The sequence below is a fragment of the Paraburkholderia sp. RL17-380-BIE-A genome (assembly GCF_046028085.1).
Classification (GTDB): domain Bacteria; phylum Pseudomonadota; class Gammaproteobacteria; order Burkholderiales; family Burkholderiaceae; genus Paraburkholderia.
In genome coordinates this window covers 1-57,671 of record NZ_JARESQ010000029.1, presented here as the reverse complement: position 1 = coordinate 57,671, position 57,671 = coordinate 1, and the positions used below count along the sequence as shown (strand labels likewise).

Sequence of the window (57,671 nt, the reverse complement as noted above, 5' to 3'; positions counted from 1 at the left end):
GTGGACGATGACGACGTGCTGCCGCCCATCTGGTCGGGCGGAGCGGACGAATTGGGCGCCTGGGCGATCAGCGAGCCGTCGGCCGCCACGCGCAGCGGGCTCGCGATCCAGTCGTCCTCGTTCTCGAGGAGTGGATTTTGCGAGATCGCCATTGCGACTTCCTGCTGCAATTCGAGCGTAGACAACTGAAGCAGCCGGATGGACTGCTGCAGTTGCGGCGTCAGCGCAAGATGCTGCGATAGGCGGAGTTGGAGGCTGGCTTTCATGGCAAGTTGAGATTCATTGTAGAGAGTTTGCCACGACCGCGATACCTTGCGACATTCGCAATTACGCGTGCGCCTCTCGCGTGCACTCTCGTGCGCTCTTTCGGGCGGTGTTGGGCGGTGCTGGGCGCGAATCGGCCCGGGTCGAAAATACGCGTGTGCGGTTGCCGCACGGGGAGCCGGCGGGTGCGCGCTCGCACCGCCGGGAATCCCTGATGCGCTTACATGCGGAAGTGCTCGCCCAGATAGACGCGCCGCACGCTTTCGTTTTCGATGATGTCGCTCGGGGCGCCGGCTGCCAGCACGCTACCGTCGCTGATGATGTAGGCGTGATCGCAGATGCCGAGCGTTTCGCGCACGTTGTGGTCGGTAATCAGCACGCCGATGTTGCGCTGCTTCAGAAATTTGACGATCTTCTGGATTTCCAGCACGGCGATCGGGTCGACGCCGGCGAACGGTTCGTCGAGCAGAATAAAGCTTGGATTGGTGGCCAGTGCACGGGCAATTTCGACCCGGCGGCGTTCGCCGCCCGAGAGCGACAGCGCCGGATTTTCGCGCAAGTGCGAAATCTGCAATTCGTCGAGCAGGGCTTCCGTGCGGCTCGTAATGGTGTCTTTGCTAAGCCGCTTGCCGTTGTCTTCGTGTTGCAATTCGAGCACGGCACGAATGTTTTGTTCGACGCTGAGCTTGCGGAACACCGAAGCTTCCTGCGGCAGGTACGACAGCCCAAGCGAAGCTCGCTTGTGGATCGGCAGCAGGCTGATCGACTTGCCGTCCAGATCGATTTCACCCGCGTCGAGCGGCACGAGGCCGACGATCATATAGAACGAGGTGGTCTTGCCCGCGCCGTTGGGGCCGAGCAGACCGACCACTTCGCCGCTTTTGACGTCGAGCGACACGTCTTTGACGACGGTGCGCGACCCATAACGCTTTTTCAGGTTGCGCACCGCCAGCGAACTACTGGTGCCGGCCGGCTTGCGATTGGGGAGGGACGCGGAGGTGCTCACTGGTTCGGCGCTCCCTGGATCGTCGTGGACGGCGCAAGCGTGGCCGACGCGCCGTTCAGCGGCGCGGCGCCGCCGTTGCGCGGCGCCAGCATGGCACGCACGCGGCCGGTCGGGTTACCCGGGCCGGCTACGTCCTTACCTGCCTTCGCGGTATAGAAGTCGCTCTGCCCGTCGTACGTAATGACGCTGCCGTGCACCTGGTCCATGACCGTGGAGAGGCCTTGCAGGCGTTTCACGGTCGCGTTGGTGGTGAGCGTGGTCAGATCCTGCTTGCCGTCGTAGTCGATACGAATGGCCGTGCCTTCGATGTATTCGTCGAGACCTTCGCGCTTCTGGCGGAAATACGACAGATTGCCGCCGCTCGAGGTGCCGGTGGCGTACTGATAGCCTTGCGGGTCTTGTGTCACTTCGACGCGGTCGGCCTTGATCACGATCGTGCCTTTGGTCGCGACCACATGGCCGGTAAAGATATTGACCTGTTTGAGGTCGTCGTAAGTCATGTTGTCCGCTTCGACGTTCAGCGGCTTGTCCTTGTCGGCACGGTCCGCGTGCGCGAGCGGCGCGAAGCCGGCGAGCGGCAACGCGACGATCAGCGCAGCGAGTCCGGCGCGGCACGCGGACAGGGAGCGCGAGCGGCCGGTATCAAAACGGGGGAACGATTCGTTCATGCAGTCACGCCTGGAATGGATTACCCGGGTTGCTTGGGCGAGCTGCCGCCTGCTTCGGACGGGGCGATCGAGCCTTTCACGTTGCCGAACAGCTGCATCACCCGGGTGACGTTGTTGTAGTTCATGCCGCTGGCAGTCATCACCGACATGCCGCGCTGAAGTTTAACCGGCTTTTCGGTCTCGATCACATCGTCGTTGACCAGCACCCTAAAATGCTGCGAATCCGCTTGCATCTGCGGATCTCCGTAGCCGGGCGCGCGCAGAATGCGCGCATTGTCGTATAGATCGACGATGGACGCGTCGCCGTTCACCTTACCGGTATCGCCGGTTGCGGTGACGATCGGCTTGCCCGGCTGGAACGCGCGCATGGCCGGTTTGACCATGTCGCTCAGCTCGTCGTCTTCGTAGTGGATCAGCGATTGCGCGGTCAGCCGGTATTGTGTCGAGCCCGACTGGTCGAGTTCGGAAATCGAGAAGTTGTCGGCGAAGTAGTCCGGCGTGTGTTCCTTGGGACGCACCACGCCTTCGTTCTGCCGAGGCAGGGTGGCCTGCAACAGCCACCACGTGATACCGGCGAGCGCAGCCATTGCGACCAGCGGAATCAGCGAAGTCAGGCGAAACTGGTTCATCCGACGAGGCCTCGCTGTTCGCCGCTACAGGCGGCCGCGAGCAACGCGTCGTATTTGTGCTGCGCGCGCAGCAACGTATCGCAGACTTCGCGCGCCGCGCCATGGCCGCCGCGCGCTTCGCTGACCCAATGGGCCCGCGCGATCACTTCAGGGTGCGAGTTGGCCGGCGCGGCCGCGAAGCCGACTTTCAGCATCACGCCGAGATCGACCCAGTCGTCGCCCATGTAGCCGCATTGTTCCGCCGTCATGCCGGTTTGCTGCAGCAGGTCCGCGAACGCCTGGGGTTTGTCCTGCACGCCCTGGTAGACGTGCGTGATGTTCATTTCCTTCGCACGCGCCGCCACGATGCCCGACTTGCGCCCGGTGATGATCGCCGTTTCGATGCCGGCCTGGCGCAGCAGCTTCATGCCGTGGCCGTCCATCGAATTGAAGCCCTTCATCGTGTCGCCTTCCGCCGTGAACAGCAGGCCGCCGTCGGTCAGCACGCCGTCGACGTCGAAAATCATCAGCTTCACGCGGCTTGCGCGTTCGGTTGCGGTGGCGGGAGCGAGGGCCATCAGATCACCTTCTTCGAGAACAGGTCGTGCATGTTGAGTGCGCCGATCAGCTTGCCTGCTTCGTCGACGACCAGCATCTGATTGATGCGGTGGCGCTCCATGAGTTCCACGGCTTCCACCGCGAGTTGATCCGGACCGATGGTGCGCGGGCCGGCGGTCATCACGGAGGCGATCGGCAAATTACGGAAATCGCCGTCGCGTTCGAGCACGCGGCGCAAGTCGCCGTCGGTGAAGATGCCGGCCACGTGGTCCGCGTGATCGACGATCGCGGTCATGCCCATGCGCTTGGCGGTCAACTGGAACAGCGCGTCGCGCACGGTAGCCTCGGGTGTGACCTTCGGCACTTCGTCGCCGGTGCGCATGACGTCGCGCACATAAGTGAGCAGGCGCCGGCCGAGCGCGCCGCCCGGATGCGAGCGGGCGAAGTCGTCGCGGCCGAAGCCACGCGCGTCGAGCACCGCGACCGCGAGCGCGTCGCCGAGCGCGAGCGCGGCGGTGGTGCTGGCGGTGGGCGCGAGGTTCATCGGACAGGCCTCTTTCGCTACCCCGGAATTCAGGTGCACGTCGGCCAGTTGTGCGAGACTCGATGACGGGCGGCCCGTCATCGCAATCAGCTTCGCGCCGAGTCGCTTGATGAGCGGCAGGATCGCGACGAGTTCTTCGGTTTCACCGGAATTGGACAGCGCCACGAACACGTCGTCGGCAGTGACCATGCCGAGGTCGCCATGACTGGCTTCCGCTGGGTGCACGAAGAACGCCGGCGTGCCGGTGCTGGCGAGCGTGGCCGCGAGCTTGCGGGCCACGTGGCCGGATTTGCCGATGCCGGAAACGACTACGCGCCCGCGGCAACCGAGGATGAAATCGACCGCCCCGACGAAACCATCGTCGAGTTGATCGCGAAGCGCGCGCACGGCGTCCGCTTCGATGTCGAGCACGTCGCGAGCGAGCGCGAGTGCCCGGTCGCCATTGATTTTCGCTATCATTCGCGAAGTATAGCAAAGGCGCCTGTTCGCCGCGCCGGGCCTGCTGTGCCGAGCCGCTGTCTCTATTGCTGCCTTTAACGGCCCCTCAACCTTGTCGCACGGCGTTTCTCGTGCGCGGTTCCGCTGACGAACGAGGACGCTTTACCGATGCGTTTCTGCCGATGATTTCCCCCCTCGAAATGACGCTGTTCCTGCTGCTTGCATCGGTGGCGGGCGTGGTGACCTTTCGCTTTCTGAATCTTCCGCCGATGCTCGGCTATCTGACGGTGGGCATCGTCGTCGGGCCGCATGCATTCGGTCTCATTCCGGACTCGGTCGGGGCGCAGAACCTCGCTGAATTCGGCGTTGTGTTCCTGATGTTCTCGATCGGGCTGGAGTTTTCGCTTGCCAAGCTGCGCTCCATGCGCCGTCTCGTGTTCGGCCTCGGCCTGTTGCAGGTGATCGGCACGATCGCGGTGGCGGTCACGCTCGGTTTCGTGCTGGAGCGCTGGGTGCACATCAGGTGGCAGGCAAGCGTGGCGCTGGGCGGCGCGCTCGCCATGTCGTCGACGGCGATCGTCAGCAAGATGCTGGCGGAGCGGCTGGAGATCGAGACGGAGCATGGGCGCAATATCTTCGGCGTGCTGCTGTTTCAGGATCTGGCGGTGGTGCCGCTGCTGATCGTCATCGCGGCGCTGGGCGGCAATTCCGAAGACCTGGTCAGCGCGCTCGGCGTGGCGGCGATCAAGATCGTGGTGGCATTGGCGCTCCTTTTGATCGTGGGTCAGCGGTTCATGACGCGCTGGTTCAACGTGGTGGCACGGCGCCGGTCGCAGGAACTGTTCATTCTCAATCTGTTGCTGGTGACGCTCGGCGCCGCGTTCATCACGGACAAGTTCGGGCTGTCGCTCGCGCTCGGTGCATTCATCGCCGGTATGTTGATCGCCGAGACGCCGTACCGGCATCAGGTGGAAGAGGACATCAAGCCGTTTCGCGACGTGCTGCTCGGTCTCTTCTTCGTCACCACCGGCATGCTGCTCAATCCGCGGGTGATCTGGGAGCATCCGCTGATCGTGCTCGGCTTCGTGCTCGGGCCGATTCTGCTGAAGGCGGTGATGATCACGGGGCTCGCGCGGCTGTTCGGCGCCTCGCCGGGCGTCGCGATGCGCACCGGTATCGGCCTCGCGCAAGCGGGCGAGTTCGGCTTCGTGCTGCTGAATCTGATTCTCGACAAGCATCTCGTCGACGCCACGTTGCTGCAGGCGATACTCGCCGCCATGCTGCTGTCGATGCTGGCCGCACCGTTCATGATTCAGAACGCGGACCGGATCGTGCTGCGCCTTTCGTCGACTGAATGGATGATGCAGTCGTTGCAGATGACGCGCATCGCCACGCAAAGCCTGAAGCAAAGCGGCCACGTGATCATTTGCGGTTATGGCCGGGCCGGGCAGAATCTGGCGCGTATGCTGGAGCATGAAGGGTTGTCGTACGTCGCGCTGGACCTGGATCCCGACCGGGTCGCGGCGGCGGCGGCGGCGGGTGAGTCGGTCGTGTTCGGCGACGCCGGGCGGCGCGAGTCGCTGCTCGCCGCCGGTATCCACCGCGCGGCCGCGATTGCGATCACCTACGCGAACACGCCGTCGGCACTGCGCGTGCTGCACAACATTCACGAACTCGAACCCACGCTGCCGGTGATCGTCCGTACTGTGGACGACGCCGATCTGGAAAAGCTGCTGGCTGCGGGCGCGACCGAAGTGATTCCGGAAATCGTCGAAGGCAGTCTGATGCTCGCCTCGCATACGCTCGTGGTGATGGGCGTGCCGATGCGGCGGGTGGTGCGCCGGGTCGAGGAAATGCGCGACGAGCGCTATGCGCTGCTGCGCGGCTATTTCCACGGCGCCGACGACGTGGACGACGACGACGGTCACGAACAGGTGCGGCTACAATCGGTGCCGGTCGACGAAAACTCGGACGCCGTGGGCCGCACGCTCGCGGAATTGGGCCTGTTCGACGTGGGCGTCGAAGTGACGGCGATTCGCCGGCACGGCATTCGCGGCGTCGAGCCGGACCCGTCCACCAAGCTGCGTTCGAGCGATATCGTGGTGCTGCGCGGTCTGCCCGAGCAGTTGGCGGAGGCCGAGGAACGGCTCTCGAAGCATCGGCGCGCGGGCGCTACCGCAGCATAGCGCCGCCTGTACCCAGGGCGAGGCGCGTGCCTGCGGGCGCGCCCTGGTTTAGCTTTTCATCGGACCTGTGCAGGTCCATCCGGAGACATCATGTCCAACGCGCTCTCGAGCGCGCCGCTCGATGCGGCCGATTACATCAAAAGCCACATTCGCACGGTGCCCGACTGGCCGGAGCCGGGCGTGCAGTTCCGCGATATCACGCCGCTTTTGCAGGAGCCGAAGTCGCTGCGCGTGCTGATCGATCTATTCGTGCAGCGCTATATCGACGCAAAGCTCGATTACATTGCCGGGTTGGATGCGCGAGGTTTTATCATCGGGCCGATTCTCGCGTATGAGCTGAACCTCGGCTTCATTCCGATTCGCAAGGCGGGCAAGCTGCCCTACAAGCGGGTCGCGCAATCCTATGACCTCGAATACGGCTCCGCCACCGTCGAGATTCACGAAGACGCCTGCAAGCCGGGTGATCGCGTTGTGATCATCGACGACCTGATCGCCACGGGCGGCACGATGATGGCCGGCAAGATCCTGCTCGAGCGGCTCGGCGCGGTCGTGGTGGAAGGCGCGGCGATTATCGATCTGCCTGAGCTCGGCGGCTCGAAGCTGCTGCGCGAAAGCGGTCTCGCGCTGTATACGGTGACTGGATTCGACGGTCATTGATCATTGGCGGCAAACGCGCCGCGAGAAGCTTCTTCCTGCTCACCGAGAAGGACACAACAATGCCTAACTTCCTGCTGTTTCTCGCCACCTCGATCGCGATCACCGTGGCGCCCGGCCCGGACAATCTGCAAGTGCTCGCGCGCGGGATCTCGCAGGGCCGCGCGGCCGGTTTCGTCGCGGCGCTCGGCTTCGCGGCGGGCATCACGTTTCACACCACGCTGGCCGCGCTCGGCGTGGCCGCGTTGCTGCGCTCGTCGCCGATGGCCTTTACAGCGATCAAGCTGGCCGGCGCGGCTTATCTGATCTGGATCGGCATCAAGGCCCTGCGTAGCCAGGGTCTCGCCACCGCGCACGAGCGCGCGCCGCAGCCGCTGATGGCGGTGTTTCGCCAAAGCGTGCTTGGCAATCTGCTGAATCCGAAAGTGACGCTGTTTTTCATCGTGTTTCTGCCGCAGTTCGTGCAGCCGAACGGCTTGCAAAGCGTCACGCTGCAGATGTTCGAGCTCGGCGCGCTGTTCATGTTGCAGACGGTAGTGGTGTTTTCGCTGTTCGGCGTGTGCGCGGGGATCGTGGGCGGTTATCTGAAGCGTCGCCCACGGGTGGGCGTGTGGCTCGATCGCCTGGCAGGTGCGACGTTCATTGCCATCGGCATTCGGGTCGCGTTGCGCGATTGAGGTGAGCGGCGCGGTGCCCAGCGCTCACCGTTGAGCGCTCACCGTCAAACACCGGAAACAGTTTGGAGCTTTACATGACTTTGCCTTGCATCACCGCCGCGCGCCGCTTCGACGTGCATGCGCATGTGCCGTTCTGGATCGGCGCCGAACAGGTCGGCTGGATCCGCACGAGCGATGTGCCGTCGCTCGCGCGCTGGCCCGATGTGTTCGACCTCGTCACTAACCGTGTGACGCTCGCGCCCGCATTCAATACGGTGGATTTGCGCAGCGCCGCGCTCGGTTCCGTGATCGGCGCGCTCGCCGCCGAAGGCCGCATTCCAGGCTGGCGCAACGAGACCTACGCGATCCGCAACGCGTTCGATGCGCCGCCGCTCGCGTATATCGAACGCGCGGCGTCGCGCTTCTTCGGCACGATGACCTACGCGGTGCATCTGAACGGCGTCGTAGAATACGCAGACGGTGCGCCGCAATTGTGGATCGCGCGCCGCAGCGACACCAAGGCGACCGACCCGGGCATGCTCGACAATGTCGTGGCAGGCGGGATCGGCTGGGGCTTCGGCGTCGAGGAGACGATCATCAAGGAGTGCTGGGAAGAAGCCGGCATTCCCGAGGAAATCGCCGCCCGTGCCGCGGCGGGCCGCACCGCGCATGTGCTGCAATCTTTGCCGGAAGGCACGCAGGCCGAGCAGATTTTCATCTACGACCTTGCGTTGCCGGCTGATTTCGCGCCGCGCAACCAGGACGGCGAAGTGGGCGAGCACCGGCTCGCGCGCATCGACGAAGTGGCGCGCTGGATCGAGGAAGGCGCGATGACAGTCGATGCGAGTCTCGCCACGCTGGATTGTCTGTTGCGCCGCCGTTGGATCGATGAAGACGCGTGCGCCGGCATCGAGGCCATGTTCGTGCCGCCAGCGCTCGCCTGATTGCCGCAAAGGTGCGCGCGCACGAGCATGTCGAAACACGCCGCATCGAGCCGTACATACCGAACAAACCATGCATTGAAGAAGGGAGTCACCCAGGTCATGTCGACCGATCACAGCTTTATCCTCAAACTGTCGTGCGCCGACCGGCCCGGCATCGTTCACGCAGTGTCGGGCTTTCTGTTCGAGCGTGGCAGCAATATTCTCGACTCCGCGCAGTTCGGCGACAGCCGCACCGGCGAGTTCTTCATGCGCGTGCATTTCCAGCAGGTGGGCGGCGATCCGGGTCTGGAAGCGTTGCGCACGTCGTTCGCGACGCTGGCTGAACAGTTCGGCATGCGCTGGGAGTTGCACGACGCGTCGGTGAAGCCGCGCGTGGTGATCATGGTGTCGAAGATCGGCCATTGCCTGAACGATCTGCTGTTCCGCTACCGCACCGGCCAGCTGGGTATCGAGATTCCCGCGATCATCTCGAACCACAAGGAGTTCTATCAACTCGCCGCCAGCTACGACATTCCGTTCCATCACTTCCCGCTGTTGGGCGCGACGCCGGACGCGAAGGCGGCACAGGAAGCACGCGTGCTCGAAGTGATCGACGAGCATCAAGCCGACCTGGTGGTGCTCGCGCGCTACATGCAGATTCTGTCGCCGAAGCTGTGCGAAGCACTCGCCGGCCGCGCGATCAACATTCATCACTCGTTCCTGCCGAGCTTCAAGGGCGCGAAGCCGTATTACCAGGCGTTCGACCGCGGTGTGAAGCTGATCGGCGCGACCGCCCATTACGTGACGACGGATCTGGACGAAGGTCCGATCATCGAGCAGGAAGTGGAGCGCGTCGACCACAGCATGACGCCGGAGCAATTGACGGCGATTGGCCGCGACGTCGAATGCGTGACGCTCGCGCGCGCGGTGAAGTGGCACGTGGAGCATCGCGTCGTGTTGAACGGCAGCAAGACGGTGGTGTTTCGCTAAAGGCGGTTGATCGCTTTGCGGCAGAGATAAATGGCGGCAGCCGGACGACTCCGGCGCCGCCATTTTTTTGTCGACTACGGCCGCGCGGCTGACCGGCCTGCGTCACGCGCGGCATTCGCGTTTTGCGCCGAGCGGCGGCGCGCATTCAACTTCTTCAGCCAGATCAGCAGCCCTGTCGCGCTCAGCACGGCGACCGCGAGGCCGACTGCGCTAATCAGAATCCGTCCGCCTAGACCGAGGATGCGCCCCGAGTGCAGCGGGTATTGGACCTGCAAGAAGATGTCGCCGGCCGTGCCCTTGCCGGGAATCTGCGTGCTGAGTTGCTTGCCGGTGGCCGCGTCCCAATACATCCACGGATTGCCGAGGCCGATATCGCCGTGATCGTTGCCGGTTGCGTAAAAGCCGACGCCGTACGCATGCATGAATTCCGCATAGTAGATGCCGCCCGGCCCGACGCCGAGATTCCGTGCTTTGCCGGCCTGCTCGGCCAGTTGCACAATGCGCTCGCGGGGGAGCACGGTGTCGCCGGGTTGCGGTGCGCGGCGGATTTCAGGGTTGTTGAGCGGATCGGGCGTGAGCGTCGAGAACATCGACACGATTGGGCGCACCACCGGCGCTGCAAGATTCATCGATACCGATGTCAGCGCAACGATCATCAGCAGGCCCCAGATCCACACGCCGCCTGAGCGGTGCAGATCGAAAGTGAGCGCGTAGCCGCCGCGCCCGAAGCGGAACGCGAACGACTTGCGCCAGACCTTGGCGCTCGGAAACGACAGCCATAGCGCGATCAGGCTGTCGAACAGCCAGACGATGCCGACGATCCCCATCAGCCACGTACCGATATCGACGCCGCCCGTAAAAGGCAGTTGCAGCGTGTAGTGGAGCTTGTAGATGAACGGGATCAGATTGAGCCGCGCGAGCGAGACGGCGCCCCATTCGCGGCGTCCCTGGATCTCGCCGGTGGCGGGGTCGACGGCAATCTGATTGAAGTCGAGCGGGTAGGGCTGGTGCGTGGCTGGGTCGATACGCGGCAACACCATCATTTGCAGCGTGTGGCCCGGTTCGGCCGCCAGCGGCAGATACGTCACCTGCAAACGCGGATCGGCGGCTTCCACGCGGCGCGCCAGTTCCAGCCCCGACAGCGCCGGTCCTGCGGTGCGCGCCTTGAAGAACGACGGGTTCAGCGCCGCATCGAGTTCATGGTCCCACGCGATGACCGCGCCGGTGAGGCCGGCGACGAACAGAAACAGCGCAGTGGCGACACCGAACCAGCGATGCAGGCGGACGAACTGCCGCCTCATGGGCAAACCGGCGGAACGGAGCGGAAATTCGAATGAGGGGTCACGACACAGGTTTTGTGTAAATGGGAATTGTTCGCATCTTAAGGAATCATGCCACGGACTGCAAGTTTGTCGTAAGTTCACGGCGACATTCGGGGATCGTCAGCCACAAACGATGAGCGGCGGCAGCGGCGACCCTTCCGGTCCGACCAGCATCTGAACACGAACGTCCAGTTCCACACCGCGGGCGTGCAGTACAACCTGAGCCTGGACTGGACGCTGAATGCGAACTACAGCTACAGCAAAAGTTCACGCGATCGCAACGAGAGCAGCTGCTGTCTGCAGAACAGCGCCGGAGAGTGCACCAAAAGCCGCGTCTACACGCAGGACGGTGAGTCGATCTTCCGGGGCGTGGAGTTCGACGGAGACGTCTGACGCAGGGCGATCCGCGCACGTTGTCACTGAATGCGCGCATCGACTTCTGAGCATGAAAAAAAGCGGCACCGAAGTGCCGCTTTTTCGTTGCCGTGCCTCCGCTTCAGGGGCGTTGGCCGCCGCCTCAAACCAGCCGCAGGTAAATCAATTCCCGCTTGATATACGCATAGAAGATCGGCGCCGCCACCACGCCCGGAAGGCCGAACGCCGCTTCCATGATGAGCATGGCGATCAGCAATTCCCAGGCGCGCGCCTCGATCTGTCCGCCGACAATGCGCGCGTTCAGGAAGTATTCGAGCTTGTGGATCAGGATCAGGAACACGAGCGACATGACCGCCGCGGGAAAGCTCACCGAGAGCGCCACCGCGACGATGATCGTGTTCGAGATCAGATTGCCGATCACCGGGAGCAGGCCGACGATGAACGTGACCAGCACCAGCGTCTTCGACAACGGCAGCGTGTCGTGGAAGATCGGCAGGACCACCAGCAGGAAGATGCCGGTAAAGACCGCATTGATCGCGGAAATTTTCACCTGAGCGAACACGATACGGCGGAACGCATCGGCGAAACGGGTCACGCGCGTGATGAAGGCCGTGGAGAGCGGCAGACGCTGGATATGCTTTTGCGCGCCGACCGCGATGATCGCCCCGATGATCATGCCGATCAGGATATGCGTGAACGCGCGCGCCGCGGTCTTGCCGCTTTGCTGCAGCATGTTGGCATGCGTCTGCATCAGCTCCGCCGCCTTGGTCTTCATCTGCTCGGTATCGACCGGCAGAGAATTGGCGATGAATTGCGGAATCCGGCCGCGCGCCTGGTCGATCAACTGCATGGCCTGGTCGAGCAGCTTCTGCACGCTCGGCACGTCGTTTTCGAAATGCTCGATGATGCCGAGTGTGAGCCCCGTCAGCGCGCCCACGATCACCGTGGACAGAATCACGACCGCGAGCCAGCGAGCCCGCTTGCTCGACATATGACGCTCGATGCGCGGCGCGATGGTGTGTACCAGCTGGAACACCAGCAGCCCGGCGAGCAACGCGCCGAGCAGCCGAAGTTCGATGACCGCCCACATGCCGAACAGCATCACAACGTAACTGCCGATTTCGACTGCCGACAGCTTCGGCAGGCTCATGTCGCTAGTCAGCCTGACCGGGCGTGGGCGTAGGTCCTGCACTTGCCCGTCGTCGCGCGCCTGATTCCGCTTGGCCATGGCTTATTCCGTCCCCAACCCGAGTTGTGCAGCGTTACTTTTTACTGGCCGCGCGTTTCAGCAAAGGCGCCAGATATTTACCGGTAAAACTTGCCTTCGCCTTCGCAACCTGCTCCGGCGTGCCTTGGGCGATGATTTGCCCGCCGCCCGCCCCGCCTTCAGGGCCGAGGTCGATGACCCAGTCCGCGGTTTTTATTACATCGAGATTATGCTCGATGATCACGACGGTATTACCCTGGTCCCGTAAACGATGAATCACTTCGAGCAACAGCGCGATGTCATGAAAGTGCAATCCGGTGGTCGGTTCGTCGAGTATGTATAGCGTGCGACCGGTATCACGCTTGCTCAGTTCCAACGATAGTTTGACGCGCTGTGCTTCCCCGCCCGACAGGGTAGTGGCCGACTGGCCCAGGCGGATATAGCCCAAACCCACGTCCAGCAGGGTTTTCAGCTTGCGCGCGACGACCGGCACAGGCTTGAAGAACTCGTAGGCATTCTCCACCGTCATGTCGAGGACTTCGCTGATGTTCTTGCCTTTGTACTGAACGTCCAGCGTTTCGCGGTTGTAGCGCTTGCCGTGGCAGACGTCGCACGGCACGTACACGTCCGGCAAAAAGTGCATCTCGACCTTCAGCACGCCGTCGCCCTGGCAGGATTCGCAGCGGCCGCCCTTCACGTTGAACGAGAAGCGGCCCGCTTCGTAGCCGCGTTCTTTCGCCGCAGGCACGCCCGCGAACAGTTCGCGGATCGGCGTGAAGAGACCCGTGTAGGTGGCCGGATTCGAACGCGGTGTGCGGCCGATCGGCGACTGATCGACGTTGATCACCTTGTCGAAGTGCTCCAGACCTTCGATCGATTCATACGGCGCCGGCTCCGTGGCCGAGCCATAAAGGTGATGCGCGACCGCGTGATAGAGCGTGTCGTTGATCAGCGTGGACTTGCCCGAACCGGACACGCCGGTCACGCAGGTCAGCAAGCCGACCGGCAGATCGAGCGAGACGTGCTGCAGATTGTTGCCGTAGGCCTCGACGATGCGTAGACGCCGCTCGTCCGGCTCCTTGCGTTCGTCCGGGAATTCGATGTTGCGCGCGCCGGACATGTACTGCCCGGTCATCGACGCCGCGTTCGCCTGCACCTGTTTAGGCGTGCCTTCGGCGATCACCATGCCGCCGTGTTCGCCCGCGCCCGGCCCCATGTCGACCACGTAGTCGGCCATGCGGATCATGTCTTCGTCGTGTTCGACGACGATCACCGAATTACCCAGGTCGCGCAGATGCTTGAGCGTGGCGATCAGCCGGTCGTTATCGCGCTGATGCAAGCCGATGGACGGTTCATCCAGCACGTACATCACGCCGGTCAGCCCCGAGCCGATCTGCGAGGCGAGGCGAATGCGCTGCGCCTCGCCGCCGGACAGGGTTTCCGCACTGCGTTCGAGCGACAGATAGTCGAGCCCGACGTTGTTCAGGAACATGAGCCGCGCGACGATTTCCTTGACCACCTTGTCGGCGATCTCGCGCTTCGAGCCTTCCAGGCGCAGCGTCTGGAAATAGCCGAGCGCGTCGCGCAGCGGCCAGCCGCTGATTTCGAAGATGCCGCGCGCATCGCCGTCCGCGCCGATTCGCACGAAGCGCGCTTCGCGGCGCAGCCGCGTGCCGGCGCAGGCAGGGCAGGGCTGGTTGTTCTGATACTTGGCGAGCTCTTCGCGCACCGCGACCGAGTCGGTCTCGCGGTAACGCCGTTCCAGATTCGGGATGATCCCTTCGAACACATGCTCGCGCACCGAGGTGCGGCCGCGTTCGTTGATGTACGAGAACGGGATCTCCTGCTTGCCCGAACCGAACAGCAGAATCTTGCGGACCTTCTCCGGCAAGTCTTCGACGGCGGTGTCGATATCGAACTCGTAGAACGCCGCGAGGCTCTGCAGCATCTGGAAGTAGAACTGGTTGCGCCGGTCCCAGCCCTTCACCGCGCCCGCCGCGAGCGACAGCGACGGATGCGCGACCACCCGCTTCGGATCGAAGAAGGTGATCTGGCCGAGGCCGTCGCATTCCGGGCACGCGCCCATCGGATTGTTGAATGAGAAGAGCCGCGGCTCCAGTTCCTGCAGCGAGTACGAGCAGATCGGGCAGGCGAACTTCGAGCTGAACAGATGCTCTTTGTCGGTGTCCATTTCGAGCGCGATCGCGCGGCCGTCGGCGAGACGCAGTGCCGTTTCGAACGATTCGGCGAGGCGCTGCTTCATGTCGGGGCGCACTTTCAGGCGGTCCACGACCACGTCGATGGTGTGCTTGTCGTTCTTCTTCAGCTTCGGCAGCGAGTCGACTTCGTAGATTTTCGCGACGCCTTCATTGGCGGTGCCGCCGCCCGAGCGCACGCGGAAACGGATAAAGCCCTGCGCCTGCATTTCCTCGAACAACTCGACGTGTTCGCCTTTGCGATTGGCCACCACCGGCGCGAGGATCATCAGCTTGGTTTCTTCCGGCAGCGCGAGCGCCGCGTCGACCATCTGCGAGACGCTTTGCGCTTCCAGCGGAATTTCGTGGTCCGGACAGTAAGGCGTGCCGACCCGTGCGAACAGCAGACGCAGATAGTCGTGAATCTCGGTGACGGTGCCGACCGTGGAGCGCGGATTGTGCGAGGTCGCCTTCTGTTCGATCGAGATGGCCGGCGACAGCCCTTCGATCAGATCGACGTCGGGCTTCTCCATCAATTGCAGGAACTGGCGTGCATAGGCGGAGAGACTTTCGACGTAGCGCCGTTGTCCTTCCGCATAGAGCGTGTCGAACGCCAGCGACGATTTTCCCGAGCCTGAAAGGCCCGTGATGACGACGAGCTTATGACGGGGTAGGTCGAGGTTGACGTTCTTCAGGTTGTGGGTGCGAGCCCCACGAATACGGATTTGTTCCACGGATTTATTCCATGAACTGGCGGAAAGAGGAAGAGGCTAAACCTGCTACTATAACGACTTTTCAAGACCGCCGTTACGGCTTCCTGACAGCCTGAAGAGGTGTCGAAGCGAGCTGTAAGGCAGCGGCCCAGCGCTGCGGACAAGAGGTCTAACTGGGGCCGTTTTCCGCGAGTACAAGGCAGCCGCGAGGCAACTCCGAGGCAACCGCGAGGCGCCGGCGGAAGGTGCGAAGGCTGCGGGCTCGATCCTAGTGCCGCATGCTGGCCCGCCGTCCTGCGGCAAGCCGCGCGGTCATGGCCGCCTTGCCGCTGTGTCCGCCCGCGGTGTGCCACCCAGCTCATTCACAGAACGTTCCCGATGTCCAATCCGTCCGCCACTTCCTCACGCATGAGCGCGCCTGAACTGCGCGCGACCGTGTCGCTTGCCGCGATCTTCGCGCTGCGCATGCTGGGTCTATTCATGATCATGCCGGTGTTCTCGATCTACGCGAAGACCATCCCCGGCGGCGACAACGTGCTGCTGGTGGGGATCGCGCTCGGCGCTTACGGCGTGACGCAGTCCATGCTGTACATCTTCTACGGCTGGGTCTCCGACAAGGTCGGCCGCAAACCGGTCATTGCGACCGGCCTGCTGATCTTCGCGCTCGGCAGCTTCGTGGCGGCGGGCGCGCACGACATGACGTGGATCATCGTCGGCCGGGTGATTCAGGGCATGGGCGCGGTGTCCTCAGCGGTGATCGCGTTCATCGCCGACCTGACCGCCGAGGAAAATCGCACCAAGGCCATGGCCATGGTGGGTGGCAGCATTGGCGTGTCGTTCGCGGTGGCGATCGTCGGGGCGCCGATCGTGTTCCAGTGGGTCGGCATGAGCGGCCTGTTTACGCTGGTCGGCATCTTCTCGATTCTGGCGATCGGCGTGGTGGTGTGGGTCGTGCCAGATGCGCCGAAACCGGTGCATGTCCGCGCGCCATTCGCCGAAGTGCTGCACAACGTCGAGTTGCTGCGTCTGAATTTCGGCGTGCTCGTGCTGCACGCGACGCAAACCGCGCTGTTCCTCGTCGTGCCGCGCATTCTCGAAGCCGGTGGCCTGCCGGTCGCCTCCCACTGGAAAGTGTATTTGCCGGTCATGGGCCTGTCGTTCGTGATGATGGTGCCGGCGATCATTGCCGCGGAAAAGCGCGGCAAGATGAAGATCGTGCTGCTCTCGGCGATCGCTCTTATCCTGATCGGACAGTTGTTATTGGGCGTCGCTCCGCATACGATTCTGAGTGTGGCGGCGATCCTTTTTGTGTACTTTCTCGGCTTCAATATTCTTGAAGCTTCGCAGCCTTCGCTGGTGTCGAAACTGGCGCCCGGAACCCGCAAGGGCGCGGCCGCCGGCGTGTACAACACCACGCAGTCGATCGGTCTTGCGCTGGGCGGTGTGGTCGGCGGCTGGTTGCTGAAGGCGGATGGTCAGAGCGCCGTCTTTTTCACTTGTTCGGGGCTCGTCTTTTGCTGGCTTATAATCGCCGCAAAGATGAAACAGCCGCCGCGCAAAGCGTAATACGGCGCATCCCGAACTTACCCAGAACTCACCCGGCGGCGGGCAGAGGCGCAGTTCCGGTCTCGGGCCTGCCGGCCCTGAAACGCGAACCGTGTATTGCCGCGCCGCCCGTAACGGAATCAACAGGAGAAACTCATGGCATCCGTGAACAAGGTCATTCTCGTCGGCAATCTCGGAGCCGATCCGGAAGTCCGTTATCTTCCGAGCGGCGACGCAGTGGCGAACATCCGCCTTGCAACGACGGATCGGTACAAGGACAAGGCGTCCGGCGAAATGAAAGAAGCGACCGAATGGCACCGCGTCTCGTTCTTCGGCCGCCTCGCGGAAATCGTGTCCGAATATCTGAAGAAGGGCTCGTCGGTGTACCTGGAAGGGCGCATCCGTACCCGTAAGTGGCAGGCGCAAGACGGCACCGACCGTTACTCGACGGAAATCGTCGCCGAGCAGATGCAAATGCTGGGTGGCCGCGGCGGCTCGATGGGCGGCGGCGGTGACGAAGGCGGTTATAGCCGCGGTGAGCCGTCGGAGCGAAGCGGCGGCGGTGGTGGTGGCCGTGCGGTGTCGGGTGGTGGTGCGCGTGGCGGCAGCGGTGGTGGCGGCGGCGGCGCGAGCCGTCCGAGCGCGCCGGCTGGTGGCGGATTTGACGAGATGGATGACGATATTCCGTTCTGATTTCCCAGAATCAACGTGCAAAGATAGAACCCCGCCTTCGTGCGGGGTTTTTTGTTCTTGGCTCTGGCAGGCAGCGCGCACGAACACTGGCATGGCACGCTGATTCATAAAAAAACGCGCAAGCGATCGAAATCGGGGCTACATTTTTTAGACGCCACCGTGATGCATTTTGTCCGTGGAATCGATAGCCCCGCGTGACAGCGCGGATTCCCTTTCATCTTCCGAGGGGGCATTTGAGATGTCGGATGATGCCGCAGATGTCCTGATCGTCGGCGCCGGCCCGGTCGGTCTATTGCTCGCTACGGAGTTGCGACGCGACGGCGTCGAGGTGCGCCTCGTCGACCGTATGTCCACCAGGATCTTCTATTGCAAGGCGCTCGGCATTACGCCGCGCACCATCGAGATATTCGAAGACATCGGCATCGCCCGGCGCGCGATTGAGTCCGGAATATGGCTGACCGGCGTTCAAACCTGGCAGGACGGCGCCATGGTCCCGGCACGCAGCATGAACATGCCGACGGCAGGGCTGCCCTACGGCTCGTTGTCGCTCGCGCAGTTCGAAACGGAACGTCTTCTCGAGGCCGCACTTGCCGCGCATGGCGGACGGGTCGAATACGGCGTCGAGTTGACCGCTTTCGAAGAGCGCGAGGGCGCGGTCCATGCGCAACTCACGGATTCCGACGGGCAGACGCACACCCTGCGTTGCCGTTGGCTCGTGGGCTGCGATGGCGCGCACAGCAAGGTTCGCTCGACGCTCGGTTTTGCGTTCGAAGGCGGACAATACCCGCAAACATTCGCGCTCGCTGATCTCGACGTCGAGTGGGATTTGCCCCGGGGGCCGATGTATCGCTTCGAATGGAGTGCTGAGGGCCGCCCGAAAACGGCGCTCGCGGCAGTGCCGGTTCGCGGCTCGGACCGACGCTATCGGCTTTCGGTCGTCGTGCCCGAAGACAAGGCGGCGTTCGCCGATAACCCCTCACCCGATTTCGATACGATGTGCGCGCTGCTGCTGCCGGCCTTGCCCGATGACACGCGCCTCTCGTCGATGCGCTGGTCGTCGGTCTACCGTGTCAGCCATCGCATCGTGCCTGCGTATGCGCAGGGCAGTGTCTTCATTGCTGGCGACGCGGCGCATATTCATCCGCCGGTGGGCGGGCAGGGTATGAATACGGGCTTGCAGGATGCGCACAATCTGGCGTGGAAGCTGTCGCTCGCGGTGAAAGGCCTCGCACAGCCTGAATTGCTCGAGAGCTATTCGGCGGAACGGCATCCCGTCGGAGTCGACGTCGTTCAGTCGACCAGCGCGGCGCTCAATGCGGTGTTCGCTCGCGAGGCGGTGACACCGGCTATGCGCGAAACCCAGTTGCTCGTCACCTATCGCGGCAGCCAAATCGTCGTCGACGAGTGTCCCGGGATGGACGCGGCGTCGCCCGCGCCCGGCGACCGGGTTCCCGAAGTGGGGGGCTTCCAGCAGACCTACGTCGGCCACGCGCAGCGCCTGCATGACCACGTCGGCCGCGGCCGACATGTCTTGCTCGGCTATATCGATTCACCCGCTGCGCAATACGACGCGTTTGTCGAGGGTTGCTCCGCGCTCGCTGCCCTGCCTGACGAGTTCGCGTCCGCGGTGCTGATCGTGGCGCCGGGATGCGATGTGCCCCGCAACGAGCGGATCACCGTGCTGACGGATGCGGCACATGAATTCGCGACGGCGTTTCGCGCCCCGAGCGGCACGGTGTGGGGCGTGCGGCCCGACGCGCATCTCGGCTGGCGTGCGAGCCATTGTTCGAAAGACGCGTTGAAGGGGTGGTTGCGGCGGTCGATACGGATCGACTGACGTGATTCGGGGCGGCGTGCGATAGTCGGGCGTCGGTCTGGAACTCCCCTAGGGATAAACCTAAGCACCACGCCAGGCATGCCTCAGCGCCCCATTTCCCACCCTTCAGCCTTATCTTCCTCAATGTCGCCTTGACATTCACTCCTTCCCCGACAATACTCAATCCATAGTTTGTACGGACAAAGTAACAAACGCAGATAAAGTCACTCGAAACAGGAGACAGGCATGGAATCAGACCTCGCAGTCAAACACCGCATACGCGCCAGTTACGGGCGCTACCTCGAAGATTTCCAGGTCGCCGATATCTACGAACACCGCCCCGGGCGCACTATTACGGAAGCCGACAACATCCACTTCTCGCTGCTGACGATGAATTTCCATCCGATGCATTGCGATGCCGCCTACGCCGCCAAGAGCGAATTCGGCCGCCTGCTGGTCAATAGCGGTCTGACGGTTGCCGTGGTGCTGGGACTCTCGGTGAACGACGTCAGCGGCAAGGCGATCGCCAACCTCGGCTGGAAAGAAATCCGTTTGACCGGTCCGGTGTTTTGCGGCGACACGATTTATGCGGAATCCGAAGTGCTCGAGAAGCGCGAATCGAAGTCGCGTCCGGGGCAGGGCATCGTCACCGTGCAAACTCGCGCGTTCAAGCAGGACGGCACACCGATCATGGACTTCGTGCGCAGCGCGCTCGTGCCGGCGCGCGGCCACGGCGTCGGCGATTGATCGACGCGTTGCCCCGCGTCAATCGCCGCATGAGCGAACTGAACGCTCGGGCAGTCTGAGAACGACCAGCAGCACATTGCGCGCATCTGCCGGCAAGAGCAGCCCGCGCGCGGATTCCGGCGGCGCCCGAACAGGCGCCACGAAGCGGCAAGCGTCAATGCGGCCGCATGCACACCAAGGAGACAAAGGTGGCTATCGGTATCGTCAACTCGGGCGCGCGACTCGATCGCCTGCCCATCGCGTCCTTTCACTGGAAGGTTCTCGGCCTCATCAGCGCGGGCGCTTTTCTCGACGCCTTCGACATCTATCTCGCCGCCGGTGCGCTCGGCGCGATGGTGAAAGCGGGCTTCTCCGATCTGAAACTGAACGCGCTATTCATTTCGGTGACGTTCTTCGGCATGCTGATCGGCGCAGGCCTGGCCGGTTATCTCGGCGACCGCTTCGGCCGCCGCTCGTCGTATCAGACCAATCTGCTGATCTTCGGCATCGCGTCGATCGCCGCGTGCTTCGTGCCGAACATGATGTGGCTGATCGTGCTCCGGCTGATCATGGGTATCGGCCTCGGCGCCGAACTCGTGGTGGCGGCGGGCACCTTGTGCGAATTCATACCCCCGGCATCACGCGGACGCTGGACCGCGTTGCTCGCGCTCATTATCAATTCCGGGTTGCTGGTGTCGACGGCGGTGGGCTACGTCGTGATTCCGCTGCTGGGTTGGCGCTATATGTTCGGGATTGCCGGCGTCGGCGCGATCATCGTGTGGGTGCTGCGGCACCGTATGCCGGAGTCGCCGCGCTGGCTCGAATCAGTGGGCCGCAGCGACGAAGCCGAGGCGACCGTTTCGGCCATCGAAAACGAGGTGCAGCGACAGAAAGGCCCATTGCCGCCGGTCGAGCGCACCGAAAGTCTCGAAGTGCCGAAAGCACCGTTCTCCGCACTGTTTTCGCACGCCATGCTGGGGCGCACGCTGGTCGCCATTCTCACGGCGGTCGCGGTGAATATTTCGGTGTACGGCTTTGTTGCGTGGTTGCCGACCTTCTTCGTGAAGGAAGGTCTCACCATCGTGCAATCGCTCGGTTTCACGACGCTCATGGCGTTCGGCGCACCCGGCGGCGCGTTGATCGGCTTTCTCTGCGCGGATCGTGTGGGCCGTGCGCGTGGTCTGGTGATCTTCGCGATCGCCACGATCGTGGTCGGCTTCATCTATCCGAACATGCATGCGGGTTGGGCAATCAGCAGTGTCGGCTTCGTGCTGGTCACCTGTATCTACACGGTCACCACGCTCGGCTTGTTCGCCTACATCCCTGAACTATTTCCGACCGAACTGCGTCTGCGCGGAACTGGCACAGCAGGCGTTTGCGGCCGCGCTGCCTCGATGACCACGCCGTATCTCGCGGTGGTGCTCTACAACTCGTTCGGCGTGTCCGGCGTGCTGGCCATGGTGAGTAGCGTGCTCGGGCTGTTGGTGCTCGGCATTCTGCTGCTGCGTGTCGAAACCAATCAGCACGCGCTCGAGCGGATCTCGCCGAGCCTCGACACCGATTCCGATCCGATACCCGCTACCCAGCAAGGTTAATCCTCCATGACTTCACTCGATACCTCTGTCACGCTGTCCGATCAGTACGCGCGCTTCGGTCTGGGTCTGCAATTGCGCGACGTGCCGCGTGCGGTGCAGACGCGCGCCAAGCATCTGATTCTCGACGCCGTTGGCATTGCATTCGCGTCACGTGGTTATCCGTATGCGGATGTTGCGCTCGCCGCCTTCTCCGAACTCGGCAACGGCGCTTCGCCAGTGATCGGCTACGGCCGGCGTCTTGGCCTGCGCGACGCCGCGACGATGAACGGCGTGCTGATTCACGGTCTCGACTTCGACGACACCCATTCGCGCGGCGTCATTCACTCGACCACCAGCGCGTTGCCCTGCGTGCTCGCACTCGCCGATCGCGACGGCGTAAGCGGCGCCGATCTGTTGACCGCGTATATCGTCGCAATGGAAGTGTCGACGCGCGTGGCGTCGGCGGCCAAGGGCGGATTCCACGACGCCGGTTTTCATCCGACGGGCCTGGTGGGCGCGTTCGGCTGCGCGGTTGCCGCAGCGCGTCTGCTGCAACTGGACGAGGCTCGCGTGGCGCATGCGCAAGGCATCGTGTTTTCAATTGCGGCCGGCAGCCTCGAATTTCTCGAAGACGGCGCGTGGACCAAGCGCGCTCATCCGGGTTTCGCGGCTGCTTCGGCGATCACCGCCGCGACGCTCGCCAAACACGGCTTCACGGGTCCACGTTTGGCCTACGAAGGACGCTTCGGGCTCTACGCGAGCCACCTCGGCAAACCGCTCGACGCGGCCGATCGCGAACTCGCCACCGAAGGCCTGGGCAGTTCATGGCAGATAGACGAAGTGGCGATCAAACCGCTGCCCGCGTGTCACTTCACGCATGCAGTCGCCGACGCGGCGATCGCGTTGCATCGCGAGCATCGCTTCTCGGCAGACAAGCTCGACTCGATCAAACGCGTGGTCGCGAAAGTGCCGCGCGGCACGGTGGAAATCGTCTGCGAACCGGTCGATGCGAAGCGCAAGCCGGTCACCGCCTACGACGCGCAATTCAGCGTGCCGTACATCGTCGCCACGGCGTTGCTCAAAGGCCGCTTTACGCTCGACGAACTCGAACCGGCCGCGCTCGCCGATCCAGCGGTTTTGGCGCTCGCCAAAAAAGTCGATTACGAAATCGATCCCGACACGACCTTCCCGCGCCACTACACCGGCGAAGTCGTGGTGGAGCGCAGCGACGGGTCGCGCGTCGCGCATCGCGAGGCGATCAATCGCGGTTGCGCGGACCGCCCCGTCAGCAACGACGACATCGTCGCCAAGTTCCACGCGAACGCGCAGCGCAGCATTTCCCGCAGTGAGGCCGAACAGGTCGCCCACGCCGTCTTGCAACTCGACGAACAGCCGGCCCGCGCGCTCGCCGACACGCTTGCTGGACACACCGCATCTTAAGGACGTCATCATGACCGCCACTGAACTCGACACGCTGGAAAACGATCAACTGATTCTCGACATGCTGGACCGCTTTCTCGACACCGAGGTGCGGCCCTACGTCCACAAGTTCGATCACGACGATATCTACCCGGCGGAGATCGTCGAGAAGATGAAAGAGATGGGCCTGTTCGGCTGCATCATCGATCCCGAGTATGGCGGGCTGGGCCTGTCGACGCGGACCTACGCGCAGATCATCGCGCGCATCTCGCGGGTCTGGATGTCGGTGAGCGGCATCATCAATTCGCATCTGATTCTCGCGATGCTGGTGCAACGCGACGGCACGCCCGAGCAGAAAAGCAAGTATCTGCCGAAGTTCGCCACCGGCGAGTGGCGCGGCGGCATCGGCCTCACCGAGCCCGATTGCGGCACCGATCTGCAGGCGATACGCACGACCGCCAAACGCGTCGGCGACGAATACATCGTGAACGGCAACAAGACGTGGATCACCAACAGCAAGCACGGCAATACGCTGGCGCTGCTGGTAAAGACGGATACGACGGCAGAGCCGCGGCATCGTGGGATGAGTTTGTTGCTGGTGCAGAAAGGTCCAGGATTCGAAGTCAGCCGCCAACTCGAAAAGCTCGGCTACAAAGGTATCGATACCTGCGAGCTGTCGTTCAACGACTATCACGTTTCCGTGGATGCGTTGATCGGCGGCGTGGAAGGCAAGGGCTTGCAGCAGATACTCGGCGGCCTGGAACTCGGCCGGATCAATGTCGCGGCGCGCGGCGTCGGTGTCGCGCAAGCCGCGCTCGATGAATCCGTCAGCTACTCGCAGCAGCGCAAGACCTTCGGCAAGCCGATCTGCGAGCACCAGGCGATCCAGTTGAAACTCGGCGAGATGGCGACGCGCGTCGAAGCGGGGCGTTTGCTGGTCGATGCCGCCGCGCAGAAGTACGACCGCGGCGAGCGTTGCGATATGGAAGCGGGCATGGCGAAATACTTCGCCACTGAGGCCGCGCTGGAAAACAGCATCGAGGCCATGCGCATTCACGGCGCGTACGGCTATTCGAAGGAGTACAACGTCGAGCGACTGTATCGCGATGCGCCGCTCCTCACCATCGGCGAAGGCACCAACGAGATGCAACGCATCATCATCGCCAAGCAGCTGATCGAAAGGAGTCCGGTATGAGTTTGCCTCTTTCCGGCGTGCGCGTGCTCGCCATTGAACAATACGGCGCTGGGCCGTTCGCGACCCAGCATCTCGCGGACCTCGGCGCGGAGATCATCAAGATCGAGCATCCGACCAATGGCGGCGACGTCGGCCGCGCGGTGGGCCCGTATTTTTTCGGCGACGGCGATAGCCACTTTTTCGAAGCGTTCAATCGCAACAAATGCAGCCTGACGCTCGATCTGAAAAAGCCCGAAGCGCGCGCGGTTTTGCTCGACCTCGTCGCGAAGAGCGACGCGGTGTTCAACAATCTGCGCGGCGATCTGCCGGCGAAGCTCGGGCTCACCTATGAGCAACTTCGCGAGGCGAATCCGAAGATCGTGTGCGGGCATCTGTCCGCGTACGGTCGCACCGGCAGCCGCGCGGCATGGCCGGGCTACGACTATCTGATGCAGGCCGAGGCCGGCTATCTGTCGGTCACGGGCGAGCCCGATAGTCCGCCGGCGCGCTTCGGCTTGTCGATCATCGACCTGATGACCGGCACGACCGCGGCGATGGCGCTGCTCGCCGGTCTGGTCGATGCGAAGACATCGGGCAAGGGCCGCGACATCGACGTGAGTCTCTTCGACGTCGCGCTGCACAACCTCGCGTATGTCGCGACGTGGTATCTGAACGGCGGCGTGGTGACAGGGCGCGAGAATCGCTCGTCGCATCCGTCGCTCACGCCGAGCCAGTTGTACAAGACCCAGGACGGCTGGATTTTCCTGATGTGTAACAAGGAAAAGTTCTGGGGCGTGCTCGCCGAAGTGCTCGATAAACCGTCGTGGGTGACCGATCCGCGCTTTTGCAACTTTCAGGCACGCCTCGCGAATCGCGAGCTGGTGCAGACCGAACTCGACACGGTGTTATCGGGCGCGACCACGGCAACATGGCTCGAACGCTTCGGCGGACGCGTGCCGGCGGCGCCGGTGTTCGACGTCAAGGAGGCGTTGGAGAATCCGTTCGTTGCCGAGCGCGAATGCGTGGTGAACGCCGAGCACCCGCGCTTCGGCACGGTGCGCGGCGTGGCCGCGCCGGTGCGGATCGACGAGCCGCTGCCGACGCGCGCGGCGCCGGACCTCGGGCAGGACACCCAACGGTTGCTCGACGAGCTCGGCTATGGTCCGGAAAGGATAGCTTTGCTGAGAGAGGCGGGTGTGGTGCAATAAGGCCGGGCGGGCAACCGTCCGCTCTTCCACTTTTTTGCACATCGAGATGGCCACGACAGTCCTCGGGCAACAGCCGCGCTACATGCAACTGGCACAGACGCTCCTGAACGAGATTCAGGGCGGACAGTTTCCCATCGGCACGTTGCTGCCGACCGAATTCGAGCTCTGCGAGCAGTTCGGCGCGAGCCGCTTCACGGTGCGCCAGGCCATCAAGCAACTGGAGCAGCGCGGTCTGGTGGACCGGCGGCCCGGCATCGGCACCCGCGTGAAAGCCATACAAAGCGAGACCGCGTACCGGCAGGTGATGGAGCGCCTGAGCGACCTGCACCGCTACACGTCGGACACGGAGCTGGAGATCGAGTCGACGCAAACCGTCGAGATCGACGACGCCGAACTGCTCGAGCGGCTCAGCGCGAAGCCAGGTGAGACCTGGTTGCTGGCCGAGGGCATTCGCCGTTCACCGGACAGTGTCGAGCCGATCTGTCACACGCAGGTGTATATCCATCCGGCGTTCCGCTCGTTGACAGGCCTGAGCGGCCGCACGCATGTGCCGATCTACACGCTGATCGAAAAGCAGTTCGGCGAGCAGATCGCCGAAGTTCAGCAGGAAATCCGCGCGGTCGCGCTGCCGGCGGCGCTGGCGCAACGTCTGAACGCGAAGCCGCGTTCGCCCGCGCTGTGGTTGTGCCGCCGTTATCTGAACCGGCGTGCGCAGGTGGTCGAGCTGACCATCAGTGTGCATCCGGCGGACCGCTACAGTTATTCCGAAACATTTCAACGCGACTGGCACGCCAACTAGCAGCATCGCGGCGTGCGGTTCAGGAGAGCAGGATGGACGCACGCAGTTATCTGTTCGTACCGGGCGACCGGCCCGAGCGCTTCAGCAAGGCGCTCGACACGGGCGCCGACGCGGTGGTGATCGATCTCGAAGACGCGGTTGCGCCGGCGGCGAAGCTCGCCGCGCGCGATGGCCTGCAACGCTGGCTGTCGACGGCGGATCCCGCGCGGCTCATCGTCCGCGTGAACGCGGTGGGCACACCGTGGCATGTCGCCGATGTGGAGACGGTGCGGGCCTCCGGCATTGCCACGTTGATGCTGCCTAAGTCGGACAGCGCGCAGCAACTCGCCGACGTCGCCGCGCGGCTGCCGGCGGCGATGCGCATCGTGGCGCTCATCGAAACCGTCGCGGGTGTGGTGGCGATGCGGGAAATCGCCGCCGTGCCGTCGGTCACGCGGCTTGCGTTCGGCACCGTGGATTTTTGCGGCGATGCCGGCATTGAAGGACTCGGCGTCGAACTGAATTACGTACGCTCGCAGATGGTGATCGAATCGCGCTATGCGGGCCTCGCCGCGCCGGTCGATGGCGTGACGCTGGAACTCGACGATCTCGCCCGCCTGACGGAGCACGTGGCCGGCGCGCGGCGCTTCGGCTTCGGCGGCAAGCTGTGCATACACCCGCGCCAGGTGGATCCGGTCAACAGCGGTTTCGCGCCCAGCGAGGACGAGCGGCGTTGGGCGGCGCGTGTTCTCGCGGCGTGTCGCGAACATCCGGAAGGGGCGTTCGCGGTGGACGGCAAACTGGTCGACCGGCCGGTCATCGAGCGGGCGAAAAGGATTGCTGAATTCGACACGCTCACGCGGTGATGGTGCGCCGGTTCGGCCCGGCGGCAAGGCAAGCCATGCTTACCGGCGCAAATGGTCCAACGCGTCCCTCATGGGCACACTGGAGATGACAATCGGCCCCGTAAACGGCGTATCCAGGTCGACGATCACATAGATCGCGGAAGCAATCGACACCGCGCCGAGCAAAATCGTGACCAACGCCAGCGCGTTGCGCGGCGCGATCAGGCCGAAACTCAGAAAGATCACGGCCAGCCAGAAGGTCAGTGTCTTGAGGAACGGCTGGGAAATCGAGCTGTGCGCTTCCTCGATGATCTTCCACCGCGCGTCCACCACGCGCCGGTATTGCACCAATCCGTCGTCGAGCGCGCGTTGCTGTAATGGATCGTGGGTCCGCAATTGCCGCAACTCCCTGCCCACGGCGGTCAGCATATCGCCGAGCCGCACGTTCTCCAGTTTCTGCGAGTTGTCCTGCGAGCCGATGTCTTTCGGGTATTCGCCGGTGGGAGGGGTTTCGCCGGGCCACGTCGAGGCAATCGCCGCCGCCGTGTACTGGCGCAACAGGTGCCGGGCCGGATCGGTATCCGCGCCGTATTGGCGCAAGGTCGTGTCGAACTCGATCAGATCGGCTGCGTAGGCGCGCAAATCATTGGAAGCCGTGTCGAAGCTGGACTTCGCGGATGCCGTCATCAAGCCGAGTACCAGCGCGGCAAACGTCACCAGCATGCCGATCACCAGCTGGATCAACTGCACGGTTTCATGCGCCTTGTGCTCTTCAGGCAACAGCGGCCGCACCCACACGCCCACGCCGGTCGCGATCAGCAAGAGAGCGAAAATCACCACGGTCGAACCGACTTCGGACATACGCATGCTCCGTAGACGCACCCTCGCCACTTTCCATCAACCGCCGCCCGCCGAAAACCCGGGTAGTCCCGCAACGATCGGCGCGTATCACCGGCCTCATCCGCTTGAATTTTGATGTAACACAACGGCGTGGGCATCGACTATCAAGTTTTTGCTGATCGCGCCGTAGTCCTTACATGTGGCATTCGCTTAAATCAAGACAATAGTTGCGGACCTGGCCGAGTGAGCTTGTGCGCAGCGCGCGTGGCCGAGATTTTTGATGAACATCCGGTCAGGCAGCCCAACGGAGACACGCCCGATGTTGAAAAATCTGTCGATTCGCACCTGTCTGACCATGATGATCGGATTTTTCGGCATCGTGTTACTGGTCGGCGCCGCCGCCGGCCTGCTGTCGCTGCGCTCGAGCAACGCCTCGCTGCAGCAGATGTACACCGTGGACACGCCGGCAGTCGCCGACCTCGAAGGCAGCGCCGGACAGCTGTTGCGCCTGCGTCTCGCGCTGGCGACGTATGCCTCGCTCGTCGATCTCAACGATCAGGACGGCGCGAACGCCGTGCTCAAGCGTTTCGATCAGTACCAGAAAGGATCGAACGACCGTCTTGCCCACTATGTGAGCCGCGCGAGCACGGACGCCGACGAACAGCGCCTCATCAAGGACATGCAGGACAAGCGCGATACCTTCCTGCACGAAGGCGTCGATCCGGCGCTCGCCGCGCTCAAGTCCGGCGACAAGACCACCTTCCAGCAATTGCAGGCGCACAAGCTGCCGTCGCTCTACAGCGCCTATGAAAAGGCCATGCTCACGCTCGAACAGTTGCAGATCGATCACGGCGCGCAGCGCTATCAGGATGCGCAGGATCTGTTCTACGCGATCTGTATTGCGGTGGCGATCGGCATGGTCGTGTCGCTGCTCGGTTCGTTGATCGGCCGCGCGGTGCTGGTGCGCGCGATCGTCAGTCCGGTCGACGCCACCATCGCGCAGTTTCAGCGCATTGCCAATGGTGACCTGACTGGTCAGATCGTCGTGGCCAGCAATAACGAAATGGGCCGTCTCGCGGCCGCGTTGCGCAAGATGCAGGAATCGCTGATCGCGACAGTGAATTCGGTGCGGCAAGGCACGGAATCCATCGACACCGGCGTGAGCGAGATTGCCGCGGGCAATACCGATCTGTCGCAACGTACCGAAGAGCAGGCCGCGTCGCTCGAAGAAACGGCGGCGAGCATCGAACAGCTCACCTCGACGGTCAAGCAGACGGCCGACAACGCCAAGCAGGCCAGTTCGCTCGCGCAGGGCGCATCCAGTCTGGCCGCGCAAGGCGGCGATCTGACGGAACAGGTGGTAGGCACGATGCATGGCATCGTCGACGATTCGCGGCGCATTGCCGACATTGTCGGCGTGATCGAAGGGATCGCGTTTCAGACCAATATTCTCGCGCTGAATGCGGCAGTCGAAGCCGCGCGCGCCGGCGAGCAGGGACGCGGCTTCGCGGTGGTGGCGAGCGAAGTGCGCTCGCTCGCGCAGCGCAGCGCGGCAGCGGCGAAGGAGATCAAGGGTTTGATCGACGAATCGACGGCGCGTGTGCAGGCCGGTTCGCAGCTGGTACAACGCTCGGGCTCGACGATGACCGAGATCGTCGACGCGATCGCGCGCGTGAGTTCGATCATGGGTGAAATCGCGGCGGCCGCGACCGAGCAGAGCACCGGCATCGATCAGGTCAATCTCGCGGTTGCGCAGATGGACGAGGTGACTCAGCAAAATGCGGCGCTGGTCGAAGAGGCCGCGGCGGCGGCGAGTTCGCTGGAAGAGCAGGCGCGGCGACTGACTTCCGCCGTGTCGGTGTTTCAGACCGGCAGCGGCGCAGGTTCGTCGTCCGCGCATGGCGGACGGCGCGGCGGTTCGGTCGCCGCGCCGGGAACCACGCATGCAGGCGAGTTCGCAACGGCTTGAGATCGGCGGTTGTGTTGCGAGACGGCGTGTCGAGTCGTTGGGACGAGTCGCGCGGCACGCGCAAAGCGTCCGCTACTGCATGGCCGCATAGTATTTCGCCACACTGTCGATCTCGGCGGGCGTCATCTGCCGTGCGACGTTGCGCATCTGTTCGTTGATGTCGTTGTGTCTTGCGCCGGAAGCAAAGGCGCGTAACTGCGCCGCCAGATAGATCGACGACTGTCCGCCCAGCCACGGCGCCGCGCCCTTGCGATCGAGCTGCCCGTGGCATGCCGCGCAAGGCGCGATATTGCGCTGCGGATCGCCCTGCATGGCCAGCTTCACGGCATTCGCGTCCGGTTCCACCCCGGTGGGCAGTGTCTGCGCTGCCGGTGCCCGCGGCAGCGATGCGTAATAAGCCGCCAGATCGTGCAGATCCTGGTCGCTGCGCGCGGCGATGATGGGTTGCATGATCGCGTTCTGGCGCACGCCGTTCTGGTAGTCGCGCAATTCTTTATAGATCACGTCGGCATATTGCCCGGCCAGCGCGGGCGCCGTCACCTGCACCGTGCCCAGCACGCCGTGACACATCGAGCAATTTTGCGTCGCGATCGTCGCGCCGCGGCCGATCGAATTCGCGTCGGCTCGCGCGCGCCGCAAAGGCGGCAAGACCACCACTTCGCTCGGCGCCGGCCCGGTGAGATTGGCGCCGCCGTACCAGCTCGACGGCGCGCCCGCGGCGCTGCAGATCGTCGCCCATAAGCCGCGGTCGCCGAAGGCGTTGCTCGCCGAAGGCAGCCAGATAAAGCCGATCAGTATCGACACGACGGCAATCGCAAGCGTGCCGCCCACGCTCACCGTGAACCACGGGTTGCGCAAGCTGAAGACGCGTTCCTGGTTCATCGCTGCGCTCCGACGACGACTGCCGGCACGGACGTCTGCGGCAATCTGAGCAACTGCACGATCGGCACACTGTAGTTGACGACCGTGAGGCCGATCATCAACGCCACCCACAAACCGAAGCTGTTGAGTGCGGCCGGCACGCGCTCCACCGGCTGTGCCGCGCTCGCGAAGCGGAAGCTCTGCTGCTGCACCACCGGGCCGAATTGCGACTTGGCGAGGATGTAGATGAACAGCACGCCGGACGCCACGAGGATCAATCCGCCCACCGCCGACATGCCGACCCAGAACGCCTGCGACTGCATGCCCGGCGTGTTGTAGTCGTAGTAGGCCATGCGGCGCGGCGCACCGAGCAGGCCGACGTAATGCCACGGCAGCGTCACGACCATCATGCCGATGAACCACAGCCACAGTTGCGTACGCACCAGCTTGACCGACGCGAGGGCCCGGCCGGTCAGTTGCGGCCACAGTTCATAGGCGATCGCGAAGTACATGATGACGATCGCGCCGCCGAAGATCAGATGGAAGTGGCCGGTCACCCACTGCGTGTTGTGCACGGTCGAGTTCAGCTGGTAGCTCATGTTGATCAGCCCGCCCGCTCCGCCGAGTCCGAGCATCACGAACGAGAACGCGATTACGAGCATCATCGGGTTTTGCCAGGGCAGTGCGCCTATCCAGCCGAAGGCACCCTTGCCGCCGCGCAGTCGGCCGGCGATTTCGACGGACGCGCAGATCGTGAACACCGTCAGCAGCGTCGGCACCGACACCATGCCGGTGAAGACCGCATGCAGGAACTTGAAGCCGGAGCCGACCTGAGGATCGGCGAACAGGTGGTGAATGCCGATCGGCATCGCGAAGACGAGGAACAGGATGAACGACACGCGCGCCATCGAATCGCTATAGAGCCGTCCGCCGATCGCGCGCGGCACCAGCGTGTAGTAGGCGATATAAGCGGGAATCAGCCAGAAGTAGACGATCGCGTGCAGCGTCCACGAGAACAGGATGCGCGAGAGGCCGGCGTCGATCGTGTTGGTGAGGCCGAATGCGACCGGCAGGATCTGGAACAGGATTTCCAGCGCCGCGCCGACAGCGGTCCAGGCCCACAGATACGCGCCCGCCACGTTGGCGAACATGGCGAGCGGCACCGGCTTGCCCGGATTGGCGCGCTTCCAGATGCGCAGGTTCACATGCATCAGCGCGACCCAGATCCACGAGCCGACCACCACCAGCACCACGCCGAGGTAATAGAAGGGACTGCCGATCATCGGTGGATAGAAGGTGTAAAGCACCGAGGCCTGGCCGAGCGCCACGGGCACCATTGCCATCACCGCGCCGATTGCCAGCATGATGAAGGCGGCCCACGCCCATTTGAGACCGACGAGGCGCTGCGCTAGCGCGAGTTCGACGATCGCGTAGCCGAAGCCCATCGACACCAGCGTGGGCAGCACATAAGCCATCACGGAGCCGTGCGCGGTTACCGAACGATAGTAAAGCTCGGGGTCGCCGACCCACGGCACCAGCGGGCTGCGCACCAGCATCTGCCAGGCGCCGAGCAGCAGCGCGATCAGAAACGCAATGAAGGCGAGCCAGAAATGCGCGAGAACGAGTCGCTTAGCGTGAAACACAGCTCAGCCTCCGTGATTGTCGGGCCTGCTCGAAGAAGGTGGCTTTGTCGATGACTTTCACGTGCGCCCACATGGTCTGATGCCCGAAGCCGCAGAACTCGTGGCACGGCATGGTGTGATCGGCAGGCGTGTCGAAGCGCGTGTTCAGTGTGGCGACATAGCCCGGCACGACCATCGTGTTGATGTTGGTGTCGGTGACGAGCAGGCCGTGTACGACATCGGCGCTGGTGGTGCGGATCGTGATCGGCGTGTCGGCTGGCACCAGCAGGCATTGCGGCGTGAACGAGTATTGCTGCGCGATGAAGCGCACGACCACCGAGCCGTCCGGCTCGACCGCACTGCCCAGATTGTCTTCGACGAATTCGCCGGACAGTTGCAGGCGTGATGGATCGATCGTTTCGACGCGCGAGGGCGGCATCATCGCCCAATGCAGTCCCGAATACACGATCACGACCAGCATCAGAACGATCAGCGCGACGGCGAAAATGGCCCAACGGCGCTCGGCGCGCAAGGCGACCGCGTGGCCGCCCGATTGGTGGTTGGAATCGGTCGACATGATCAGTGAACCACGCCGCGCGGCAGAAACACGAGAAAGTAGAAGCCGAACCAGATCGCCATGACGATCAGCGTGGCGACGCCGGCGAGAGCGATCGCGCCATGCGGGCCGGCCGCGACGACGCGTTCTACTTCTTCGTCCGTCGGCGGGGCCGCGCTACCGGTATCGTTTGCTTCCATCTGAAGGCTCTCCAGTGCGGTGGTTCAGTGCAACGGCGCATTGCGCAACGCGTTGACGTCGCGGGACGTCACGGGCTGACCGTGATTGCCCCACGCCGTGCGGATATAGGTGACCACCGCGGCGGCGTCGGTGTCGTTCAGTTCCTGACCGAAAGGCGGCATGCCGTACGGTTCAGGATTGCGCATCGTGCCCGGCGGGAAACCGCCATTGAGCACGATGCGAATCGGATTGACCGAAGAGTCCATTTCGATCGACTGGTTGCCGGCGAGCGGCGGATAGTGTTGCAGCTTGCCTTCGCCCTTTTCGCCGTGGCAGATCGCGCATTTGTCGGCGTAGATTTTTTCGCCGAGCGCGAACACGTTGGTGTTGGTCGGCGCCGACGGACCGGTCTTGCGGCCGCTCTTGTCGGGCAAGGATTTCAGATAAACCGCCATCGCCTTGATATCGTCTTCCGTCATGTACTGGAGGCTGTGGTACGTGACTTCGGCCATTGGGCCGTACACCGCGCCGCGATCGGAAATGCCCGCTTGCAGCAGATCGACGATGTCTTTGGTGCTCCAGTCGCCGAGGCCGCCGTCCTTGTCCGAGGTCAGCGAAGGCGCGTACCAGTTCTGTACGGGAATCAGGCCGCCCGCGAACTGTTCGCTCTGCGACGAGCCGCCGAGCATGTTGATCTTGGTGTGGCACATCGTGCAGTGCCCGAGCCCTTCGACCAGATACGCGCCGCGGTTCCATTCGACCGATTTGGTCGGATCGGGCTGGAATTCGCCTTCGCGGAAATACAGCGTGCGCCAGCCGTACAGCAGGTTGCGCTGATTGAACGGGAAGCGCAGCGTGTGTTTGTGATTCGGCTCACGCACCGGCGTGACGGTCCGCAGATAGGCGAAGATCGCGTCCGAGTCCTCGCGCGTGACCTTGGTGTATTGAGCGATCGGCATTGCCGGATAAATCAGCGTGCCGTCCGGTGTGCGGCCGGTGCGCATCATCTTGAAGAACGCGTCCTGGCTCCAGGTGCCGATGCCGTATTGCGCGTCCGGCGTGATGTTCGGCGAATACAGCGTGCCGAACGGCGTTTCCATGGCAAGGCCGCCCGCGAACAGTTTGCCGCGCGGCGCGGTGTGGCAGGCCACGCAGTCGCCCGCGCGCGCCAGATACTCGCCGCGTTTGACGATGTCGGGGCGCGTGTCGGCGGCACCGCCCGGCGCGGACGTTGTCGCGGTGTCGGCGGCGCGTGCTTCGGCGATGAGGGGCGTGTGCGATACGTGCAGAAGCGCGGCGCTGCCCGTGAGGATCAGGCCGGCGGCCAAGAGACCTGACGCGAACGGCGCATGCGCGCCTCGGCCCTTCGTCATGGCGAGCACAGTGGTGAGCAGCGCGGTGCGCAGCGCGCGGAACGAGCCCGGAGAGCGAAGTGTCGGCTTCATTGCGGTTGGCTCCCGCATGCGAGAGGCAGCCGCTCGCCGGACGCCGGTGCGGGCCGCGGATCGGCCGGACGCGGCTGGCGCGCGAGCCAGCTCGATACCGCGGTAATGTCCTTGTCGCTGAGCTTGACCGCGATCGAATGCATGCAGTCTGGTGCGAGCGCGTGCCGCGTGCCCGAGCGCCAGGTACCCATTTGTCCGGCAATATAGCTCGCGTGCAAACCGAGCAGACCTGGAATGCCCGGCTGCGTCCCGGTCATGCGCGCACCGTGGCACGCAATGCACGCCGGTATCTTGCGGGCGGGGTCGCCCTGGGTGACGAGGCGCTGTCCGGCGGCGAGCACTGCCGGCGCGACGGCGCTTTGATCGGCGTTGGGGTACGGCGGTTGCAGATCGGCGAAATACTGGCTGATCTTGCGCAGGTAGTCGTCGGGCAGGAAGGCGAGCAGATAGCCCATTGGCGGATATGTGCGGCCGCCGTCGCGAAACGCGGTCAACTGGTTGAACAGATACTCGGCCGGCTTGCCGGCAATGCGCGGAAAGTAATCGTTGTTCAGGCCTTGGCCCTGCACGCCGTGACAGGAGGTGCAGGCGCGCACGCGTTCGTCCATGGCCGAGGGCATGGCGCTGGACGCGTCGGTGGCGGCGAGCGCCACGCCGCTCCACATAACGTAAAGCACTAACAGAACAGACGATCCGATAGTTCTACGATGCACGCCAGGCCTCTATTGGGAACGTTCTTTCTTCTCGATTATTTCTCGCGCATTCGCTCGCGGATTGGCTCCTGAATCCACGGACGGCGTGTGGCAACTCCGTCAGTTGTTTTTGTATAACGAGTGCGAAAACAGCAAATCGAAAACGGACTTATTCTGAATGGCGAGTGTTGATTTGCTACGGCGATGCGATTGCTTTTTAAAACAACGATCTGCCTGAATGCGCCAGTGGGTGGCGGCTTTCGGGCTGCGGGAATTAACGCTTGAAACGTTCAGCAGCGTGTACGAGGTTGCAGGAATTCATTCGGCGCGTCAATAGCAAACAAAAGCTAATTTGACCAAACACCTGTTCATGATAGGCGTCGACCAGGGGGCTTTCAACGTTTCATTGCAAATCGCCGCGTGCTTCGACGTTATCGCGCGAATGTGATTGTTTGATGATGGAACACGTGCTTCAGCGACACACCTTGGACCTCCTGCAAGCGTGGTCAACTGAAGAGCCGCAGCAAGGCCGTGCGCGCATTGCTCACGCGTTCGCTTTCGCCGATTCGTCCGGGCAACAGATGAAACTCCACGGCAGGCAGCGCGGGCAAGCCGACGCTCGCCGGGCAGGCCACGACGCCGCCGCCGACCGATGATTCGTTCAGGCAGGAAATGCCGAGCCCCGCCTTCAGTGCGAGTTGCAAGCCTGCCACGCCGGAGGCGGAGTGCGACACCACGTAGGGCACTTTGTGTTCGTCGAGCAACTTCACGACGAAACGCTGCAACTGGCAACTCGACGGCAGCAACACGAGCGAATAGGGCGTGGCCGGCCGCGGACCTGAATCCGCCGCGCTCACCCAGAGCAGTTTTTCGCGCCGCACAACCGTGCTCGGCGCAGCGTTGCGCCGGCCGGTGGCGCGCGAGTTATCCGTGACGAGCCGCAGCGAGAGACCAATGTCGAACGACGCATCGTCACCTGCATTGCTGTCGATCACCGCACTTGGCAAAACGGTGACGTGCAGCTTCAGGCGCGGATGCTGTTCCGAGAACGTCTTGAGAATGCGCGCGATGTCGTGCGGACGGTAGTAGTCCGTGATGGCAATGCGCAACTCGCCGTCCAGCGAGCGGCCTTGCAGATCGTCGAACGCGGCTTCGCTCATTGCGATGATGCGCCGCGCGTGGTCGAGCAGGCGGCTGCCGGCCGGCGTGGCGCTGACGCCTTGCTTGCTGCGTATGAAGAGCGGCTGGCCGGCGCGTTCCTCCAGTTTCTTCAACTGCTCGCTGACGGAAGACTGCGACAGGAATACGCGCTCCGCGCCCGCCGAGACACTGCCCGATTCGGCGACGGCGACGAAGGTTCGCAACTGGGTCAGGTCGAATCCACGCTGGCTCATGATTCGGTATATCCGATGGAAGTCATCTAAAATTCCGGCTTTTCCGATAGAAAGACCAGCCGTAGCATACCTCCAGATTCTTTGCGGAGGGTGGAATGGGAAACGAATCAATGGCAGCCGTAGGGCTATCCGGCAGGCGTTCGGCAAGCCACAGGTGGAAGGTGCTCGGGGTCGGTTTCGCTGCGAACGCGAGCTTTTCCGCGGCATTTTCGGGAATTCCGACGACGGCGGTTTTCTTGCGCTCGGGCTATCACCTGGGCAACGACGGTCTGGGTCTCGTGCTCGGCATGTTGGGCCTCGGCATCGCGGTCAGCGAGTTGCCATGGGGACTGCTGACCGATCGCTGGGGCGACCGGCGTGTCCTGTTGCTCGGACTGCTTTCGACCGCTGCCGCGCTCGCCGGCCTCGCGTTGTTCGTCGTGCCGTCCGGTACGCACATACCGGGCGTGAGCACGCTCGCGCTTGGCCTGTTGCTGGTTGGACTGTTCGGCGGCAGCGTGAACGGTTCGAGCGGCCGCGCAGTGATGGCCTGGTTTCGCGAAGGTGAGCGCGGCCTCGCCATGAGTATTCGCCAGACCGCGGTGCCTGCGGGCGGCGGCCTCGGCGCACTGCTGCTGCCAGTGCTCGCGTCGCGTTATGGCTTTGCGAGCGCATATACCGTCCTGGCGCTCGCCTGTGCGATCACGGCGGGGTTCGCATGGCGCTGGCTGCATGAACCTGCTCATACCGATTCGGAAGGCGCACGCGAAGTCCGTGACACGGCGGCGAATGGCATGCGCAGCAGCGTCTCGCCGTTGCGCGACATCGGCATCTGGCGCGTGGCGCTCGGCGCTGGAGCGCTGTGCGTGCCGCAACTCGCCGTCGTGACGTTCGGGACGGTGTTTCTTCACGATTTCAGCCGCGCCGGCGTCATGGCGATCAGCGTGACGATGGCTGCGGTGCAAACGGGCGCCGCGATCGCGCGGGTCTGGAGTGGCGCGTGGACCGACCGGCGCGGCAATCGGCGGAACTATATGCGCGCCTGCAGTTTGCTGACGGCGGTGTTGTTCGCCTCGCTCGCGTTACTGACCGGCCTCGCCGGCATGCATCACGCGACGCTGACAGCGGTATTCGCGCTGATGGTCGTGCTGGGCGGTGTGAGCGCGTCGGCATGGCACGGCGTGGCCTTTACCGAACTCGCCACGCTGGCAGGGACGAACCGCGCCGGCACGGCACTGGCGATCGGCAACACCTGCGTTTTTCTCACGCTGTTCCTGACGCCCCTGGCAATTCCGCCGCTGTTGACGATAGGTTCGTGGCCGATGGTGTGGGCAGTAGCCAGCGGGTGCGCATTGATCGCGTTCCCGGTGTTTCCGCGCGCGGCGCGTGAGGGGAAGGTGAGGGCGGCGCGCGCCTGCGACGCAATCTGACGAGGCACGGCGCCGTTCGGTAATGGGGTGATTGCCGCGGGGCGGCTGCCGCGCTTTTTGTCATGCCGTTGGGCGGCGTGTGGACACGCCTGCGATGAGTGGTTGCACCGTCGAATTCCGGCCGGAATGGGTTCCGTTGTGAAAGTAAAAAATATTCATTTTGCGTATTTATTCTTTTCTTCTTTGATAAATCCGCATTGGTAATTGGTTTTTCTACAGGATTCGGAGCGCTCCGATTTTCGTGGAGTTGTAGTGGTGATTTTATGGCCGCCTTGACACGCGAAGCGTCGTCAAGGGGCCGTCAAAGAATAGGTAAAGTGTGTCAGATTTTTTCTGCACATTTGAAAATAATCCTGCAACAAACGAGAGAAAATCCTGGTGAACCTTCGAATTATCCTGGCGGACGATCATCCATTCGTTCTGCTTGGCATCCGTGCGACTTTAAAAATGCATGCCGGTGTCACCATCGTCGACGAAGCGACGAATGCCGTTTCGCTGCTCGAACGCTTGCGGAACACACCCTGCGATGTGCTCGTCACCGATCTCGCCATGCCGGAGCGCTCGGGCGCCGTCAACGACGGCCTCGATCTCGTCCGGCGAATCCGTTGCGACTGGCCGCAGCTGCGCATCGTGGTGATGACAACGCTGACGAATGCCGCGATCCTTCGCGCCATTGTGTCGGACGGCGCCGTGAGCATGCTCGGCAAGGCGGAGTCGATGCACGAGCTTTGGCAGGCGATTGCCACGACTCGGCACGGTGAGGCCTATCTCGGGCGTTCCATCGTCGAAGCGCTCGCGCGCCCGCAGGAGTTTGCGTGTGAACGACCGGCGCCGCCGCGTCTATCAGGCGCTCAGGCCAAAGTCGTCAGGCTGCTGGTGGACGGCCAGTCGATCGCTGAAATTGCAGCGGCGCTCGGCTGTCATCGTCGCACGGTCAGCAGGCAGAAACGCGAGGCAATGACCAAGCTCGGAGTTGCCAACGATCCAGGTCTTTTTTCTCACGTGCGCGCATATGGAATTCCTGGTTTTGAATCGTATATCTAAGCAATTTACTTTTTAAATCGAATGCGGTGGTTTCGGAGCGATCTTATGTTTATTTTCTGAAAAATGTTTAATGATCGGCACGAGAGCTGGTTTTACTGAAAAGGGCGGCAGTCAATCAAGGTACGGAGGAAAAATAGAAGATGCGCGACACCGCTGAGGTAAGCACGCCCATTCGAGCCATCATTGCGGACGATCATCCACTGGTGCTGCTGGCAATCGAAAATCTGATGGGCGGTTATCCGAATATGGAGATTGTCGGTCGCGCGGCCGATGCGACCGAACTCTTCACGGAAGTCGACCGTGGTTCATGCGATCTGGTGCTCATGGACCTCTACATGCCGGGCGGTTCGGATGGCAGCGGACTGGAAGTCGTCAGGCAGTTCAAGATGCGCTACCCCGACATTGCGCTCGTCGTGCTTACCATGGAAACCGAGGCCGCCGAGCTGCAAAAGGTGATTTCGCTCGGCGCCGACGCATTGGTGAGCAAGCGCGACCGGATCGATCTGATTCACGTGGCCGTCGTCACGGCGTTGGCGCGCGAGTGTTACGTCGGGCCGGCGGTGCGCGCGTTGGTCGCCGACGCAACGGTGACCCAGCGGCTCGACTTTGTCCGGCAAATGCTGTCGCGCCGCGAACTCGAAGTGTTCACCCAATATGCGTCAGGGTTTGGCGTGACCGAGATCGCCGCCCGTTTGGGGCGCAGTGTCAAAACGATCAGCGCGCAGAAGTGCACCGCCATGCGCAAGCTCGCGCTGCACAGCGACGCGGAACTGTTCCGCTTCGCCGTCGAGTACGGGGTGATTCCCGAGGAGCGCGTGCAGAACCGGTGACGAGCCGGCCGCGTGTCGCGCCTTGGCGTGACGAAAACAAGATGCATTGGCATCGCCCGGGGAAGCACAACGCGTGCGGGGCATGCCAGTCGATAAGACAACAAGAAGATGAGACAAAAGATTCGCGTCATCGTCGCGGACGATCACGACTGCGTTCGTGTCGGCGTCAAGCAAATGTTGCAAACCGTCCCGCACATCGAGTTTGTCGGCGAAGCGGCCGACACGCATGGCCTCGCTGAATTACTCGACGCTTATGTATGCGACGTGGTCGTTTCGGATATCAACATGCCGGGCATTCACGGCGGCAGCAACGCGGTGTCTTTTCTGCGCCGCCTGTTGCGGGGCCGGCCGCGTCCGTGCGTCGTCGTGCTGACCATGATCTGCCATGCGCACATGCTTACCGGCCTTTTGCACATCGGCGTGGGCGGTATCGTCGATAAACGTGAAACCGTCACCGCCTTGCTCGACGCAATCGAGGCGGCGATTGCCGGCCGCGTCTATCTGTCGGAGCATGCGCGCGCCGCAATCGAAACGGCGGATGCGCCGCCGCAGCTTCGCGCCGGTGTGCTGAGCGCGCGCGAGTGGGAAATCTTCCAGCTCTATGTGCAAGGTCTCGCTGTCCACGAGATCGCAGTGCGTTTGCAGCGCAGCGGCAAAACGATCAGTACGCAGAAACGTAGTGCAATGCGCAAGCTCGGGCTGGAAACGGAAGCCGACCTGATCGACTACGCGCGCCAAATCGGATTGACCTGAAACGCGGGCGGCGTATTGCATCGCGCCGTTGGCAGCCGTTTCTAGAGAGCAGCGAATTTAGGAGTGTTCCGATTGGTTGCGAGACATTGCCGCCTCATAGTTCTGAGTTCACTGCGGCTTTATTCGATGCTCCCGTGACGAAAGCAGTCATTTCGTTAAGCTGAGCAATGCCCGAGCCGAGCGAATTCAGGCAGATGTCTTATGGCAATCGCGCAGGGCCGTCTGCCTCATGGACAGAAACAGGAGGCGGCATGGTTGCATTAGGTAAGCGGTTGTTGGTGGAGAGTGCGGGAACGGCATGGCTCGTGTTCGTCGGCTGCGGCAGCATTGTGCTGAACGTCGGCGCGATCCAGCAGGCGGGCGGCGTGCTGGAAGCGGCGTTGGCATTCGGCCTCGCACTCGCCACGGCCAGCTACTGCATCGGCAGCCTGTCCGGCGGTCATTTCAATCCCGCTGTCACCGTAGGCTTTACCGTTGCACAGCGTTTCCCGGTCAGGGATTTGCTTCCCTACATTGCCTCGCAGATTCTCGGCGCGATCGTTGCCGCAGCATTCCTCCTTTATGTGGCGGGCGGCCGTCCCGGTTTCGATCTGCGCGCAAGCGAGTTCGCGGCAAATGGCTTCGGCGACCATTCTCCCGCTGACTATCAATTGCATTCGGCGCTGGCCATCGAGTTCGTGCTGTCCTTCTGCTTTGTCATGGCCAACCTCATGATCGCCCGCCGGCACGACGTGCAGCCGCTCGCGCCGCTGGTGCTCGGCGCCTGTCTGGCGCTCGTCTACCTGGTGTCGATCCCGGTCACCAACGGTTCCGTCAATCCCGCCCGTTCCACGGCGCAAGCCTTGTTCGTCGGAGACTGGGCGCTGGATCAACTCTGGCTGTTCTGGGCTGCGCCGCTGTCGGGGGGCATCACTGCCGGCGCGTTGTTCTCGTATCTGCACGGCAAGCCCGAGCACGGTAGCGCCGGGCTTGCCGATGGGCAAGGCGAACTCGTCTGAGTGTTGCCGGGCGCCATCATCGTGTCTGCCGTCAATTTCCCGCCAAACGTTGCAATGAGGCGCACGCTCGAACGCGTGTGGCTTGGTCTGCTCGTATGGGCGTTGTTTGTCGCCACCCAAACGGCAGCCGCCGCCCAACTGTTCGACAACCGTTCGAACAGCCAGAGCGTTGCCGCTTTTCCCGCGAAACTGACCATCGGGGTTCTCGCGGGCGGCTGGCTGCCGCTCGACGCGTTGCAAGGCGGACGCCTCACCGGCATGAGCGTCGACTATCTGCGCGCGCTCGTCGGGCCGAATGTCGTTATCGAAGCCAAGGCGTTTCCTGATGTGCCGCAATTGCTTGCCGCGGCCTGCGCCGGTGAGGTCGACCTGTTGACGAGCGTTGCCCGCACACCGGAACGCGAGCGGTGCCTGAGTTTTACCGCACCGTATTTCCGTTCTTCGTCGTCGGCAGTGGTTCGCCGTGACGGTGACAGCTACGCGAGTCCCGCTCAGATTGCCGGAGCACGTATCGCGATAGAAAAGGGTTTTGCGCTCGAGCGGGTGGCGCGCGAGCGCTTTCCTCATGCGCAGATCAGCGTGTTCGCCACGACGCATGCCGCACTCTCGGCGGTGGTCCGGGGCGACGCCGACGTTTATCTCGGCTTCACGCCGGCTGTGCAATATGCGTTGGCTACGGAGGAGTTCCGTGGTTTGCACGTGGCCTTCGAGGAGAGCAGCCGGACCGCCAATCTGCGCTTCGCGGTGCCACGGAGCCGCGCTACGCTGCGCGACCAGCTCGACGAGGCGCTCGCCTCGATGAACCCGGCCGACGACGCGGCGATTCGCGTGCGCTGGCTATCCGGCAACTTCGACGCGAAGCCCGTGCCCGTTGCGCCGCGTCTCGTGCTGACGCCGCAGGAGCAGGCCTGGCTTCGTTCGTTGCCGCCGTTGCAGATTGGCTTTGATAACGGCTGGTCCCCGTTCAGTTATGTCGACAGTTCCGGTCAACCGGCCGGTATTGCCGCCGACTATCTGGCGTATCTGAGCCGCACGCTCGGCGTCGTGATTAACCGCGCCCGCACGGCCGACTGGCCCGCCGCTATTGAAGCCTTTCAACACGGCGAGCTGGCGATGCTCGCCACGGCCTCGATTCACGATCCGCGACTCAAGCGGGCGCGCCACACCCTTGCATACGAAAGCTATCCACTGGTGATCGTCGGGCGTGAGAACGAGCCGGCGGCCAGATCCCTGAATGATTTCGCGTCACGGCGCATTGTCGTTTCGTCGCACGTTGCCGGTTCGATTCCGCTTGCATTCGAGCGCATTCCGGCGGACCACGTTGCAATCGCGCCCAGTCTCGACGACGCGCTCAGGATGGTCGAGGCCGGCGAGGCGGACGTGCTGGTCGGCAATGTGGCCGCTATCGACATCCTGCTCAAGCAGCGTTACGACGGTGTCCTGAAAATCCTCGGCACGGTAGGCGAAACCGACGCGCTCGACTTCGCAGTGCGCCCGGACCTGAGTCCGCTTGCCGAGCTGATCGATCGTGCATTGCTGGCCATGCCGGCTGCGGAAAAGCAGCGCATCCGGCAGAAGTGGGTCACCGGCAGTGCGCCGGAGTCCGGCATATGGAGCGTGACCGCGGTGCGCCTGCTGCCGTTGCTGATCGGCATCGGCGTCGCGCTGCTGATCACGCTGCGTGCCTATCTGTTGCTGCAACGGGAAGTCAGGCTGCGCAAGAAAACCGAGCTCAAGCTCGAGCTGCAACTGAATTTCCAGGAAACGATGATGAAGATGGTGCCGTATCCGCTTGTCGCCATGGACCTCGACGGCCGTTATATCGCGGTCAACGAGGCTTATGAGCAAGCCTGCGGATTGAGCCGCGAAGCGGTCATCGGACGAAACACCATGGACGTGCAAACCTGGGGTGAGGCCAACAGCCGGATTCTCGGCGACATGACTCGCGAGATGCTAAGCGGGCGCGAGACTGTGCAGTTGGAGTTGCAGTTCGAGCGCGGCGCGGGCAATGTGCGGCATGGCCTTTTCTGGGCCAGCGTCTGCCGTGGCAGCGACGGTCAGCCGGTTTGCGTGCTGGGGACGGTGGTCGATATCACGGACATTCGGCGCGCTGAGATGCGCGCGCGCGAAACCGAACGGCGCCTCTTCGACGTGACGCGCTCCCTGCCGGCGGTGGTGTTTCAACTGCGCCGCACTTCGGATGGCGCGTACTCGTTTCCGTATATCGGCGGCGATACGCGGCATCTGCTGGGTGCAAAAGACAGTGCGGTGAGCAGCAGCGATCACGTCGATTTCCAGCGCGTGTGTGAGGAGGACCGGGCGTTCGTGCTGGCGGAACTGGAGCGCTCGGCTCGCAGCGAAACGCCGGTGAACATGGAGTTCCGTTTCGAAGGCGACCAGGAGATCAAGTGGGCACGTGCCGAGTTGGTGCCGCGTCGCGAAACGGACGGCAGTGTCGTGTGGAGCGGTTACTGGGTGGACGCCAGCGTCGAGCACGCTCGCTCCGACGAACTGGCGCGAGCGCGCGACCTGGCCGAAGCGGCTTCGCGCGCCAAAGACGACTTCTTCGCAATGATGAGCCACGAAATCCGCACGCCGATGAACGGTGTGCTCGGTCTCGTCGAGGTGCTGGAGCGTACGCCGCTCAATGCGGACCAGGGCGAAATGCTGGGCATGATCCACGAGTCGGCGGGCGCACTGCTGCAGATCCTCGACGACTTGCTCGACTTCTCGAAAATCGAAGCCGGACGGCTGACGATCGAGGCCGAATCTATCGACATACGTGAACTGGTGGACAACGCTGTCGGTCTGTTGGCCGGGCGGGCGCACGAAAAGGGCCTGAAAGTGCGCGTGGACATTGCGCCGGACGTCGCAGCCACGCTGCGGGGCGACAGCGTACGGTTGCGCCAGATTCTGTTCAATCTGCTTGGCAATGCCATCAAGTTTACGCCGCAAGGCGAGGTCGACGTGTGCGTGTCCGTCGTTGCTCAGGCCGGCGACATTCAAACGCTCGCCATGACTGTCGAGGACACCGGGATCGGCATCGCGCCGGAGGTGCAGGACAAGCTGTTCGAGCCGTTCGTGCAGGCCGAGTCTTCCACCACGCGCCGTTTTGGCGGCACAGGCCTCGGTTTGACGATCTGCCGCAAGCTGATCGACCTCATGGGCGGCTCGCTTGCCTTGCACAGCGATCCGGGCAGCGGCACACGCATCACCGTGCGGCTTACCATGGCTGTCGAGACTCAGCGCTATTCGGTCAACGGCTTGCGCGGCAAGCGCGGGCTCGTGGCAACTGGCGACGCTCGTGTTGCTCAAGCCCTGATGCACTTCGGCGAGGCGCTCGGACTTGCGTTGCGCCGCGTGTCGCCCGATGCGCCGGAACTGCGCGATCGCGTCGCTCTGGAAGATCTGGATTTGCTGTTCGTGAACGAGGACGTGACTTTACCCGCGGACGTTCGCGCGCGCACGCGTGTGATCTGTCTAACTGAGAAGCCGAAGCCGACGGGTTACCGCATTCTCGACGACACCGTGCGCGTCAGCATCAATCCCATTTCATGGCGTGGCCTCGGCGCCGCGTGCGCCGCCGCGATGACCGGGCTGCCTTCGGTGGCGCCGCGCCTGGCTGCCATGCCACGCGCGCCGGAGGGCGGCGCTTCGCCTCCGGACCGGGAGCGGGCAATCGCCAGTGGCCGGCTGATCCTCGTCGCGGAAGATCATCCGGTCAACCAGGAGTTGATTCGCCACCAACTCGCGTTGCTAGGTTTCGCCTGCGACGTGACGAACGACGGCGCGGAAGCGCTGGCAGCGCTGGAGCGCACGAACTACGGCTGTCTGATCACGGATTGCCACATGCCGAACGTGTCGGGCTACGAACTCACTCGGCGCATTCGTGAACGTGAGCAGGGTGGCATGCATCGGCTGCCCATTCTGGGTATCACGGCGAACACCGCGCCCGAAGACCTGAATCTGTGTCGCGACGCTGGCATGGACGACAGCCTGGTGAAGCCGACGCGGCTGGCCACGCTGCGCGACTATCTGAGCCGCTGGTTTGGATCCGACAGCGCGGGGCACGCCGCGCCTTTGGAGGCCGCGAGAGCGCCGGCTGTCGCTACACCGGAGGTCCACGGCGGCGCTGATCCCTTCGTCCCGGTCGACCTGGGGCACATGACACAACTATGGGGGAGCGAATCGACCGTCAAGGCGCTGCTCGACTCGTTCGTATCTTCCGTTCTGGAAGACGTGCAGTCGCTCTCGCCATTGCTCGAGCGCGTCGGCTCCGAGCGCACTGAACTGGAGCGTGTGCGCGAATGGCTTCATCGCGTGGAAGGGGCGGCGAGCGTCCTGCAATATCCGCCGCTACTCATGGCGCTCGAAGATTACCGCCGCGAAATCAATGTGAAACCGCCCGAACTTGTGCGCAATGACGGAATGGTTTTAATCAACAAGTGCAACGCCATGCTGGACGGAATCGAACAGCAAGCCGCGTTGCTCGTATAGCGGGCTGCCGGTTGAAAAAGCCGCAGGGGATTATGCGGAATAGGTGCGGTCGCCTCGTAGCAGAGCGCACCCACACGGACGAGAGGCGAGACGATAGAACGAAAAAAAACGCGGCCGAAGCCGCGTTAAAGATTTGGAGACATCCCTCGATGAAGGAGTCACTTCTCGCAGCCGGAAGCATAACCGGGATAACGCGGTTGATTCACTACAAAATCGACAATTAACTGTTTGAGAAATTCGCTTAAAACACTTCCAGGGCGTCGTCTCATCACCCCGTCTTGGCGGGGTGCCGGCGGCGGCGTGTGCGCACAGCGGCACTTCTCGCGCGATATCGCCAAGGTTTAACTCGTCGGCAAGACGCAGGATCACTACGGACAACTATGAAGTCGCCGCGTTTCAATACGTAAAAGCAGCACCTCGCGAGCGGCTTCTGGCAGCACAGCGCGTGGCGCCCGCGCCGGCCATGCGCGGTCCGAGGCACAAACGGGCTCAGCGGATTTGAACTAGTATGTGGTGGCTCCGCGCGGCCGAAGTGTCGGTGCGGCGGTGCATCAAGTCCGGAGAAGACCATGATTGCGCTTCGAAAACTGAATCTCGCTATGGTGTTGTGGGCGTTGGCGTCGGGCGTCGCCTTCGCCGATACGGTGGCCTTGAAGGCGGATCTCGAACCGTCGAGCGAAGTGCCTCCTCGCGTGAGCCACGGACACGGCATGTTGAACGCCACCTTCGACACCTCGACCAAATCCCTGCAATGGACGGTCACTTATGAAGGCTTGAGCGGCCCGGCAACCGCCGCGCATTTCCACGGGCCTGCGCCGGTGGGCCAGAACGCCAAGGTTCAGGTGCCGATCGACAAGGGAGCCCTCGCCAGCCCGATCAAAGGATCGGCGGCGCTCACCGAGCAGCAGGTCACCGATCTGATGGCGGGGCAGTGGTACTTCAACGTTCATACCGCGCAGAACCCGATGGGTGAAATTCGCGGGCAGGTTTTGCCGGCTAACTAACGAGCGGAAAACCTTACCGGGCGGCGTGGACCCTTTTGGGATTAGAAGCCGCCGCCCACCGGCGTTGCCGTCAACGCACGTAACATGACGGGACACAATCGAAGGAGCGTGTCCCGATGAGCTGGCAAAGCGCACTCGCGTGCTGGTATTTGCGTAGGCAGTTTCGTCCCGAGACCTTGAAGCCGCGTATCAATGTCGAGAAGGCGCGCGCTTTGACCGCCAAGCGCGCCTGGTCGCCGCGCGTGCCTCGCGGCTGGCGTCTGCGTGAGCTGTACGGCCCGGGCGATGCGCCCTTGCGCGGCGAATGGATCGAGCGCGCCGACGGCGCGCAAGCCGCGCAGACCGGTGCAACGGTGCTGTATTGTCACGGCGGCGGCTATTACTTCTGTTCACCGCGTACGCATCGCTCGATCACGTTCGGCCTGGCGACACGCGCCGACGCGGCCATTTTTTCGCTCGACTATCGTCTCGCGCCGGAGCATCGCTTCCCGGCGGCGTTGAACGATGCAACCGACGCTTATCGTCAGTTGATCGGCAATGGCATTGCGCCCGAGTCGATCGTGATAGCCGGCGATTCGGCGGGCGGCGGCCTCGCGCTTGCTACCCTCGTGGCGCTGCGCGACGCCGGCGACCCCATGCCGGCCGGTGCCTTGCTGTTCTCGCCATGGACCGATCTGGCCGCGACGGGCGCCAGCATCCGCACCAACGACGGTCTCGACCCCATGTTCAGCGGCCCGGCAATCGCGCTCGCGGGAAAGGTTTATCTCGGCGACACGCCGGCCACGCATCCCCATGCCTCTCCCGTTTATGCCGATCTGAACGGCTTGCCGCCGCTCTTCATCATGGCGGGCAGCACCGAGGTGTTGCTCGACGACTCGCAGCGCGTGGCCGACAACGCGCGCGCGGCAGGCGTCGACTGCGAACTCGAAGTGTGGAACAAGATGCCGCACGTCTGGCCGATTTTTGCGCCGTTCATCCCGGAAGGAAATCGCGCGCTCGAGCGCGCCGCCACCTTCGTGCGGCGCGTGACGAGCCGCGCGTCTCAGCCGTCGAGCGCGATGTCGATGGTCTGATAGGCGGCCTCGACGGTCTGCTGGCCATATTGCCGTTCCAGCCGCCGCACGGTGAAGTGCGCATGCGCGACCTGCTGGAAGTGGTCGATGAAAACCGTATTGACCATCGCGCCGAGCACCGCGCCGATCGCCGGAATCGACTTGGCGGCGATCTGTTCGCTCACCTGCACCGAAAAGCGCGCGGCGATCGTGTTGACGAGGCGCAGCAAGGCCGCGGAACCATGCGTGGTGAAACCTTTGGTGGCGATCTCGGACGACGCTTTCGACACCGCCTGCGCCAACGCGCCGCGCATGATGAAGTAGCCGAAGTCGGCGTCGTCGTCGGCACTCGATGTGCTGCCCATGCCGAGCACGGTCAGACACTGCAGTTGCGTATCGATCGACGACAGATCCTCACCCTCGCTGCGCGCGATGTCGCAGATCGAGCGAAACATCAGCGTGGTCGTGACCGGCAGTTCGACGGGCAGCGCAAACAGTCCGAATGCGCCGCCGGCCGCGCCGGTGGTCGCCACGGCGAACTTGTGCAGCAGATTGCTCGGCTTCTCGGGCGCCGCCAGCGCAAGCGTGGCGTCCTTGCGCCCCAGCGTGCGCAGCGCGATTGCCAGGCACTTGCGCAACGCCAGTTCGGTCGCGTCCGCGACCTTTTCGTTGGCGAACGCCGGCATGCGCGAGAGCAGTTTCTCCAGCGGCGCGCCGACGATGCTGGCCAGTTTCATCGCCAGAGCGGGGCTTTCAAGTTCATGTTTCGCGCGCCGCAGCGCCTTCAGGTCGTCGTCCGATAACGATTGTGTTGCGAGCGAGCTCGGCTCCATGTGCCTCCCTGGCGTCATGTGATGTGTTTTTTTCAGTCAGTTGCCGCTGCGGCGCACTGCGGCGGCGTGTCCGGATTAGAGCATCACCGCGTGGTATGATTCCCCATCGATTGACAAGTCAACTGTTGCGCTATCAAAAATGGCTGTCCATACCGCGGCCCACCACTCGAGTGGGCAAGTTTTACCTTTCCGCGAATCACTACTGGCGATGCTCGGCATCTCCTTCGTCACGATGCTGGTCGCGCTCGACCAAACCGTGGTCGGCACCGCATTGCCCACCATCGTCGCCGAACTCAAGGGTTTCGAGCTGTACGCGTGGGTCGCCACTTCCTATTTGCTGACCTCGGTGATCACCGTGCCGATTTTCGGCCGGCTCGGCGATTACTACGGGCGCAAGCCGTTCGTGATCGCGTCGATCGTCGTATTCACGGGCGCCTCGGTGCTGTGCGGCGCGGCCAACAATATGCTGTTCCTCGTGCTCGCGCGCGGTTTGCAGGGCATCGGCGGCGGCATGCTGGTCGGCACCGCGTTCGCCTGCATTCCCGATCTGTTTCCCGACTCGGTCGTGCGCCTGCGCTGGCAGGTGTTGATGAGTTCGGCGTTCGGTATTGCCAACGCGGTCGGGCCGTCGCTCGGCGGTTTCCTCACGCAGTATTACGGCTGGCGCTCGGTTTTCTATGTGAATTTGCCGGTCGGTCTGCTGTCGCTGTTTTTCGTCTGGCGTTTCCTGCCACATCTGCGTCATGTCGAACACGAAGGCAAGATGCGGCTCGACTGGCCTGGCGCCGTGTTGATCGCCGTGGCGCTCGGCTCGCTGCAATTGTTCGTCGAGTTGCTGCCCAAGCATGGCGTGAGCTTCGGTGCGGCCATGCTGCTCGCGTTGAGCGTCGCGTCGGCTTACGCGCTCTGGCAGTGGGAGAAGCGCTGCCCGACGGCGATCCTGCCGGTCGACATGTTCCGCAATCGCAGTCTCGCCGCGCTGTTCACGCTGGCCGTGCTGGGTGGCTTCACGATGTTCTCGCTGCTGTTCTATGCGCCGCTGCTGTTCCAGGGCGGCTTTGGCATGTCGCCGAAAGAGGCGGGGCTCGTCATCACGCCGCTCGTCGTATTCATTACGATCGGCAGCATCGCCAATGGGCGCATCGTCTCGCGCGTGCGCAATCCGAATCTGATGCTTTACGTGGGCTTTACGCTGCTCGCACTGGCGTGCCTGGGCGTGGTCGTCGCGACACGCGCCATGCCGCAATGGCTGTTGATGTCATTCATGGTCGTCGGCGGACTGGGACTCGGTTTCGTCATGCCGAACCTGACGATATTCGCGCAGCAGACAGCCGGCCGGGAGCACCTCGGCATTGCCACGGCGCTGCTGCAGTCACTGCGCATGATCGGCGGCATGATCGGCACCGCGCTGACCGGCACGCTGGTCAGCCACATGTACGCGAGCGGCGTACGCAGCGCGCTGGAAAACGATCACGCATCGCAATGGTTCGCGGATCTCGGCGACCCGCAAATTCTTATCAATCGCGACGCGCAAACCACCTTGCTCGGCCAGTTGACGCACGCGGGCCATAACGGCGCGATGCTGCTCGAGAGCGCGCGCGAAGCTCTCGTGGCGGCGATTCATCTGGGTCTGGCCATGGCGGCGATCATCGCCGTGGTGTCGGTCTGGCAAAGCCGCCGTGTGCCGCCGATCAAGCTCCAACGCAAGCTCGAACCCGTGATTCACGCGGACTGATTTTTTAGACTTATCGTTTTACTGACAGATCATGGAAGAACAGGACCGCGTCGCCGTCATGCAGCAATTCGGCCGCACATATCGGGCGTTCATGTCGGCCTTCGAGTCGCACGTCGGCCACCCGCTGCCGCGCTGGCGCATTCTGCTCGCGCTGCACGAGCAGGCGGGCGAGTCGTCGCAGAAACGGCTGGTGGAGCGCTTGCGCGTCGACCCGGGCGCGCTGACGCGGCAGTTGAAGACACTGGAAGGTTTGGGCTGGATCGCTCGCAGCATGGACACGCGCGACAATCGCGTGACCAATGTGCGTCTGACCGAAGCGGGGCAGTCGGCGACTGAAGCCAGCTTGCCGCGTCGCAATGCGTTTTTGCACGACACAATGGCCGCGCTGCCGGACGAGGCGCTGGGCGCGCTGTCCAATGCACTGAAGATGCTCGAGGTGAGAATTGGAGAAGTGGCGGCGACAGCCGGCGCTGCGGGAGCCGCCGCCGCCGGCGATGTCTCGCAGCAGGCAGCCGAAGTCGTGGAGGGCGAAGCACCGCGTCAACCTTAACGTGCCGTGCGCGGCTTGAACGACGCCGCACGCGGCGCTTCGGGGATCACAGAGCAATCGCTTGCTCCACGCATTCCGAAACAACACGAAAGGCGCGCCCCGATGTTTCAGGGCGCGCCTTTCGCAAGAAGAATCAGAAGAACGTTTCGATCACTTCCGTGACGCGATACGCCGGATCGACCACCAACACCTGACGCCATTTGTCGAACGTCAGACACGGGTGCGAGATGTCGAACGCGATCATGTCGCCCACTTTCAGATCGGCGCCTGCGGGAATCCGCAGATACGCATGCTGATCCATCAGGCCGAAAATCTCCCAGCCTTCGCTTGCCGCGATATCGCGCGGCGCTTCGTTACCCGGACGATAGTGGCGCGCCGGTTCCGGCATGCCCGCATCGAACGCGGAATCGCGTTTGCCAAGACCAATGATCGCGCGATCCGGCTCGGGAATCGACTGCACATACGCCCACAATTGCAGCGCGGGAAGCAGCCCTTCGCCCATTTTCTTCGCGACCGGATTACGGGCGAAGATGTCCGTCTGCGCCTTGCGATAGATGCCGACGTCGTGCGTCAGATAGCAGCCCGGACGCAGCACCACCTCGACCTTGCCGGTCTCCGACGCCTTCACGAATTCTTCCGCGACCACGTCGTACCAGGCCGATCCCGCGCCTGACAGCACGGCCGGCGTACGCGCAAAACGCCCTTGCTCGACGAGCTCGCGCGTGAGCGCGACCGCGCTCTGCAGGAACTCGCGCACTTCGGGCTCTTCCTTCAGCACACCTTCGTACAACTCGACGCCGGCGAGCTTCAGCGTGTCCGGATAGCGTGCAATCGCGTCGAGCACCGCGTTGCGCTGCCCTGCGTCGCGCACGCCCGTGCGGCCGCCCGGCACGCCGAGTTCGAGCAGCACCTGCAACTGCTTGTTCACCGACTTGAAAAACTCGCCCAACTGTTCGACGCCTTCAACCGAATCGACGAGGCAGAAGAATTCGAAATCCGGATCGCTCAACAACTCGGCGACCATCATCATGTTGCGGCGGCCGACCAGCTGATTGGCCATCAGCACGCGCGAGACGCCGCCGTGATAAGCCGCGCGCACCTGGTGCGCGGTGGCGAGCGTAATACCCCACGCGCCGGTTTCGAGCTGACGGCGAAACAACTGCGGCGCCATGGTGGTTTTGCCGTGCGGCGCGAGTTTGACGCCGTATTCGGCGACGAATGCCTGCATCCATTTCAGGTTGTGTTCCACCCGGTCCGCGTACAGCACGGCGGCCGGCAGGCTCACGTCTTCGTTCAGCAGGTTCCACTCCAGACGCGCGGCATCCGTGAGTTGGATGCTGGTGCCCGGAACCATGCCCAAGCCCTTGCTATAAGGATCAATCGTCGCGCCCTGATAGTTTGTAACTTTCATGTCTCCTTGCTCCATCGTCCAGTTAAATTGAATCAAAGTTGACTTTAGCATGTTACCGAAAGTACGATGGATGAAGAAATGTTATTTAGTACCACCGGTTGCTGAAGGGCGGCAGTCCGCCTTTGCTTAGCCTTTGCGCCACCTTCGCGCCGTATCCCACAGTCTGCAATGAACTCAACCGCCGAACCGCTGGCTTTCGACATCGTTGCGCGCATCGCCGAATGCGCGCCGGAACTGCGCTCGGCTGAGCGCAAGGTTGCCGCGCTGATTCTCGACGATCTGACGGGCGCTTCGCGCGCCAGCATCGGCGCGCTTGCACAGCAGGCCGAGGTGAGCGTGGCGACCGTGACGCGCTTTGCCAAGGCGGTAGGCTGCCGTGACGTGCGCGAACTCAAACTGCGGCTCGCTCAGGCTGCTGCGGTCGGTCAGCGCTTCCTGCAGCCGGGCGGCGCGGGCGACGCCCCCGAGCCGATCGCGACCCGTGTGTTCGACGAATTGCAAACCGCGCTGGCGCACAACCATCAATTGCTGCGTCAGGCGCCGCTCAGCGAAGCGGCGGCCGCGTTGCGCGCTGCGCGCATGATCTACGTGTTCGGCATGGGCGGCGGTTCCACCGCGCTCGCCGACGAAATGCGCTTTCGGCTCGTGCGCCTCGGCCGGCCCGTCGCGACTTATCAGGACGGCTTGCTGCAACGCATGGTAGCGAGCACCGTGTCGCGTGAATGCGTGGTGATCGCGCTTTCCACCACCGGGCGCGTGCCGGAAATGGTCGAGAACTGCAAGATCGCGCGCAGCTACGGCGCGACCGTGATCGCGCTGACCGCGCCGGCTTCGCCGCTTGCGCGGCTGGCCGATTGGGTCATTCCGATCGTCGCCTTTGAAACCGACTTCATTTACAAGCCGTCGTCGTCGCGCTACGCAATGATGATGGCGCTCGATGTGCTCGTCACCGAACTCGCCGTCAGTCAGGGCGACGAGAGCCGCGAATTGCTGCGCCGCATGAAGCACGCACTCGACACGCACCGCGGCGGCGGCGATCGACAACCGTTAGGAGACTGATCCATGCATTCGCATCCCGAAGCCGCCGATACGCTGATCGTCGGCGCGCAACTGTACGACGGCACGGGCGCGCCGCCAGTCGAGCGCGATGTCGCGGTTCGCGACGGTCGCATCGTCGCGATCGGCAATCTGTCGAACTGGCTCGCCGAAGAAGTGATCGAGGCCGAAGGCCGCGCGCTGGCGCCGGGTTTCATCGACGTTCACACGCACGACGACACGCATGTGATCCGCTCGCCGCAAATGCTGCCGAAGATCACGCAAGGCGTGACCACGGTGATCGTCGGCAATTGCGGCATCAGCGCGTCGCCGGTCGCGCTGAAGGGCGATCCGCCCGATCCGATGAACCTGCTTGGCGAGCGCGACGCGTTCCAGTATCCGACCTTCTCCGCGTATGTCGCAGCGGTGAATGCGGCGCGGCCGGCGGTGAACGTCGGCGCGCTGATCGGACATACGGCGTTGCGCAGCAACCAGATGGACCGGCTCGATCGCGCGGCGACCGAGCAGGAAATCGAGGGTATGCGCGCGCAACTCGAAGAAGCACTGGCGAATGGTGCGCTGGGTCTGAGTTCGGGGCTCGCATACGGTTCGGCGTTCGCCGCGCCGACCGAAGAAGTCATGGCGTTGGCCGAGCCGCTCGCCGCGGCCGGCGCGCTGTACACCACGCACATGCGCACCGAGTTCGACGCGATTCTCGAAGCGATGGACGAAGCGTATCGCGTGGGCCGTCACGCGCATGTTCCGGTGGTGATCTCGCATTTGAAGTGCGCGGGTCCGTCGAACTGGGGGCGCAGCGTCGAAGTGCTGAAATCGCTGGAAAGCGCGAGCCGGTTGCAGCCGATCGGTTGCGATTGCTATCCGTACAACCGCAGTTCGTCGACGCTCGATCTGAAGCAGGTGACGGGCGACATCGACATCACGATTACGTGGTCGGAGCCGCATCCGGAGATGGCGGGCAAGCTGATCAAGGAGGTTGCGGCGGAGTGGGGCGTTACGCAGCAGGATGCGGGCAAACGTCTACAGCCGGCGGGCGCGGTGTACCACAACATGTCCGAAGAGGACGTGCGGCGCATCCTTTCCCATCCCGCCACCATGGTCGGCTCGGACGGCCTGCCGAACGATCCGCTGCCGCATCCGCGCTTGTGGGGCGCGTTTCCGCGCGTGCTCGGCCACTATGCGCGCGACGCCGGTTTGCTGCCGCTCGAAGAGGCGGTGCGCAAGATGACCAGCTTGTCGGCGCGGCGCTTTGGTCTGGCGCAGCGCGGCGAGGTGCATATCGGCTATCACGCCGATCTGGTGCTATTCGACCCGGCCAAGGTGCGCGACGCGGCGACGTTCGAAAAACCGCAACAGGCCGCCGACGGCATCGACGCGGTGTGGGTGAACGGCGTGCTGTCGTACCGCGACGGCGAAGTGACGGGCGAGCGCGCCGGTCACTTCGTGGCGCGCGGCGCGGCGTCGAAGGGTGACGCGCACGGCGCGTTCTGAATTTTTGCTCGATTGAGTGATTGATTGCGGCGCGCTCGGCGATTCTGCCGCATGCGTGCCGGACTTTTTAAGGAGTGTGATGATGAAGCGTTATGGTGTTGAAGGCGGGAAGGGAACGGGCGGCCAGCATATGCCGTTTGCACGCGCGGTCGAAGCCGACGGCTGGCTGTTCGTGTCCGGCCAGACGCCGATGGAAAACGGCGAAGTGATCAACGGCGGCATCGTCGAACAATCGCATAAGGCGATCCAGAACGTGTTCGCGATTCTGAAGGAAGCCGGCTATGGCGCCGAGCATGTGGTCCGCTGCGGTGTGTGGCTGGATGATCCGCGCGACTTCGCGTCGTTCAACAAGGTGTTCCGCGAGTACTTCGGCGAGAACCCGCCAGCGCGCGCCTGCGTGGTTTCTTCGATGGTGATCGATTGCCGCGTCGAAGTGGACTGCGTGGCTTATAAGAAGCCCACGGCATAAGCCTGAACATTCAGCCGGATTGGTTCGCCGCAGCTTTGCATCAACTCGCCGCGGCGAACAAGCTGCTTTTTACTGCCGGGCCAGACGCATATTGTCCGGCATCGGCAAGTTGTAATTCGTGCGGAACGGATTGATGTCCAGTCCGCCGCGCCGCGTATAACGTGCGTACACCGCGAGCTTGACCGGCTTGCAGGCTTTCAGCACATCGAGAAAAATTTTCTCGACACACTGTTCATGAAAGCCGGTGTGATTGCGGTACGAGATGATGTAGCGCAGCAAGCCCGCGTGATCGATCTGCGGGCCGACGTAATGAATCTGCACGCTGCCCCAATCGGGCTGGCCCGTCACCGGGCAATTCGACTTCAGCAAGTTGGAGAACAGCGTTTCTTCGACCGGCGCTTCATGCAGCGCCGCTTTCAGCAACGATGCGTCCGGCTGATAGATATCGGTATCCAGATCCAGCCGGTCGAGCGACAAGCCTTCGAATTCTTCCATCTGCAATTTGCCGAACTCATAGGGCGCGGCCAGATGAACGGAGACGGTCGCGCCGCACGAAGCGGACACGTCGCGCTTGATCGTGTCGCGCACTGCGTCCATCGATTCGAACGCAGTCTGCGCGAATGAGCCGAGATAGAGCTTGAACGACTTCGACTCGACGATATTCGGCGAGTCCGCCGGCACGTAGAAAGTCGCCACCGCGATTTGCGGCTTGCCGCGCGCGTTCAGCCAGGACAACTCATACGCATTCCAGATGTCCGTGCCGAAGAACGGCAACTGCGCGCCGATGCCGATCGCCTCGCGCGCATTCTTGCGCGCGATCGGAAACAGCAGCGAAGCGTCGTATTGTTCGGTGTAGGTGGAGGCCTTACCCAGCGGTGATTGTTCGGGTGTCATGATGCGTTCACGATGCCACTCAGCACGTGCCCCGTCGCCGTCACGACGCGGGCCGATTCGCAGTGGCCAATTTGGTCGTCGAAGAAAAAGTCCGGCTCGAACTCGCGCAGAAATGCGCTCTTGTCGAGGCCGCCGAGGAACATCGCTTCGTCGATTTCAATGTTCCACGCCATTAAAGTGCGGATTGCGCGCTCGTGCGCGGGCGCCGAGCGCGCCGTCACCAATGCCGTACGAATATGCATGGGCGCGGCTTCATCCGCGAGTTTTTGCAGCCGGTGCAGTGCTTCGAGCAACGGCTTCAGCGGGCCGTCCGCGAGCGGCAGATCCTTGTTGTGAATCTCGTGGCCGACGAATGCGCGCAAACCGTCTTTCTGGAACACGCGCTCGGCTTCGTCGGAAAACAGGACGGCGTCGCCGTCGAAGGCAATGCGGATTTCGTCGGGATACTTGCTCGCCATTTTCGCCGATTCCGGCAAGACGCGCGCGGCGGGAAATCCAGCGGCGAGCGCGTCGCGCACGTCCTCCTGATTCGCCGACAGAAACAGCGACGCGTTCAACGGCTTCAGATAGCCAAACGGCGCGCCTCCGCGAGTAAACACGCCGCGTTCGATGGCGAGCCCGTATTCCCGGCACGAATGGAACGCCCGCAATCCGCTGATCGGATCGCTGCGCGAGAGGATCACCACTTCGACGCGATGTGCGCCCGCATTCAACGCCAGCAGTTTGCGGATCAGCGGAAACGCCACGCCCGGTTTGGCGGGCACGGCGAGGCGGTCGCGCTGCAGCGCTTCATAGGCTTGCAGGTCGCCTTCCTCGTACACGCGGTTCTCTTCCTCGAAGTCGAACAGCGCGCGCGACGAGATTGCCACCACCAGTTTGTCGACAAGCGAAAGAGCCATCTGCGCGTTTCAGTCCTAAAAGATCAGGCGAGGAATAAGCGATACACCGGGTTTTGCGTCTCTTCCCAGTTCGGATAGCCGAGCGTGGCGAGAAAGCGATCAAAG

General features: G+C 63.2%; 50 protein-coding genes (1 of these 50 running past the window's edge). 29 read left to right on the top strand and 21 right to left on the bottom strand.

Going from position 1 to position 57,671, the window contains the following annotated elements; all coding sequences use genetic code 11:
* From P0D68_RS33660 to kdsD, 6 genes are all read right to left on the bottom strand, one after another.
* Nucleotides 1–266, bottom strand: partial view of an RNA polymerase factor sigma-54 gene (locus P0D68_RS33660; protein WP_091796799.1) — the start only. Its footprint begins 1,252 nt before the window's first position; only the first 266 of its 1,518 coding nucleotides appear in the window; it begins with the start codon at nt 264–266; its stop codon lies beyond the left edge, outside the window.
* Nucleotides 267–484: 218 nt separating this feature from the next.
* On the bottom strand, nt 485–1,270 hold the full coding sequence (gene lptB / locus P0D68_RS33655) for an LPS export ABC transporter ATP-binding protein (RefSeq protein ID WP_091796798.1): 786 nt from the start codon (nt 1,268–1,270) through the stop codon (nt 485–487).
* Entirely contained in the window at nt 1,267–1,938 is a 672-nt protein-coding gene (gene lptA, locus P0D68_RS33650) for a lipopolysaccharide transport periplasmic protein LptA (protein WP_091796797.1), read from the bottom strand. Before lptA ends, lptB begins: the two co-directional genes overlap by 4 nt.
* 20 nt (nt 1,939–1,958) lie before the next feature.
* Nucleotides 1,959–2,567 carry an LPS export ABC transporter periplasmic protein LptC gene (gene lptC / locus P0D68_RS33645; protein ID WP_091796796.1) on the bottom strand — a complete coding sequence of 203 codons (609 nt, stop codon included), beginning with the start codon at nt 2,565–2,567 and terminating at the stop codon, nt 1,959–1,961.
* Nucleotides 2,564–3,124: a KdsC family phosphatase gene (locus tag P0D68_RS33640; RefSeq protein WP_091796795.1), complete on the bottom strand. Its 561-nt coding sequence runs from the start codon at nt 3,122–3,124 to the stop codon at nt 2,564–2,566. Before P0D68_RS33640 ends, lptC begins: the two co-directional genes overlap by 4 nt.
* On the bottom strand, nt 3,124–4,107 hold the full coding sequence (gene kdsD / locus P0D68_RS33635; RefSeq protein ID WP_408185970.1) for an arabinose 5-phosphate isomerase KdsD: 984 nt from the start codon (nt 4,105–4,107) through the stop codon (nt 3,124–3,126). Before kdsD ends, P0D68_RS33640 begins: the two co-directional genes overlap by 1 nt.
* Nucleotides 4,108–4,268: 161 nt before the next feature.
* Between kdsD and P0D68_RS33630 the strand changes: the two genes are divergently transcribed.
* From P0D68_RS33630 to purU, 5 genes are all read left to right on the top strand, one after another.
* Nucleotides 4,269–6,272 carry a monovalent cation:proton antiporter family protein gene (locus tag P0D68_RS33630; RefSeq protein WP_091800824.1) on the top strand — a complete coding sequence of 668 codons (2,004 nt, stop codon included), beginning with the start codon at nt 4,269–4,271 and terminating at the stop codon, nt 6,270–6,272.
* Between the two features lie 90 nt (nt 6,273–6,362).
* Nucleotides 6,363–6,929, top strand: coding sequence for an adenine phosphoribosyltransferase (locus tag P0D68_RS33625; RefSeq protein ID WP_091796793.1), 567 nt, complete (start codon nt 6,363–6,365; stop codon nt 6,927–6,929).
* 59 nt (nt 6,930–6,988) lie between these two features.
* Entirely contained in the window at nt 6,989–7,603 is a 615-nt protein-coding gene (locus P0D68_RS33620; protein WP_408302442.1) for a LysE family translocator, read from the top strand.
* 74 nt (nt 7,604–7,677) lie between these two features.
* Nucleotides 7,678–8,526 (top strand): NUDIX hydrolase, encoded by an 849-nt coding sequence (locus P0D68_RS33615; RefSeq protein WP_408302444.1) that lies wholly within the window; start codon nt 7,678–7,680, stop codon nt 8,524–8,526.
* A gap of 99 nt (nt 8,527–8,625) precedes the next feature.
* Nucleotides 8,626–9,495: a formyltetrahydrofolate deformylase gene (purU, locus tag P0D68_RS33610; RefSeq protein WP_091796790.1), complete on the top strand. Its 870-nt coding sequence runs from the start codon at nt 8,626–8,628 to the stop codon at nt 9,493–9,495.
* A gap of 74 nt (nt 9,496–9,569) precedes the next feature.
* Here the strand turns inward: purU and P0D68_RS33605 are convergent, their stop codons facing one another.
* The 3 genes from P0D68_RS33605 to uvrA all read right to left on the bottom strand — a co-directional run bounded on the left by P0D68_RS33605 (nt 9,570) and on the right by uvrA (nt 15,328).
* Complete coding sequence (locus P0D68_RS33605) at nt 9,570–10,796, bottom strand: PepSY-associated TM helix domain-containing protein (RefSeq protein WP_408302446.1); 1,227 nt, start codon at nt 10,794–10,796, stop codon at nt 9,570–9,572.
* 538 nt (nt 10,797–11,334) lie between these two features.
* On the bottom strand, nt 11,335–12,420 hold the full coding sequence (locus tag P0D68_RS33600; protein ID WP_091796788.1) for an AI-2E family transporter: 1,086 nt from the start codon (nt 12,418–12,420) through the stop codon (nt 11,335–11,337).
* Between the two features lie 34 nt (nt 12,421–12,454).
* Nucleotides 12,455–15,328, bottom strand: coding sequence for an excinuclease ABC subunit UvrA (gene uvrA, locus P0D68_RS33595; protein ID WP_408302449.1), 2,874 nt, complete (start codon nt 15,326–15,328; stop codon nt 12,455–12,457).
* Nucleotides 15,329–15,685: 357 nt separating this feature from the next.
* On the opposite strand from uvrA, the gene P0D68_RS33590 reads away from it, so the two are divergent.
* From P0D68_RS33590 to P0D68_RS33545, 10 genes are all read left to right on the top strand, one after another.
* On the top strand, nt 15,686–16,873 hold the full coding sequence (locus tag P0D68_RS33590; protein ID WP_177205029.1) for an MFS transporter: 1,188 nt from the start codon (nt 15,686–15,688) through the stop codon (nt 16,871–16,873).
* A 135-nt stretch (nt 16,874–17,008) separates the two neighbouring features.
* Entirely contained in the window at nt 17,009–17,545 is a 537-nt protein-coding gene (locus P0D68_RS33585; RefSeq protein ID WP_106282086.1) for a single-stranded DNA-binding protein, read from the top strand.
* A gap of 238 nt (nt 17,546–17,783) precedes the next feature.
* Nucleotides 17,784–19,382 (top strand): FAD-dependent monooxygenase, encoded by a 1,599-nt coding sequence (locus P0D68_RS33580; protein ID WP_408302452.1) that lies wholly within the window; start codon nt 17,784–17,786, stop codon nt 19,380–19,382.
* 225 nt (nt 19,383–19,607) lie between these two features.
* Nucleotides 19,608–20,108 (top strand): MaoC family dehydratase, encoded by a 501-nt coding sequence (locus tag P0D68_RS33575; RefSeq protein WP_408302454.1) that lies wholly within the window; start codon nt 19,608–19,610, stop codon nt 20,106–20,108.
* A gap of 167 nt (nt 20,109–20,275) precedes the next feature.
* Nucleotides 20,276–21,682 (top strand): MFS transporter, encoded by a 1,407-nt coding sequence (locus tag P0D68_RS33570; protein WP_091796782.1) that lies wholly within the window; start codon nt 20,276–20,278, stop codon nt 21,680–21,682.
* A gap of 6 nt (nt 21,683–21,688) precedes the next feature.
* Nucleotides 21,689–23,101, top strand: a complete 1,413-nt coding sequence (locus tag P0D68_RS33565) for an MmgE/PrpD family protein (RefSeq protein WP_408302456.1) — start codon at nt 21,689–21,691, stop codon at nt 23,099–23,101.
* Between the two features lie 10 nt (nt 23,102–23,111).
* Nucleotides 23,112–24,275 carry an acyl-CoA dehydrogenase family protein gene (locus P0D68_RS33560; protein WP_408302459.1) on the top strand — a complete coding sequence of 388 codons (1,164 nt, stop codon included), beginning with the start codon at nt 23,112–23,114 and terminating at the stop codon, nt 24,273–24,275.
* Nucleotides 24,272–25,462, top strand: coding sequence for a CaiB/BaiF CoA transferase family protein (locus P0D68_RS33555; RefSeq protein WP_091796779.1), 1,191 nt, complete (start codon nt 24,272–24,274; stop codon nt 25,460–25,462). Before P0D68_RS33560 ends, P0D68_RS33555 begins: the two co-directional genes overlap by 4 nt.
* A gap of 46 nt (nt 25,463–25,508) precedes the next feature.
* Nucleotides 25,509–26,261, top strand: coding sequence for a GntR family transcriptional regulator (locus P0D68_RS33550; RefSeq protein ID WP_091796778.1), 753 nt, complete (start codon nt 25,509–25,511; stop codon nt 26,259–26,261).
* A 32-nt stretch (nt 26,262–26,293) separates the two neighbouring features.
* A complete protein-coding gene (locus P0D68_RS33545) occupies nt 26,294–27,106 on the top strand; it encodes an HpcH/HpaI aldolase/citrate lyase family protein (protein ID WP_408302462.1) in 813 nt (270 codons plus the stop codon).
* Nucleotides 27,107–27,145: 39 nt separating this feature from the next.
* Here the strand turns inward: P0D68_RS33545 and P0D68_RS33540 are convergent, their stop codons facing one another.
* A complete protein-coding gene (locus P0D68_RS33540) occupies nt 27,146–27,946 on the bottom strand; it encodes a bestrophin-like domain (protein WP_408185979.1) in 801 nt (266 codons plus the stop codon).
* Between the two features lie 298 nt (nt 27,947–28,244).
* Here P0D68_RS33540 and P0D68_RS33535 point away from each other — a divergent pair, with 298 nt between their 5' ends.
* Complete coding sequence (locus tag P0D68_RS33535; RefSeq protein ID WP_408185980.1) at nt 28,245–29,894, top strand: methyl-accepting chemotaxis protein; 1,650 nt, start codon at nt 28,245–28,247, stop codon at nt 29,892–29,894.
* 72 nt (nt 29,895–29,966) lie between these two features.
* Here the strand turns inward: P0D68_RS33535 and P0D68_RS33530 are convergent, their stop codons facing one another.
* The 7 genes from P0D68_RS33530 to P0D68_RS33500 form a co-directional block, all read right to left on the bottom strand.
* Nucleotides 29,967–30,776 (bottom strand): c-type cytochrome, encoded by an 810-nt coding sequence (locus P0D68_RS33530; RefSeq protein ID WP_091796774.1) that lies wholly within the window; start codon nt 30,774–30,776, stop codon nt 29,967–29,969.
* Nucleotides 30,773–32,398 (bottom strand): b(o/a)3-type cytochrome-c oxidase subunit 1, encoded by a 1,626-nt coding sequence (locus P0D68_RS33525; protein ID WP_091796773.1) that lies wholly within the window; start codon nt 32,396–32,398, stop codon nt 30,773–30,775. The genes P0D68_RS33530 and P0D68_RS33525 overlap by 4 nt, the downstream gene beginning before the upstream one ends.
* Entirely contained in the window at nt 32,385–32,954 is a 570-nt protein-coding gene (locus P0D68_RS33520; protein ID WP_408302465.1) for a cupredoxin domain-containing protein, read from the bottom strand. Before P0D68_RS33520 ends, P0D68_RS33525 begins: the two co-directional genes overlap by 14 nt.
* Nucleotides 32,955–32,956: 2 nt before the next feature.
* Entirely contained in the window at nt 32,957–33,133 is a 177-nt protein-coding gene (locus P0D68_RS33515; RefSeq protein ID WP_408302467.1) for a hypothetical protein, read from the bottom strand.
* 24 nt (nt 33,134–33,157) lie between these two features.
* A complete protein-coding gene (locus tag P0D68_RS33510; RefSeq protein ID WP_408302469.1) occupies nt 33,158–34,558 on the bottom strand; it encodes a c-type cytochrome in 1,401 nt (466 codons plus the stop codon).
* On the bottom strand, nt 34,555–35,271 hold the full coding sequence (locus tag P0D68_RS33505; protein ID WP_408302471.1) for a c-type cytochrome: 717 nt from the start codon (nt 35,269–35,271) through the stop codon (nt 34,555–34,557). Before P0D68_RS33505 ends, P0D68_RS33510 begins: the two co-directional genes overlap by 4 nt.
* 485 nt (nt 35,272–35,756) lie before the next feature.
* Complete coding sequence (locus P0D68_RS33500; RefSeq protein WP_408302473.1) at nt 35,757–36,644, bottom strand: LysR family transcriptional regulator; 888 nt, start codon at nt 36,642–36,644, stop codon at nt 35,757–35,759.
* A 95-nt stretch (nt 36,645–36,739) separates the two neighbouring features.
* Between P0D68_RS33500 and P0D68_RS33495 the strand changes: the two genes are divergently transcribed.
* The 8 genes from P0D68_RS33495 to P0D68_RS33460 all read left to right on the top strand — a co-directional run bounded on the left by P0D68_RS33495 (nt 36,740) and on the right by P0D68_RS33460 (nt 48,252).
* The gene (locus tag P0D68_RS33495) at nt 36,740–38,053 is read left to right on the top strand and encodes an MFS transporter (RefSeq protein WP_408302475.1); all 1,314 of its coding nucleotides are present in this window, start codon (nt 36,740–36,742) and stop codon (nt 38,051–38,053) included.
* A gap of 378 nt (nt 38,054–38,431) precedes the next feature.
* Nucleotides 38,432–39,097 (top strand): response regulator, encoded by a 666-nt coding sequence (locus P0D68_RS33490; RefSeq protein ID WP_408302477.1) that lies wholly within the window; start codon nt 38,432–38,434, stop codon nt 39,095–39,097.
* Nucleotides 39,098–39,237: 140 nt separating this feature from the next.
* Nucleotides 39,238–39,927: a response regulator gene (locus P0D68_RS33485; RefSeq protein WP_408302479.1), complete on the top strand. Its 690-nt coding sequence runs from the start codon at nt 39,238–39,240 to the stop codon at nt 39,925–39,927.
* 108 nt (nt 39,928–40,035) lie between these two features.
* Nucleotides 40,036–40,680, top strand: a complete 645-nt coding sequence (locus P0D68_RS33480; RefSeq protein WP_408302481.1) for a response regulator — start codon at nt 40,036–40,038, stop codon at nt 40,678–40,680.
* A 251-nt stretch (nt 40,681–40,931) separates the two neighbouring features.
* Nucleotides 40,932–41,678 carry an aquaporin Z gene (gene aqpZ, locus P0D68_RS33475; protein WP_408302483.1) on the top strand — a complete coding sequence of 249 codons (747 nt, stop codon included), beginning with the start codon at nt 40,932–40,934 and terminating at the stop codon, nt 41,676–41,678.
* Between the two features lie 54 nt (nt 41,679–41,732).
* A complete protein-coding gene (locus P0D68_RS33470; protein WP_408302485.1) occupies nt 41,733–46,175 on the top strand; it encodes an ATP-binding protein in 4,443 nt (1,480 codons plus the stop codon).
* 569 nt (nt 46,176–46,744) lie between these two features.
* Complete coding sequence (locus tag P0D68_RS33465; RefSeq protein ID WP_091796763.1) at nt 46,745–47,179, top strand: CHRD domain-containing protein; 435 nt, start codon at nt 46,745–46,747, stop codon at nt 47,177–47,179.
* A 116-nt stretch (nt 47,180–47,295) separates the two neighbouring features.
* A complete protein-coding gene (locus P0D68_RS33460) occupies nt 47,296–48,252 on the top strand; it encodes an alpha/beta hydrolase (RefSeq protein ID WP_408302487.1) in 957 nt (318 codons plus the stop codon).
* Here P0D68_RS33460 and P0D68_RS33455 read toward each other — a convergent pair.
* Complete coding sequence (locus tag P0D68_RS33455; protein WP_408302489.1) at nt 48,222–49,064, bottom strand: EcsC family protein; 843 nt, start codon at nt 49,062–49,064, stop codon at nt 48,222–48,224. The two genes, P0D68_RS33460 and P0D68_RS33455, sit on opposite strands and share 31 nt — an antisense overlap.
* A gap of 139 nt (nt 49,065–49,203) precedes the next feature.
* On the opposite strand from P0D68_RS33455, the gene P0D68_RS33450 reads away from it, so the two are divergent.
* Both P0D68_RS33450 and P0D68_RS33445 read left to right on the top strand, forming a co-directional pair.
* A complete protein-coding gene (locus P0D68_RS33450; RefSeq protein WP_091796760.1) occupies nt 49,204–50,799 on the top strand; it encodes an MDR family MFS transporter in 1,596 nt (531 codons plus the stop codon).
* 31 nt (nt 50,800–50,830) lie between these two features.
* The gene (locus P0D68_RS33445; RefSeq protein ID WP_408302492.1) at nt 50,831–51,349 is read left to right on the top strand and encodes a MarR family winged helix-turn-helix transcriptional regulator; all 519 of its coding nucleotides are present in this window, start codon (nt 50,831–50,833) and stop codon (nt 51,347–51,349) included.
* 133 nt (nt 51,350–51,482) lie between these two features.
* Here the strand turns inward: P0D68_RS33445 and P0D68_RS33440 are convergent, their stop codons facing one another.
* Complete coding sequence (locus tag P0D68_RS33440) at nt 51,483–52,760, bottom strand: amino acid deaminase (RefSeq protein WP_408302494.1); 1,278 nt, start codon at nt 52,758–52,760, stop codon at nt 51,483–51,485.
* Between the two features lie 168 nt (nt 52,761–52,928).
* On the opposite strand from P0D68_RS33440, the gene P0D68_RS33435 reads away from it, so the two are divergent.
* The 3 genes from P0D68_RS33435 to P0D68_RS33425 all read left to right on the top strand — a co-directional run bounded on the left by P0D68_RS33435 (nt 52,929) and on the right by P0D68_RS33425 (nt 55,773).
* Nucleotides 52,929–53,819 carry a MurR/RpiR family transcriptional regulator gene (locus P0D68_RS33435; RefSeq protein ID WP_408302496.1) on the top strand — a complete coding sequence of 297 codons (891 nt, stop codon included), beginning with the start codon at nt 52,929–52,931 and terminating at the stop codon, nt 53,817–53,819.
* 3 nt (nt 53,820–53,822) lie between these two features.
* Complete coding sequence (locus P0D68_RS33430; protein WP_408302498.1) at nt 53,823–55,304, top strand: N-acyl-D-amino-acid deacylase family protein; 1,482 nt, start codon at nt 53,823–53,825, stop codon at nt 55,302–55,304.
* 82 nt (nt 55,305–55,386) lie between these two features.
* Nucleotides 55,387–55,773 (top strand): RidA family protein, encoded by a 387-nt coding sequence (locus P0D68_RS33425; protein WP_007179354.1) that lies wholly within the window; start codon nt 55,387–55,389, stop codon nt 55,771–55,773.
* 69 nt (nt 55,774–55,842) lie between these two features.
* Here the strand turns inward: P0D68_RS33425 and queF are convergent, their stop codons facing one another.
* A complete protein-coding gene (gene queF, locus P0D68_RS33420) occupies nt 55,843–56,667 on the bottom strand; it encodes an NADPH-dependent 7-cyano-7-deazaguanine reductase QueF (RefSeq protein ID WP_091796755.1) in 825 nt (274 codons plus the stop codon).
* Nucleotides 56,664–57,566 carry a 5'-nucleotidase gene (locus P0D68_RS33415; protein WP_408302500.1) on the bottom strand — a complete coding sequence of 301 codons (903 nt, stop codon included), beginning with the start codon at nt 57,564–57,566 and terminating at the stop codon, nt 56,664–56,666. The genes queF and P0D68_RS33415 overlap by 4 nt, the downstream gene beginning before the upstream one ends.
* Between the last annotated feature and the right edge of the window lie 105 nt (nt 57,567–57,671).

Bases quoted from the DNA above. Each gene is read 5' to 3' on its own strand.
- P0D68_RS33480 (WP_408302481.1), top strand. From the start codon at position 40,036: ATGAGACAAAAGATTCGCGTCATCGTCGCGGACGATCACGACTGCGTT.
- P0D68_RS33580 (WP_408302452.1), top strand. From the start codon at position 17,784: ATGTCGGATGATGCCGCAGATGTCCTGATCGTCGGCGCCGGCCCGGTC.
- P0D68_RS33500 (WP_408302473.1), bottom strand. From the start codon at position 36,644: ATGAGCCAGCGTGGATTCGACCTGACCCAGTTGCGAACCTTCGTCGCC.
- P0D68_RS33450 (WP_091796760.1), top strand. From the start codon at position 49,204: ATGGCTGTCCATACCGCGGCCCACCACTCGAGTGGGCAAGTTTTACCT.
- P0D68_RS33415 (WP_408302500.1), bottom strand. From the start codon at position 57,566: ATGGCTCTTTCGCTTGTCGACAAACTGGTGGTGGCAATCTCGTCGCGC.
- P0D68_RS33625 (WP_091796793.1), top strand. From the start codon at position 6,363: ATGTCCAACGCGCTCTCGAGCGCGCCGCTCGATGCGGCCGATTACATC.
- P0D68_RS33585 (WP_106282086.1), top strand. From the start codon at position 17,009: ATGGCATCCGTGAACAAGGTCATTCTCGTCGGCAATCTCGGAGCCGAT.
- P0D68_RS33520 (WP_408302465.1), bottom strand. From the start codon at position 32,954: ATGTCGACCGATTCCAACCACCAATCGGGCGGCCACGCGGTCGCCTTG.
- P0D68_RS33530 (WP_091796774.1), bottom strand. From the start codon at position 30,776: ATGAACCAGGAACGCGTCTTCAGCTTGCGCAACCCGTGGTTCACGGTG.
- kdsD (WP_408185970.1), bottom strand. From the start codon at position 4,107: ATGATAGCGAAAATCAATGGCGACCGGGCACTCGCGCTCGCTCGCGAC.
- P0D68_RS33575 (WP_408302454.1), top strand. From the start codon at position 19,608: ATGGAATCAGACCTCGCAGTCAAACACCGCATACGCGCCAGTTACGGG.
- P0D68_RS33620 (WP_408302442.1), top strand. From the start codon at position 6,989: ATGCCTAACTTCCTGCTGTTTCTCGCCACCTCGATCGCGATCACCGTG.
- P0D68_RS33555 (WP_091796779.1), top strand. From the start codon at position 24,272: ATGAGTTTGCCTCTTTCCGGCGTGCGCGTGCTCGCCATTGAACAATAC.
- P0D68_RS33565 (WP_408302456.1), top strand. From the start codon at position 21,689: ATGACTTCACTCGATACCTCTGTCACGCTGTCCGATCAGTACGCGCGC.
- lptA (WP_091796797.1), bottom strand. From the start codon at position 1,938: ATGAACGAATCGTTCCCCCGTTTTGATACCGGCCGCTCGCGCTCCCTG.
- P0D68_RS33570 (WP_091796782.1), top strand. From the start codon at position 20,276: ATGCACACCAAGGAGACAAAGGTGGCTATCGGTATCGTCAACTCGGGC.
- P0D68_RS33535 (WP_408185980.1), top strand. From the start codon at position 28,245: ATGTTGAAAAATCTGTCGATTCGCACCTGTCTGACCATGATGATCGGA.
- P0D68_RS33605 (WP_408302446.1), bottom strand. From the start codon at position 10,796: ATGAGGCGGCAGTTCGTCCGCCTGCATCGCTGGTTCGGTGTCGCCACT.
- P0D68_RS33560 (WP_408302459.1), top strand. From the start codon at position 23,112: ATGACCGCCACTGAACTCGACACGCTGGAAAACGATCAACTGATTCTC.
- P0D68_RS33615 (WP_408302444.1), top strand. From the start codon at position 7,678: ATGACTTTGCCTTGCATCACCGCCGCGCGCCGCTTCGACGTGCATGCG.
- P0D68_RS33590 (WP_177205029.1), top strand. From the start codon at position 15,686: ATGTCCAATCCGTCCGCCACTTCCTCACGCATGAGCGCGCCTGAACTG.
- P0D68_RS33630 (WP_091800824.1), top strand. From the start codon at position 4,269: ATGATTTCCCCCCTCGAAATGACGCTGTTCCTGCTGCTTGCATCGGTG.
- P0D68_RS33465 (WP_091796763.1), top strand. From the start codon at position 46,745: ATGATTGCGCTTCGAAAACTGAATCTCGCTATGGTGTTGTGGGCGTTG.
- P0D68_RS33510 (WP_408302469.1), bottom strand. From the start codon at position 34,558: ATGAAGCCGACACTTCGCTCTCCGGGCTCGTTCCGCGCGCTGCGCACC.
- P0D68_RS33600 (WP_091796788.1), bottom strand. From the start codon at position 12,420: ATGGCCAAGCGGAATCAGGCGCGCGACGACGGGCAAGTGCAGGACCTA.
- P0D68_RS33430 (WP_408302498.1), top strand. From the start codon at position 53,823: ATGCATTCGCATCCCGAAGCCGCCGATACGCTGATCGTCGGCGCGCAA.
- P0D68_RS33470 (WP_408302485.1), top strand. From the start codon at position 41,733: ATGAGGCGCACGCTCGAACGCGTGTGGCTTGGTCTGCTCGTATGGGCG.
- P0D68_RS33495 (WP_408302475.1), top strand. From the start codon at position 36,740: ATGGGAAACGAATCAATGGCAGCCGTAGGGCTATCCGGCAGGCGTTCG.
- P0D68_RS33545 (WP_408302462.1), top strand. From the start codon at position 26,294: ATGGACGCACGCAGTTATCTGTTCGTACCGGGCGACCGGCCCGAGCGC.
- purU (WP_091796790.1), top strand. From the start codon at position 8,626: ATGTCGACCGATCACAGCTTTATCCTCAAACTGTCGTGCGCCGACCGG.
- P0D68_RS33540 (WP_408185979.1), bottom strand. From the start codon at position 27,946: ATGTCCGAAGTCGGTTCGACCGTGGTGATTTTCGCTCTCTTGCTGATC.
- aqpZ (WP_408302483.1), top strand. From the start codon at position 40,932: ATGGTTGCATTAGGTAAGCGGTTGTTGGTGGAGAGTGCGGGAACGGCA.
- queF (WP_091796755.1), bottom strand. From the start codon at position 56,667: ATGACACCCGAACAATCACCGCTGGGTAAGGCCTCCACCTACACCGAA.
- P0D68_RS33640 (WP_091796795.1), bottom strand. From the start codon at position 3,124: ATGGCCCTCGCTCCCGCCACCGCAACCGAACGCGCAAGCCGCGTGAAG.
- P0D68_RS33440 (WP_408302494.1), bottom strand. From the start codon at position 52,760: ATGAAAGTTACAAACTATCAGGGCGCGACGATTGATCCTTATAGCAAG.
- P0D68_RS33460 (WP_408302487.1), top strand. From the start codon at position 47,296: ATGAGCTGGCAAAGCGCACTCGCGTGCTGGTATTTGCGTAGGCAGTTT.
- P0D68_RS33455 (WP_408302489.1), bottom strand. From the start codon at position 49,064: ATGGAGCCGAGCTCGCTCGCAACACAATCGTTATCGGACGACGACCTG.
- P0D68_RS33435 (WP_408302496.1), top strand. From the start codon at position 52,929: ATGAACTCAACCGCCGAACCGCTGGCTTTCGACATCGTTGCGCGCATC.
- P0D68_RS33485 (WP_408302479.1), top strand. From the start codon at position 39,238: ATGCGCGACACCGCTGAGGTAAGCACGCCCATTCGAGCCATCATTGCG.
- P0D68_RS33515 (WP_408302467.1), bottom strand. From the start codon at position 33,133: ATGGAAGCAAACGATACCGGTAGCGCGGCCCCGCCGACGGACGAAGAA.
- P0D68_RS33550 (WP_091796778.1), top strand. From the start codon at position 25,509: ATGGCCACGACAGTCCTCGGGCAACAGCCGCGCTACATGCAACTGGCA.
- P0D68_RS33425 (WP_007179354.1), top strand. From the start codon at position 55,387: ATGAAGCGTTATGGTGTTGAAGGCGGGAAGGGAACGGGCGGCCAGCAT.
- P0D68_RS33445 (WP_408302492.1), top strand. From the start codon at position 50,831: ATGGAAGAACAGGACCGCGTCGCCGTCATGCAGCAATTCGGCCGCACA.
- lptC (WP_091796796.1), bottom strand. From the start codon at position 2,567: ATGAACCAGTTTCGCCTGACTTCGCTGATTCCGCTGGTCGCAATGGCT.